The 56904-nt window shown below is 67.8% G+C and carries 53 protein-coding genes and 1 tRNA gene (2 of these 54 only partly in view); 29 read left to right on the forward strand and 25 right to left on the reverse strand.

Annotation, left to right across the window (positions count from 1 at the left end; translation table 11 throughout):
• Nucleotides 1–567, forward strand: partial view of a LysR family transcriptional regulator gene (locus ACFXHA_RS17070; RefSeq protein WP_379357616.1) — the 3' portion only. Its footprint begins 330 nt before the window's first position; only the last 567 of its 897 coding nucleotides appear in the window; its start codon lies off the left edge, out of view; it ends in the stop codon at nt 565–567.
• Between the two features lie 6 nt (nt 568–573).
• On the opposite strand, the gene ACFXHA_RS17075 is transcribed toward ACFXHA_RS17070, so the two are convergent.
• From ACFXHA_RS17075 to ACFXHA_RS17085, 3 genes are all read right to left on the reverse strand, one after another.
• On the reverse strand, nt 574–1443 hold the full coding sequence (locus tag ACFXHA_RS17075; protein WP_379357618.1) for an SGNH/GDSL hydrolase family protein: 870 nt from the start codon (nt 1441–1443) through the stop codon (nt 574–576).
• 88 nt (nt 1444–1531) lie between these two features.
• Nucleotides 1532–2350 carry an acyl-CoA thioesterase domain-containing protein gene (locus ACFXHA_RS17080; protein ID WP_379357620.1) on the reverse strand — a complete coding sequence of 273 codons (819 nt, stop codon included), beginning with the start codon at nt 2348–2350 and terminating at the stop codon, nt 1532–1534.
• A gap of 95 nt (nt 2351–2445) precedes the next feature.
• A complete protein-coding gene (locus ACFXHA_RS17085) occupies nt 2446–2820 on the reverse strand; it encodes a cupin domain-containing protein (protein ID WP_379357622.1) in 375 nt (124 codons plus the stop codon).
• Between the two features lie 78 nt (nt 2821–2898).
• On the opposite strand from ACFXHA_RS17085, the gene ACFXHA_RS17090 reads away from it, so the two are divergent.
• The gene (locus ACFXHA_RS17090; protein WP_379357624.1) at nt 2899–3345 is read left to right on the forward strand and encodes a MarR family winged helix-turn-helix transcriptional regulator; all 447 of its coding nucleotides are present in this window, start codon (nt 2899–2901) and stop codon (nt 3343–3345) included.
• Between the two features lie 13 nt (nt 3346–3358).
• On the opposite strand, the gene ACFXHA_RS17095 is transcribed toward ACFXHA_RS17090, so the two are convergent.
• The gene (locus ACFXHA_RS17095) at nt 3359–4216 is read right to left on the reverse strand and encodes a GNAT family N-acetyltransferase (protein WP_379357626.1); all 858 of its coding nucleotides are present in this window, start codon (nt 4214–4216) and stop codon (nt 3359–3361) included.
• Nucleotides 4217–4243: 27 nt separating this feature from the next.
• Nucleotides 4244–4633 (reverse strand): VOC family protein, encoded by a 390-nt coding sequence (locus ACFXHA_RS17100; protein WP_379357628.1) that lies wholly within the window; start codon nt 4631–4633, stop codon nt 4244–4246.
• 166 nt (nt 4634–4799) lie between these two features.
• On the opposite strand from ACFXHA_RS17100, the gene ACFXHA_RS17105 reads away from it, so the two are divergent.
• Nucleotides 4800–5114, forward strand: coding sequence for a hypothetical protein (locus ACFXHA_RS17105; protein ID WP_379357630.1), 315 nt, complete (start codon nt 4800–4802; stop codon nt 5112–5114).
• 3 nt (nt 5115–5117) lie between these two features.
• Here the strand turns inward: ACFXHA_RS17105 and ACFXHA_RS17110 are convergent, their stop codons facing one another.
• The gene (locus ACFXHA_RS17110) at nt 5118–5738 is read right to left on the reverse strand and encodes a hypothetical protein (protein WP_379357632.1); all 621 of its coding nucleotides are present in this window, start codon (nt 5736–5738) and stop codon (nt 5118–5120) included.
• An 81-nt stretch (nt 5739–5819) separates the two neighbouring features.
• Here ACFXHA_RS17110 and ACFXHA_RS17115 point away from each other — a divergent pair, with 81 nt between their 5' ends.
• Complete coding sequence (locus ACFXHA_RS17115) at nt 5820–6851, forward strand: crotonase/enoyl-CoA hydratase family protein (RefSeq protein ID WP_379357634.1); 1032 nt, start codon at nt 5820–5822, stop codon at nt 6849–6851.
• 3 nt (nt 6852–6854) lie between these two features.
• Here ACFXHA_RS17115 and ACFXHA_RS17120 read toward each other — a convergent pair whose 3' ends face one another.
• Entirely contained in the window at nt 6855–7319 is a 465-nt protein-coding gene (locus tag ACFXHA_RS17120; protein ID WP_379357636.1) for a MarR family winged helix-turn-helix transcriptional regulator, read from the reverse strand.
• Between the two features lie 429 nt (nt 7320–7748).
• Here ACFXHA_RS17120 and ACFXHA_RS17125 point away from each other — a divergent pair, with 429 nt between their 5' ends.
• Entirely contained in the window at nt 7749–8012 is a 264-nt protein-coding gene (locus ACFXHA_RS17125; RefSeq protein WP_379357638.1) for an excalibur calcium-binding domain-containing protein, read from the forward strand.
• Nucleotides 8013–8093: 81 nt separating this feature from the next.
• On the opposite strand, the gene ACFXHA_RS17130 is transcribed toward ACFXHA_RS17125, so the two are convergent.
• Nucleotides 8094–8318: a DUF3618 domain-containing protein gene (locus tag ACFXHA_RS17130; protein ID WP_379357640.1), complete on the reverse strand. Its 225-nt coding sequence runs from the start codon at nt 8316–8318 to the stop codon at nt 8094–8096.
• 177 nt (nt 8319–8495) lie between these two features.
• On the opposite strand from ACFXHA_RS17130, the gene bcp reads away from it, so the two are divergent.
• Nucleotides 8496–8969: a thioredoxin-dependent thiol peroxidase gene (bcp, locus tag ACFXHA_RS17135; RefSeq protein ID WP_379357642.1), complete on the forward strand. Its 474-nt coding sequence runs from the start codon at nt 8496–8498 to the stop codon at nt 8967–8969.
• 62 nt (nt 8970–9031) lie between these two features.
• Here bcp and ACFXHA_RS17140 read toward each other — a convergent pair whose 3' ends face one another.
• Nucleotides 9032–10324, reverse strand: coding sequence for a hypothetical protein (locus tag ACFXHA_RS17140; RefSeq protein ID WP_379357644.1), 1293 nt, complete (start codon nt 10322–10324; stop codon nt 9032–9034).
• A 301-nt stretch (nt 10325–10625) separates the two neighbouring features.
• Here ACFXHA_RS17140 and ACFXHA_RS17145 point away from each other — a divergent pair, with 301 nt between their 5' ends.
• A complete protein-coding gene (locus ACFXHA_RS17145) occupies nt 10626–11264 on the forward strand; it encodes a TetR family transcriptional regulator (RefSeq protein WP_379358314.1) in 639 nt (212 codons plus the stop codon).
• Here ACFXHA_RS17145 and ACFXHA_RS17150 read toward each other — a convergent pair.
• Nucleotides 11261–11683 carry a holo-ACP synthase gene (locus ACFXHA_RS17150; RefSeq protein ID WP_379357645.1) on the reverse strand — a complete coding sequence of 141 codons (423 nt, stop codon included), beginning with the start codon at nt 11681–11683 and terminating at the stop codon, nt 11261–11263. The two genes, ACFXHA_RS17145 and ACFXHA_RS17150, sit on opposite strands and share 4 nt — an antisense overlap.
• 187 nt (nt 11684–11870) lie before the next feature.
• Nucleotides 11871–21209: a fatty acid synthase subunit beta domain-containing protein gene (locus ACFXHA_RS17155; protein WP_379357647.1), complete on the reverse strand. Its 9339-nt coding sequence runs from the start codon at nt 21207–21209 to the stop codon at nt 11871–11873.
• 389 nt (nt 21210–21598) lie between these two features.
• Here ACFXHA_RS17155 and ACFXHA_RS17160 point away from each other — a divergent pair.
• The 3 genes from ACFXHA_RS17160 (at nt 21599) to ACFXHA_RS17170 (ending at nt 23532) form a co-directional block, all read left to right on the forward strand.
• Nucleotides 21599–21680: transfer RNA gene (locus ACFXHA_RS17160), tRNA-Leu, on the forward strand.
• Nucleotides 21681–21832: 152 nt separating this feature from the next.
• A complete protein-coding gene (locus ACFXHA_RS17165; RefSeq protein ID WP_379357649.1) occupies nt 21833–22948 on the forward strand; it encodes an agmatine/peptidylarginine deiminase in 1116 nt (371 codons plus the stop codon).
• 11 nt (nt 22949–22959) lie between these two features.
• A complete protein-coding gene (locus ACFXHA_RS17170) occupies nt 22960–23532 on the forward strand; it encodes a TetR/AcrR family transcriptional regulator (RefSeq protein WP_379357651.1) in 573 nt (190 codons plus the stop codon).
• A gap of 18 nt (nt 23533–23550) precedes the next feature.
• On the opposite strand, the gene ACFXHA_RS17175 is transcribed toward ACFXHA_RS17170, so the two are convergent.
• A complete protein-coding gene (locus ACFXHA_RS17175) occupies nt 23551–24684 on the reverse strand; it encodes an agmatine/peptidylarginine deiminase (protein ID WP_379357653.1) in 1134 nt (377 codons plus the stop codon).
• 349 nt (nt 24685–25033) lie between these two features.
• On the opposite strand from ACFXHA_RS17175, the gene ACFXHA_RS17180 reads away from it, so the two are divergent.
• From ACFXHA_RS17180 to ACFXHA_RS17210, 7 genes are read left to right on the forward strand one after another with little or no spacing between them, the layout of a single operon-like run.
• Complete coding sequence (locus ACFXHA_RS17180; RefSeq protein WP_379357655.1) at nt 25034–26074, forward strand: agmatine/peptidylarginine deiminase; 1041 nt, start codon at nt 25034–25036, stop codon at nt 26072–26074.
• The gene (locus tag ACFXHA_RS17185; RefSeq protein ID WP_379357657.1) at nt 26071–27039 is read left to right on the forward strand and encodes a nitrilase-related carbon-nitrogen hydrolase; all 969 of its coding nucleotides are present in this window, start codon (nt 26071–26073) and stop codon (nt 27037–27039) included. The genes ACFXHA_RS17180 and ACFXHA_RS17185 overlap by 4 nt, the downstream gene beginning before the upstream one ends.
• A gap of 25 nt (nt 27040–27064) precedes the next feature.
• The gene (locus tag ACFXHA_RS17190) at nt 27065–28705 is read left to right on the forward strand and encodes an ABC transporter substrate-binding protein (protein ID WP_379357659.1); all 1641 of its coding nucleotides are present in this window, start codon (nt 27065–27067) and stop codon (nt 28703–28705) included.
• Between the two features lies 1 nt (nt 28706).
• Nucleotides 28707–29654: an ABC transporter permease gene (locus ACFXHA_RS17195; protein ID WP_379357661.1), complete on the forward strand. Its 948-nt coding sequence runs from the start codon at nt 28707–28709 to the stop codon at nt 29652–29654.
• Nucleotides 29651–30538, forward strand: a complete 888-nt coding sequence (locus tag ACFXHA_RS17200; protein WP_379357663.1) for an ABC transporter permease — start codon at nt 29651–29653, stop codon at nt 30536–30538. The genes ACFXHA_RS17195 and ACFXHA_RS17200 overlap by 4 nt, the downstream gene beginning before the upstream one ends.
• A complete protein-coding gene (locus tag ACFXHA_RS17205) occupies nt 30535–31584 on the forward strand; it encodes an ABC transporter ATP-binding protein (protein WP_379357665.1) in 1050 nt (349 codons plus the stop codon). The genes ACFXHA_RS17200 and ACFXHA_RS17205 overlap by 4 nt, the downstream gene beginning before the upstream one ends.
• Nucleotides 31581–32387 carry an ABC transporter ATP-binding protein gene (locus ACFXHA_RS17210; RefSeq protein WP_379357667.1) on the forward strand — a complete coding sequence of 269 codons (807 nt, stop codon included), beginning with the start codon at nt 31581–31583 and terminating at the stop codon, nt 32385–32387. The genes ACFXHA_RS17205 and ACFXHA_RS17210 overlap by 4 nt, the downstream gene beginning before the upstream one ends.
• Before the next feature lie 57 nt (nt 32388–32444).
• Here ACFXHA_RS17210 and ACFXHA_RS17215 read toward each other — a convergent pair whose 3' ends face one another.
• Nucleotides 32445–33164, reverse strand: coding sequence for a MerR family transcriptional regulator (locus ACFXHA_RS17215; RefSeq protein WP_379357669.1), 720 nt, complete (start codon nt 33162–33164; stop codon nt 32445–32447).
• 37 nt (nt 33165–33201) lie between these two features.
• Nucleotides 33202–34101, reverse strand: a complete 900-nt coding sequence (locus ACFXHA_RS17220) for an alpha/beta fold hydrolase (RefSeq protein WP_379357671.1) — start codon at nt 34099–34101, stop codon at nt 33202–33204.
• Between the two features lie 543 nt (nt 34102–34644).
• Here ACFXHA_RS17220 and ACFXHA_RS17225 point away from each other — a divergent pair.
• The 4 genes from ACFXHA_RS17225 (at nt 34645) to ACFXHA_RS17240 (ending at nt 39042) form a co-directional block, all read left to right on the forward strand.
• Complete coding sequence (locus tag ACFXHA_RS17225; RefSeq protein ID WP_379358316.1) at nt 34645–35889, forward strand: cytochrome P450; 1245 nt, start codon at nt 34645–34647, stop codon at nt 35887–35889.
• A gap of 59 nt (nt 35890–35948) precedes the next feature.
• Nucleotides 35949–37778 (forward strand): acyl-CoA dehydrogenase family protein, encoded by a 1830-nt coding sequence (locus ACFXHA_RS17230; protein WP_379357673.1) that lies wholly within the window; start codon nt 35949–35951, stop codon nt 37776–37778.
• Nucleotides 37779–37879: 101 nt separating this feature from the next.
• Complete coding sequence (locus ACFXHA_RS17235) at nt 37880–38833, forward strand: LysR family transcriptional regulator (protein WP_379357675.1); 954 nt, start codon at nt 37880–37882, stop codon at nt 38831–38833.
• A 77-nt stretch (nt 38834–38910) separates the two neighbouring features.
• Nucleotides 38911–39042 carry a hypothetical protein gene (locus ACFXHA_RS17240; RefSeq protein WP_379357677.1) on the forward strand — a complete coding sequence of 44 codons (132 nt, stop codon included), beginning with the start codon at nt 38911–38913 and terminating at the stop codon, nt 39040–39042.
• Nucleotides 39043–39111: 69 nt separating this feature from the next.
• On the opposite strand, the gene ACFXHA_RS17245 is transcribed toward ACFXHA_RS17240, so the two are convergent.
• Both ACFXHA_RS17245 and ACFXHA_RS17250 read right to left on the reverse strand, forming a co-directional pair.
• Nucleotides 39112–40113 (reverse strand): alpha/beta hydrolase, encoded by a 1002-nt coding sequence (locus tag ACFXHA_RS17245; protein ID WP_379357678.1) that lies wholly within the window; start codon nt 40111–40113, stop codon nt 39112–39114.
• 80 nt (nt 40114–40193) lie between these two features.
• On the reverse strand, nt 40194–40907 hold the full coding sequence (locus ACFXHA_RS17250; RefSeq protein WP_379357680.1) for a hypothetical protein: 714 nt from the start codon (nt 40905–40907) through the stop codon (nt 40194–40196).
• A 207-nt stretch (nt 40908–41114) separates the two neighbouring features.
• Here ACFXHA_RS17250 and ACFXHA_RS17255 point away from each other — a divergent pair, with 207 nt between their 5' ends.
• Together ACFXHA_RS17255 and ACFXHA_RS17260 are read left to right on the forward strand one after the other, a co-directional pair.
• Nucleotides 41115–42056: a tyrosine-protein phosphatase gene (locus ACFXHA_RS17255; RefSeq protein WP_379357682.1), complete on the forward strand. Its 942-nt coding sequence runs from the start codon at nt 41115–41117 to the stop codon at nt 42054–42056.
• A gap of 40 nt (nt 42057–42096) precedes the next feature.
• Nucleotides 42097–42708, forward strand: a complete 612-nt coding sequence (locus ACFXHA_RS17260) for a hypothetical protein (RefSeq protein ID WP_379357684.1) — start codon at nt 42097–42099, stop codon at nt 42706–42708.
• 27 nt (nt 42709–42735) lie between these two features.
• Here ACFXHA_RS17260 and ACFXHA_RS17265 read toward each other — a convergent pair whose 3' ends face one another.
• Complete coding sequence (locus ACFXHA_RS17265) at nt 42736–43278, reverse strand: hypothetical protein (RefSeq protein WP_379357685.1); 543 nt, start codon at nt 43276–43278, stop codon at nt 42736–42738.
• Nucleotides 43279–43604: 326 nt separating this feature from the next.
• On the opposite strand from ACFXHA_RS17265, the gene ACFXHA_RS17270 reads away from it, so the two are divergent.
• From ACFXHA_RS17270 to ACFXHA_RS17280, 3 genes are all read left to right on the forward strand, one after another.
• Complete coding sequence (locus ACFXHA_RS17270; RefSeq protein ID WP_379357687.1) at nt 43605–44555, forward strand: LysR family transcriptional regulator; 951 nt, start codon at nt 43605–43607, stop codon at nt 44553–44555.
• A gap of 88 nt (nt 44556–44643) precedes the next feature.
• Entirely contained in the window at nt 44644–46503 is a 1860-nt protein-coding gene (locus ACFXHA_RS17275) for a glycoside hydrolase family 5 protein (RefSeq protein WP_379357689.1), read from the forward strand.
• A gap of 276 nt (nt 46504–46779) precedes the next feature.
• Nucleotides 46780–46995 carry a heavy metal-associated domain-containing protein gene (locus ACFXHA_RS17280; protein ID WP_379357691.1) on the forward strand — a complete coding sequence of 72 codons (216 nt, stop codon included), beginning with the start codon at nt 46780–46782 and terminating at the stop codon, nt 46993–46995.
• A gap of 18 nt (nt 46996–47013) precedes the next feature.
• Here ACFXHA_RS17280 and ACFXHA_RS17285 read toward each other — a convergent pair whose 3' ends face one another.
• The 5 genes from ACFXHA_RS17285 to ACFXHA_RS17305 all read right to left on the reverse strand — a co-directional run bounded on the left by ACFXHA_RS17285 (nt 47014) and on the right by ACFXHA_RS17305 (nt 50344).
• Entirely contained in the window at nt 47014–47649 is a 636-nt protein-coding gene (locus ACFXHA_RS17285; protein ID WP_379357693.1) for a YcnI family protein, read from the reverse strand.
• Nucleotides 47650–47656: 7 nt separating this feature from the next.
• Complete coding sequence (locus ACFXHA_RS17290; protein WP_379357695.1) at nt 47657–48349, reverse strand: hypothetical protein; 693 nt, start codon at nt 48347–48349, stop codon at nt 47657–47659.
• 27 nt (nt 48350–48376) lie between these two features.
• The gene (locus tag ACFXHA_RS17295; RefSeq protein ID WP_379357697.1) at nt 48377–48775 is read right to left on the reverse strand and encodes a copper resistance protein CopC; all 399 of its coding nucleotides are present in this window, start codon (nt 48773–48775) and stop codon (nt 48377–48379) included.
• A 250-nt stretch (nt 48776–49025) separates the two neighbouring features.
• Nucleotides 49026–49499, reverse strand: a complete 474-nt coding sequence (locus ACFXHA_RS17300) for a hypothetical protein (protein WP_379357699.1) — start codon at nt 49497–49499, stop codon at nt 49026–49028.
• Nucleotides 49500–49717: 218 nt separating this feature from the next.
• Nucleotides 49718–50344, reverse strand: a complete 627-nt coding sequence (locus ACFXHA_RS17305; RefSeq protein WP_379357701.1) for a TetR/AcrR family transcriptional regulator C-terminal domain-containing protein — start codon at nt 50342–50344, stop codon at nt 49718–49720.
• A 75-nt stretch (nt 50345–50419) separates the two neighbouring features.
• On the opposite strand from ACFXHA_RS17305, the gene ACFXHA_RS17310 reads away from it, so the two are divergent.
• Complete coding sequence (locus ACFXHA_RS17310) at nt 50420–50986, forward strand: peroxiredoxin-like family protein (protein ID WP_379357703.1); 567 nt, start codon at nt 50420–50422, stop codon at nt 50984–50986.
• A gap of 6 nt (nt 50987–50992) precedes the next feature.
• Here ACFXHA_RS17310 and ACFXHA_RS17315 read toward each other — a convergent pair whose 3' ends face one another.
• Nucleotides 50993–52555 (reverse strand): family 20 glycosylhydrolase, encoded by a 1563-nt coding sequence (locus ACFXHA_RS17315; RefSeq protein ID WP_379357705.1) that lies wholly within the window; start codon nt 52553–52555, stop codon nt 50993–50995.
• On the reverse strand, nt 52552–54153 hold the full coding sequence (locus ACFXHA_RS17320; protein WP_379357707.1) for a CocE/NonD family hydrolase: 1602 nt from the start codon (nt 54151–54153) through the stop codon (nt 52552–52554). Before ACFXHA_RS17320 ends, ACFXHA_RS17315 begins: the two co-directional genes overlap by 4 nt.
• 232 nt (nt 54154–54385) lie before the next feature.
• Here ACFXHA_RS17320 and ACFXHA_RS17325 point away from each other — a divergent pair, with 232 nt between their 5' ends.
• Complete coding sequence (locus ACFXHA_RS17325) at nt 54386–55225, forward strand: class II fructose-bisphosphate aldolase (RefSeq protein WP_379357709.1); 840 nt, start codon at nt 54386–54388, stop codon at nt 55223–55225.
• A gap of 8 nt (nt 55226–55233) precedes the next feature.
• On the opposite strand, the gene ACFXHA_RS17330 is transcribed toward ACFXHA_RS17325, so the two are convergent.
• Nucleotides 55234–56022 (reverse strand): DeoR/GlpR family DNA-binding transcription regulator, encoded by a 789-nt coding sequence (locus tag ACFXHA_RS17330; RefSeq protein WP_379357711.1) that lies wholly within the window; start codon nt 56020–56022, stop codon nt 55234–55236.
• A 250-nt stretch (nt 56023–56272) separates the two neighbouring features.
• On the opposite strand from ACFXHA_RS17330, the gene ACFXHA_RS17335 reads away from it, so the two are divergent.
• Nucleotides 56273–56904, forward strand: the 5' portion of a protein-coding gene (locus tag ACFXHA_RS17335) for a transglutaminase family protein (protein ID WP_379357713.1). Its footprint extends 208 nt past the window's final position; 632 of the gene's 840 nt are visible here — the first part of the coding sequence; its start codon is at nt 56273–56275; its stop codon lies beyond the right edge, outside the window.

Raw genomic sequence — 56904 nt, forward strand, 5'->3', positions numbered from 1 at the left:
ATCATCGCCGAGTTCACCAGGCGCAGGCCGGGGTGGCGGGTCGATATGCGGCAGGCGGCGGCCTGGTCGAATCCGACCGCCGGGCTGATCGACGGCGAGGTCGATGTCGCCTTGCTGCGCTTGCCTTTTCCCGGCGACCACGCCCTGCGGACCCAATGGTTGCTGACCGAGCCCCGGTGGGTCGCGCTGCCCGCCGCGCATCCGCTCGCCACCCGGGCGGCCATCGAGTTCCATGAACTGTGGGACGAGCCTTTCGTCGCGGCCCCACCCGAAACCGGTGCCTGGCGCGACTTCTGGCTGGCGACCGACGAACGCGCGGGCCATCCGGTCCGCATCGGCGCGATCACCGACCGCACCGACGACTGGCTCAGCGCCGTGGCCAACGGCTACGGCATTGCCCTCGCGCCCGCGTCGGCGGCCCGCTTCTTCGCTCGCCCCGGCATCGTCTACCGCCCGGTCACCGGCGTCAGCCCCACCCGAGTCGGCGTCGTCTGGCGTCCCGGCGCCGACACCGACCCGGTGGTCCAGGACTTCGTCCGCAGTTGCCTCGCCCACCGCGAGGCATGAGCGACCTCAGAGGGTGGCGGCCATCCTCTGGGCGGTGGCGGCGTGGCCGTACTGGTTCGGATGGAATTGGGCGCCTTCGCCGTTGTCGACGGAGGTGCCGTTGACCCAGCGGTCCGGGATGGCCTCGCAGACGTCGTGGCCGTTGTAGATCTCGTAGGTGCTGAAGTATTCGATGCCGGTTTGGGACTTCAGCATGGTGTTGAGGCCGCCGATGACGGTGTCGCGGGCCCAGTCGACGTCGGCGGGGAGAACCGGTTGGCGGCCGGCGCACAGGGCGGCGTTGTCGGGGAGGATGTGCGGGTAGCCGACCAGGACGACGCGGGCCTGGGGTGCGCGGGACTTGATGTCGGAGACCAGTTTCGCGACCTTGGCCGAGGCATCGGACAGGCGGCCCGGCATGGACGCGTCGTACTTGTTCTTGCAGCCGAGCAGCAATTCGGCACTGCCACTGGTGCTTCCGGTACCGAGGGTCTGGAGTACCGCACTGCCCGTCCCCGAACCGGTACCGAGGGTGCCCGCTTCCACGCAGCTGCGCACGATATCGGTGAAGCCGATGTCATTGCCGCCGACGCCGAGGGTGACCAGGTTGGTGTCGGAGGTGACCGCGGAGAGCTGGGTGCTGGTCACCGAATCGGTGGTCGCGCCCCCGCAGGTGACGTCGGTGAGGCTGTAACCGCGTGCCGCCGCGAACAGGTGGGCATAGTTGCGATCCGACCGCGAGCAGGTCTTGTCGAGAATATTGGAGATCCCGACCCCCGCCGCGTACGAATCCCCCAGCGCCACATACTTACCGCCGTCAGCATGGGCGGGGGCAATCCCCACCAGTGATCCGGCGGCCACGATCGCAATAGTGGACAGGCAATGCTTCAGTTTCACGATAGACGTCCTCGTAGGTGGGGCTCGGGCGAGTAGCCACCGACGGTACGAGACGGCCTACCGGCCAGTAGGGCAAGTTGCCGAATCGTTATCTTTCCTGTGCAAAGGAGCGGGAGGCCGCGAATTCGGCCATGTCGACTCGGCGCATCGCGTTGGACAGAGCCGTGACGGTGACGGTGCCGAGCGGTCCGGTGCGGTCGTACATGGTCGCGGTCGCGGTGGAGATGCCGTTGGCGGACATGTGATCTTGCGCGAAGAGGCCGAGTTCGCGGCCCTCGGGGAGGCGGGACAGGGTGAGGGAGACGTCGGTGTTGATATAGCCGACGCCGCCGGTTCCCCAGTTGCACACCAGGTTCGCGGTGTCGGCGACGAAAGCGGCCCGCTCGAAGGCGGTGATCGGAAGACCCTCCACCACGGCCGGGACGTTGTTCCAGGCAGCCTTGCGGAGGGAATTCACGCCCGAGGCGAAGTCGTGGGTCCAGTCCAGGTCGCCGGATTTGAACAGGGGCGGGTTGCCGAAGGGTCCGTCGAGCGGGGTCGCGGGGACAGGCAGGTCGTGGGACGGTTGCCAGACTTCCCCCGGCGGCTCGTCGGCGAGGGCGAGGTAGTGCACGGTGGCGCGGGCGCGCACCTGGTCACCCTGGACGATGGTCGCGTCGACGACGCGGATGCGCCGGCCGTCGCGCACGATCGAGCTGCGCAGCTCCAGCGGCTCGTTGCGGACCGGACTGAACAGATCGACAGCGAAGCGAGCGGGCGTGAAGTCCGGTCCCGGGCTGTGGGTTTCGAGCTCGTGGGCCAGCAGGCCGCACACGGCGGTACCCGCCAACTGCCTGTCCGACCACGCGCTGACCGCCATCTGACCCGCGATGTAGCGGCCGTTCTCCTGGGTGAAGAACGCGACCATGCTGCCTCCCCTACCGATTGATGATCACCAAGATTAGAACACGTGTCAGAACGGTGAGGGTAGGCGCAGGTACCGGTCAGTGGAGCGAGGTGCGGTCAGTTCACCCAGGGCGGGTTGACGACGGTGCCGTCGAGGAGTTCGCCGGTGAAACCGACGGGCGCGTTGACGAGCACCTCGGCCGCGACGGCGGCCGGATTGTCCAGGCGGATGACGGATTCCGCCGGGGCCACCGCCGCGTCACCGGCGGACAACTGCGCGGACTTGCCCTCGATAGTGATGGTGATGCCGCCGGACAGGACGACGAACGCCTCCTCGCGGTGGATGCGGTGCGCGACGCCTTCGGTGCCGGGTGCGATCTCCAGTCGCCACAGGCACAGTTCGCTGCTGCCCATACTCGGGCGGATCAGCGGGGTGAAGCGGGAGCCGTGCATTTCGTGGGATTCGGCGTCGGTGGCGTGGATGACGGGCATTGCCTTCTCCTTTAGTCAAGCAGATTGACTATATGGTCAAGCTTGTTGACTTTCTTGTCAAGTGCCAAGATTCCAGGCATGCCCGGATACGCACAGGACCTGCCACTGCTGCTGCTCGCGGCCGCCGCGCAGGTGACCGACGCCGTCCACAACGCCACCGTGGCCGCCGGATTCACCGACATCCGGCCCAGCCACGGCTTCGCCTTCGTGCGCATGGCACCCGACGGCGCGACCGTCGGCGAGATCGCCGAGCATCTGGGCGTGACCAAACAGGCCGCCAGCCAACTGGTCGAGGAGCTGGTGAAAAAGGGCTACGCCCAGCGCAATCCGCACCCGAGCGACGCCCGCGCCAAGATCGTCACGCTCACCGAGCGCGGCTGGGCATGCACGCGCGCGGCCGATGCCGCGCTGGCCCGGTTCACCGACCACTGGGCGGCGACGCTCGGCGCGGAGACGACGGTGCATCTCCGGAACGCACTCACCCAGGTGGTCGTACCCGGACGGGTACGACCGTCGGCCTGGTGAATTCGGTTACCGCTCAGCCGAGTTCGAGAGTCGTCACCCCGAACACGCGTTCCCGGCGGAACGGGCGCACCGGCCCGGTGTACATGCGGGCGGTCTCGAAGCTGGGCCGCAACCCGGCCTCGGTCATCAACCGCACCGCGGGCGCGTTGTCGAGCGGGACATCGATCGTCAGCGGTATTCCGGCCGCGTGCGCAGCGAGCGCCGCGAACAGTTGGCGCGCGTCGTGCGGAGTGTCGGCGAACAGCGGGCCCACCCGCAGCGACTCCCGAGCCGGACGCAGGGTGGCGTAACCGGTCACCGCGCCGTCGACGATCCGGGCGAAGGTGCGATGCCCCGGCTCGGTCAGCCACGCGGTGAGGAAGGCGGGCCGATCCGCCGGAACGCATTCCGCGTCGTAGGCGAGCAGTGCCGCGAAATCGTCCGGGGAGAGCGCGATTACGGTGTCGTCAGGCAGCGGGAGACGCGGCACACCGGTGAATCGCGCACTGCGATAGGCGAGTTCGAACCCACTGCGCCGATAGTTGTCCTGCTGATCCGGCACGCCGTCGAGCCCGACAACGCGGTCGCCCGCATGCTTCAGCCCGGCCGCCCAGGTGGCCAGTCCGAAGCCGCGCCCGCGCAGGTCCGGGCGCACGAGATAGAAACCGAGAAAGGCGAATTCGTTGCCGTAGTTGACCACCGACACCGCCGTCGCGGGCTCGCCGTTCACCCGCCCGAGTAGGAACCCGTCGGGATCCTGGGTGAAGAACGCGGTGACGTCACGCGCCCCGGGATTCCAGCCCTCGGCGGCGGCCCACCCCACGACCGCGGCCCATTGCGACGGCGTGGCACGGGAAATGACCAGATCATCGATACGCACGGCATCCGGCATGCGCTCACGGTAGCGGCAAAACCTCTGCTACTCGCGCAGATTCAAGCAGATGGGGTGCCCCTCCGGATCCAGCACGACACCCCACGGCAGCTGATTGTCCCAATCCGGATTGAGGCCCGGCTGGAACTCGGGAATGGTCGCGCCCAGGGCGACCGCGAGATCGGTGGCCTGATCGATGTCGGCGACATTCATGTCGAGGTGCACGCGCTTGGGGTGGGCGGCATCGTCCGGCCACGGCGCGGCCGTATGCCCGGGCACGAAACCGAAGCACAGCACCGACTTCCCATCGGTGATCAGCGCGTACTCGTCCTCGGCGTGCATGATCCGCCAATCCAGCAGGGCACTGTAGAACTCGGCGAGCCGGCTCGGATCGGCCGAATCGATGGTGACGCAACTGAGCACGATCGGCGCGGTCACGGCGATCCCTTCAATTGGGCAGGGCCTTTCAGTCGGTGGAGCGGCCATCAACTGCCCGGTCACCATAACCCGGCACGCGGGCGGGGTCGGGCAACGCGTGGCGGCGGGGTCGGGCAACCCGTGGCGGTGAAGTCGGGCAGCGCGTGGCGGTAAAGTCGGGCACAGCATGGCCGACTACGCGCATTCCGATCACGCCAGCCGCAGCCGGGAAGAGAAAGCCCGGCGCTTGGCCGCGTACATCTGGGCGCGCGGCATCACCGGCGAGGAACTGCTCGCCATGCCCGTCGCGCAACGCCGCAAACTGGCCCGGGCAGCCGAAACGAATCCTCCGAGCACCGAGGAGACCTGGCAGGTCGTGGCCCGGCTGCTCACCGACAAGGACGCGTGGGCGGCCCGCCATCCGGCCCATCCCGCCGCCGTCCGCGAGCAACTCGACGAGAAGATCCTCTGGGTGAAACCGCCGGTCAAACCCTGGGAGTAGGGGCTACGAACCGATCCCGTTGCCCCCGATGTCGGTGATCTGCCAGCCCGCGCCGCGATCGACCGTGATGTTGTACACCACGGTGGTCTGGTTCGGAGTCGCGCTCTGCGTGCTGGTCGTGCTCTCGTTGAGGAAGACATCGACCTGGTAGACGCCGTTCGACGCGCTCATCACCTTGGCGGTGATCGGCGTGGAGGTCGAAACCCACTGCAACGGCGCCAGCAGCGATCGCAGCTGCGGCGCGGACTTGTCGAGCTTCGCCGCCAGCTGCGGCGCGATGTTCGTCTTCTCGCGCACCATCCAGGCGTCGAAGTCCCGATAGTCGACCGTGGCCGCACCGACCGCGTAATCCGTCGCGACCTGCTCGGCATGCCGTTCGTCGTCCGGCGCCTGTGCCCTGGCGTGCGTGACGTCGTCCTTGGCCTGTGCCAATTCGGTTCTGGACTGCGCGAGTTCGGCGGTGACGCGATCCCGCTCGCTCGCGACCCGATTACGGTCGTTGTTCATCAGCACCGCGCCGATGACCGTGACCGCGAGCAACACGACCAGTGCCGCCGCTGTGCCGATCAGCGCGAAGCGCCGTCCGCGCGAACCGTTTTCCCCGGACTTCACATCGTCGTTCATTTCTTTCCCTCCCCTAATCGCTCCCGGAGCGTACTACCCGGTCTCTTGACAGCAAGAAATGAACGGGAGTTCACTGCTTGAGTGTCCCCCGACTACGAGAACCACTCCGGCACCCGCCCGGCCGCCTGGCGCGACGATCTGACCGGCGGTGACGACTCGCTGTTCGCGGGCCGCCCCGAGCCGGTCGACGAATACACCGGCCGCACACTGACCTACGAGGTGACCGGGCGCATCGCCCGCATCACCTTCAATCGGCCCGAGCGTGGCAATGCCATCACCGCCGATACCCCGATCGAACTGGCGGCGGCCGTCGAGCGCGCCGACCTCGATCCGCGCGTGCACGTCATCGTGGTGAGTGGGCGCGGCAAGGGGTTCTGCGGCGGATACGACCTGTCGATCTTCGCCGAGAACAGCTTCGCTCCGGCCGAAGGCGCGCAGCCGACCGAAGGCACCGTGCTGGATCCGGTCGTGCAGGCTCGCAACCACAATCCCTGGGGCACTTGGGATCCCATGGTCGACTACGCCATGATGTCGCGCTTCAACCGCGGTTTCTCCAGCCTGCTGCATGCCAACAAGCCGACGGTGGCCAAGGTGCACGGGTTCGCCATCGCGGGCGGCACCGATATCGCGCTGTACGCCGACCAGATCATCTGCGCCGATGACGCGCGCTTCGGCTACCCGCCCACCCGCACCTGGGGCATTCCGGCGGCGGGCATGTGGGCGCACCGGGTCGGCGATCAGCGGGCCAAGCGGCTGCTGTTCACCGGCGACAGCCTCAGCGGCAAGCAGGCCGAGGAGTGGGGGCTGGCCATCGAGGCCCCGCCCGCCGACGAGCTCGACGCGCGCACCGAGGAACTGCTGGAACGCATTTCGCGGGTGCCGATCAACCAGCTGGTGATGGCGAAGCTGGCGCTCAACAGCGCACTGCTCAATCAGGGCGTGCTGAACTCCGGCATGATCAGCACGGTGTTCGACGGCATCTCCCGGCACACCCGCGAGGGGTACGCCTTCCAATTGCGTTCGGCCACCGCCGGTTTCCGGGAGGCCGTGCGCGAACGCGACGAACCGTTCGGAGATTGGAAGCGCGCGCAGTTCGAGCAGCCGAAGGAGTGAACCTCAGCCGATGCCCTCGACGTCCGTGCGCTCGACCTCCGCGACCACCCGGCCCGCGAGCGAGCGCAGGGCCGCGGCCTCGGCGGGGGTCATGTCGTCGATGAACAGTCGCCGCACCAGCTCGACGTGGTTGGGCGCGGCGGCGTCGAGGGCCGCTCGGCCCGCGTCGGTGAGTCGCACCTCGCGGCCACGCGCGTCCTCGACGGCTTGGCAGCGGTCGATCAGGCCGCGCGCGCTCATCCGGGTGAGGTGTTTGGACAGGCGGCTCTTGTCCCAGCAGATCTCCGCGCCCAATTCCTTGGCGCGCAATTGGCCTCCGGCCGCGGACAGCGCGACCAGTACCTCGTAGTCGGAGAAGGACATCCCGTCCTGGGCCAGTCCGGCGGCGATGGCGGAGTCCAGCCGTTGCCGCATGCGAATGTAGGACTGCCAGGTCACCTGTTCCGCATCGCTCAGCCAGCGCGTCATAGGCTCCATAGTATCGACGGTTAGTTGACATGGACACTATGAGGATCCACAGGAACCTCACCGCGAATCGGGGCGGACCCCGATCGGCGCGCTGACGTACAGTAGCGACGGTTCGATTTGCGTAGTTCTGGCGGAAATCATCAATGCGACAGCAGGTTTCCATATGGGACGAATGAGACATATTCCGGCAGAAGAGGTTCCGGCGTTCGGGGCAAATCCCCTAATCCACCTGGATGGATAGCCCATCCGGTTGACAATGCAACGTTGCGCCAGAAAACTCGACGCCGAGCCCGGACCGGTCACCGCGCCGCGACCCCGTGGCGGCGGTGGCACCTCCGCGCCGAACCGGGCCAGCTACCACCCTATTGCGCCGACATTGAGGAATACATGAACGTTCGCCGGCTTCTCGTCACCGCCAGCGTCGCGGGCTTGACGACCATCGCAGCCCAGTCCGCCGTCGCCTTCGCCGACGTCCCCACCGGTTCCTCGGGCACCGGTTCTTCCGCGATCGACACCGGCTCCGCCGCCACCGGCTCGGCGGGTCTGTCGCAGACCGGCTCGGCCGGCGGACCCGTCTACGAGAACTGCGACCAGGCCCGCGCGGCCGGTGTCGCTCCCCTCTTCCGCGGTCAGCCCGGCTACAGCCCGCACCTGGATCCCGACGGCACCGGCATGGCCTGCCCGACCGTCTGATCGGGACAGCCAGACCCACAAAAGCCAATGCGGCCCGGTCCTTTCGGACCGGGCCGCATGGCGTTGCGCGTCAGAACCCACTCAGCGGCGGAAGATCTTCACCACGACCAAGGTCGCGATGAGGGCGCCCGCACCGATCAAGCTGTACTTGATCTTCGGCTCGTTCAGCTTGGCCACCACGGACTGCTTGGCGTTGTCGGCCAGGCGCTGGGGGTCGGCGCGGACCGCGAGTTCGTCGAGGGTGCTTGCGAGCCGGTTGCGGGCGGCCTCGATCTCGCGCTCGATCGCCTCGGTGTCTCTCGCCACGTCACACTCCTGTCTGAATGCCGCGCTACCGGCGGCGACCGTCGTCTCAGGGGTCGCCCGCGCCGGTTCGTTCGCGCGGCAGGCGGACCCGAACAGGAGTGTATCGCCAATACCGTGCCGGGCTCCGGGACTCACACGCGAGTCCTGACCTGCCGGTGCATCGACTAGCGTGGCGGCATGACCGAGAATCACCGACTCAGTCCCGGCGACGCCGCCCCCGCCTTCACCCTCCCCGACGCCGACGGCAAGGACGTCTCGCTGTCGGACTATCGCGGGCGCAAAGTGATCGTCTACTTCTACCCGGCCGCCAGCACCCCCGGCTGCACCAAGCAGGCCTGCGATTTCCGCGACAACCTGGCCGAATTGGAGGGCGCGGGCATCGAGGTGGTCGGCATCTCCCCCGACAAGCCCGCCAAGCTCGCCAAGTTCCGCGACACCGAGCAGCTCACCTTCCCCCTGTTGTCCGACCCGGACAAGGAAGTCCTCGGCGCCTACGGGGCCTTCGGCGAGAAGATGATGTACGGCAAGAAGGTCACCGGAGTAATCCGATCCACCTTCCTGATCGATGAGACCGGCAAGGTCGAGGTCGCCCAGTACAACGTGAAGGCCACCGGCCACGTCGCCAAACTCCGCCGCGACCTGTCGGTCTGACCGGAAAAACACTGAACCCCGGCCACATTAGGGCCGGGGTTCAGCGTGAGAGGTGTCGGTCGTCAGACCTTCGGCATCATCTGCGCGGCCCACTGGAGCATCATGCGCCAGTGGCCATCCCACCAGTCGGCGAACTCGGGGCTGCCTAATGGGGGCGGCGCGAGTTCGCCGGGGAACAGGCCGGATTCGGTGGGCGCACCGACCGCATGGGTCGGGGCCGGGATGATCGACTCCGGATTCGAGGCGACCTCCGGCTCCGGCTGCGCCTTGATCAGCGGTCGCGGGTGGGCCTTCGGACCGTCGGAGTGCGGGCCCCAGTTGAGAGTGGCCGGGTCGATGGTCACCATTTCACCGGGCGGCGGCGCGGGCTGCTGATCCGTGTTCGGCGTGACCGCGTCGGTGGGCGTGACCATGCCGGGCATGGCGGGCATACCCGCACCCGCCGAACCGGAGTCCGGTGCGGGGGCGGCGGGCGCGTCGCCGACCGGATGCTCGGGCCCGGGATTGCGGGCGTCCGCGGACACCCGGGAGTCGATCAGAATCGGCTGCGGCACCTTCTTCGAATCACTGCCCGCCGCATACACTCCGCCCGCCACCAGGCCACCCGCCAGCACGCTGGCAGCCGCGAACAGGGCGGCGGTGCCGCGGGCCCGGCCGATGCGCTCGGCCGCCTCCCCCGCGAACTCCGCCTCCGGCAGCGCGGTCAGCGCCGCGCCGATGGCGGGCGCGGCCGTGGCCACCGAGCACGGGATGACCGGCGCGCCGAAACCCGATTCCAGCGCGGCCACCACCGCGGGTTCGGTTGCGGCCGAGCCGATCAGCACCACCGCGTCCGGCTTCACCCCGGCCGCGTCGAACTGATCCCAGGCGGCGGTGACGGCGGTGCGCATGGTTTCCTCGGTGGCCGCGCTGCCGCCGAGGGTCACCGCGGCCAGCACCCGGCCCCGATCTGGTGAAATGAGTGAGAACGCCTGGAAGCCGGGCACCACCTCACAGATGGCGAGGTCCTCGAACTCGTCGACCCAGGTCATGGCGCGCGCGACCGCGAGATGAGTGGCCTTGGCCGACACCAGGGAGGCGTCGTGCCAGGGGCCGGCGGCCAGCTTGGTCACGATGGCCCGGCGCTCGGCGGCATCGCGGTAAGCGACGGCCGCGCCGAGGATCTGACGATCCGCGCCGATCTTGTCGGCGATGTCCTCCATCGCCGTTTCCACCGCCAGGGCCAGATCGGCCTTCGTCTCGCCGGTGATCGGAACGACCCGCTCGAGCACCACCCGTTCGGGCAGCTTGTCGCCGTCATCGGCGAGCGCCACGGCGCGCACGGTGCCGCGCTCGGTGGCTACACCGATGGTCACCGCGGAACGAACAAGACTCGAAGAAACCACAATCAGCCTTCCAAGGTCATGCCGACAATGAACCCGCTTCTCTACAGATGCACAGCCCTCAGCACAGAGACGCAGCTGGGAGGCAGCTGCAATGGTCGTTCGGTGCCGACGGCGGCGTGGATGGGCCGGAATCGGTGACACACGAAGTACCGCAGCGTGTCATGCGCGTGTCGCTACCCGTAGGCTGTTGTGCGTGGAAGCGCGCACGGGAGCCAGGTCGACTCGACGACCGGACCCTGCGTTGGAGTTGCAGGACGACCCCCAGGAGCTGATGCCCCGGCGCCGTCCCACGCAGGAACGATCGAAACGAAAGTTCGACGCCCTGCTGCACGCCTCCCGGGTATTGCTGGTCGAGGTCGGGTTCGAATCCTTCACCTGTGAAGAGGTGGCGGCCCGCGCGGAAGTGCCGATCGGCACCCTGTATCAGTTCTTCGCCAACAAATATGTCATCGTCTGCGAGCTGAATCGCCAAGACCTGGTGGCGGTTTCGCAGGAGCTGGCCGACTTCCACGGCGAGATCCCGTCCATGGACTGGTTGCGGCACATGACGCAGCTGGTCGATCACCTGGCGGATCTGTGGATGACCGACCCGTCCCGGCGCGAGGTGTGGCTGGCCATGCAGTCCACGCCGTCCACGCGCGCGACCGGTGCGATCCACGAAAAGGAGTTCGCCGAAGCGGTTTCGCAGATGCTGCGCCCGCTCATGCCGCGCACCCCCCGCGGCCGCCGCACCATGATGGCGCAGGTGCTGGTGCACGTCGTCTACTCGATGCTGAATTTCTCGGTGCAGGACGGCCTGAGCCATGAGGACGCCGTCGCCGAACTCAAGCGCCTCATGGTGGCGTATCTGCTGATCGCGGAGAAGGAATCGCGCTCGGGCGGGCAGCGCACCACCTTCGACCCGGATTAATCGCGGATCAGGTCGGCTAGTTCGCCCGGATCCTCCAGCACGACCATTGCCGCCGCCGTATCGCCATCGTGGGTGAGCGACAGGTGAACTCGCACCCGGGGCAGGAATTCCGCTGCCAGGCCGTGCAATTTGATGCTGGGGCGTCCCCAGGCGTCGTTCACGACCTCGATGAGCGGGTATGGATTGTCGCCGATCTGCGGGCTGCGGGCGAAGCGAGAAGTCGCCCACGCCTTGATGACCGCCTCCTTGGCCGCCCAGCGGATGGCGTAGCTGCGTGCCGGATCGGTGCCCTTGCTTTGGCAATAGCGCCGTTCTCCGGCGGTGAAACTTTCCCGGAGCATGGTGGTTCCGGTGCGTTCCATTTGTTCGGCGAACTCGGAAATGGTGACCAAGTCCAGGCCGATACCCAGGATCGTCACGTTGCGGGACTCCTAGATTCCTCGTTAGTGCAGTCGAATTGGCTGCGAACATACCAGCGGACCTACGGCACCGTAGGCACGCACATGGGAACGGCGGGCTCACGCCCGCGCCCGGTGAGGAGCGCGGGACGCGAGCCCGCCGTGTCTGACCTGCCGGGGAGCTACTCGTTACCGGCAGGCCCGTTCTCTACTGGCAGGCCGGGCCTTTCGGCACGGCGACGTACACCGCGTCCGCGCCCAGGCGTGCCTGCTGCGAGAGCAGCATGTCGGCCTCGAGCTGACGCGACTTCTTGGCCGGGGTGCCGTCCCCGCCGAGGCGGCGGTCGGCGGGCCGCTCGTACAGCGGGGCCCCGCCGCACATGGCCTCGGCGAAGCGCTGACGGCCGGCGAGCTGACGCTCCTGCGCCTTGCGCTGGTAGGACTCCCGCTTGTCGGCGTCGGCGATGGCCTCGACGAACGCCTGCGGGTGCACGATGGCGACCAGACCGGACACGTGGCCGAAGCCGAGCGAGGTGACCAGACCGGCCTTGAGCGGGAAGCGATCTCCCACGGTCAGCGCCTCGCGCAGCCACACCAGGTGCGGGTACGCCTGCATCTTCTCGTCCACGCAGTCGAGGCTGCGGTTGGGCGGGATGACGCCGGACTCGAGCACCTGGCACAGGCCGATCATCTGGAAGGCCGCCGCGCCGCCCTTCGCGTGACCGGTGAGGGTCTTCTGCGAAACGACGAACAGCGGGGCGCCCGCCGAGCGGCCGATCGAGTCGGCCAGGCGTTCGTGCAGCTCGGACTCATTGGGATCGTTTGCGGCGGTGGAGGTGTCGTGCTTGGACACCACCGCGATCTCGTCCGGGCTGACGCCGAGCTTGGCGAGTTCCTTGGCCAGCTTGGACTCCGGGCCACCGCGACCGGCACCCAGCGCACCCAGGCCGGGGGCCGGGATGGAGGTGTGCACGCCGTCGGCGAAGGACTGTGCGAAGGCGACGACGCCCAGCACCGGCAGACCCATTTCCAGGGCGACCGAGCCGCGGGCCAGCAATACCGTTCCGCCACCCATGGATTCGACGAACCCGCCGCGGCGGCGATCGTTGGCCCGGGAGAAGTAGCGGTCGCTGATGCCCTTGGCAGACATGGCCGCCGAGTCGGCGGTGGCGGACATGTCGCCGAAGCCGACGATGCCTTCGATACCGAGATCGTCGTAACCACCGGCCACGACCAGATCGGCCTTGCCCAGCTTGATCTTGTCCACGCCCTCTTCGACGGAGACCGCCGCGGTCGCGCAGGCGGCGACCGGGTGGATCATGCCGCCGTAGGAGCCGACGTAGCTCTGAACCACGTGCGCCAGAGCGACGTTGGGCAGCGCCTCCTGCAGGATGTCGTTGGCGTGCGGCTCACCGAGCAGGTTGTCGATGTAGAGCGAGCGCATGGACGACATGCCGCCCATGCCGGTGCCCTGCGTGTTGGCGACCATGGCCGGGTGCACCCAGCTCATGAGTTCGGCCGGGCTGAAGCCGGAGCTCAGGAACGCGTCCACGGTGCAGACGATGTTCCACAGCGCCACCCGGTCGATGGAGCTCGCCATATCGGCGGAGATGCCCCAGCGGGTGGGATCCCAGCCGGTGGGGATCTGGCCGCCGACGGTGCGCGAGAGCTTGGCCTTGCGCGGCACCCGAATCTCGGTGCCCGCCTTACGGGTCACCTCCCAGTCGCTGGTACCCGCGACCGGGGTGACGACCGTCTGCTCCGGGTTGGCGGAGAAGAACGAGCGCGCCTCGGCCTCGCTGTTGACCACGAAGCTGAGGTCCTTGTCCAGGAACACCGAGGTCAAAAGCGGTGCGGCATTGTCGATCATGGCACCGTCGTCGCCGTAGCGGCGCACACCGCAACGCTCCACCACGGTGTCGTGGTAGCGGTCGGCGACCTCGGATTCGTCGACGTACTCACCGGATTCGGTGTCGTACCAGCCCGGCTTGGGGTCGTTCTCCCAGGTCACCAGGCCGGTGGTCCAGGCCAGCTCCAAAACGCCTGCGGCGGAGAGCTGATCGGAGACCTCGATCTCGAAGCGGGTACGCGCCGAACCGTAAGGGCCGAGCTCGCCCGCGCCGACGATGACGACCATGTCGTCGAGATCGGCGGTGACACTGCCCCATTCGGGGGTGGGCAGCTTGGAGGACAGGGTCGGCGGGGCGGGCAGAGCCGAAATGGTGACGCCGTCAACGTCTTCGACGTCCGCCTCGGCCTCGGCCTGCTCCCGCGCCTGACGCGCGAGTTCCGGCAGATCCAGCTTGGCACCGGCGAGACCGCCGGTCAGGTCGATCTGCTGCGGTCCGGCCGCGGTCACGATGCGGGCCCGCGAGGTGCACCACTTGAGCAGTTCGTCGGCCATCTGCAGCGTGGACCAGGTGTGCACGCCGGCCTTCTCGACGGCCACGACCAGCGGGTCGTTACCGCCCATGAGGCCGGTGCCGCGCACCCAGCCGATCAGCGCGTGCACCAGGGTGACCCGCTCCGACCAGGACTTCTCCGCACGCCACTTGGCGACGATGGCATCCAGCGCGGCCTTGGACTCGCCGTACGCGCCGTCACCGCCGAACATGCCGCGGTTGGGCGAACCCGGCAGCACCACATGCAGTTTCGCGTCCACGTCGTGGTCGACGCCGATCTTGGACAGACCGCCGATGAGGCGCTCCACCGACCACAGCAGGACCCGCATCTCCATTTCGGCGCGGGCGCCGGCGTCGGCCAGGTCACCGGCCACGCGGGGCGCGGCGAAGGGCAGCAGCAGCGTGGGGGTCATCGCCTCCTTGACGAGAACCTTTGCGCCACCGGCATTGTCGACCTGCTCGTTGCCGACCCACTCGATGAGCGCGTCGATATCGGTGTAGGACGCCATGTTCGCCGGGACCACCCAGAGGGCGGCGCCGTGGCGGGCGTTGTCGCGGTAGAGCTGCTTGTAGAAGCCCACGCGGTCGTCGTCCAGCTTGGAGGTGGTGACCACCACGGTGGCACCGCCCGCGAGCAGTCGGCCGGTGGCCGCCGCCGCGATGGAACCCTTGCTGGCACCGGTGATCACGGCGATGTCGGAGGACCAGACGCCGACGTCTTCGGTCGACAGGGCAGCCTCGGCGATCGCGCCGTAGACCCCGGCCAGCACCGAGCGGGCTTCCTTCATGGCCCGGTTGCGCCACCAGTCGGCCTGCGCGGCAACGGCTGCACCGGCACCCCGGAAGCCGTCCACCTCGGGCTCGACCGGCAGCGAGCCGTCGTTGCCGAACCACAGGCGGGCGAGATCCTCACGGGCGCTGGCCCAGCGGTCGTCGATGAGCAGGGCCTTGCGGGCGTCGAAGGCGGGCGCGACGAGTCGCGGCCAGTCCGAACCCAATTCGGCCGAGACCAGGTCCACCAGGGTGTCGGTGGTGGTCTCCGGCGCGGACACCTGCTCGGCGTGGCCCAGGGATTCCAGGATCACCCGGGCGGCCTGCGCCAGCACGCCGTCGCGGCCGGTGATCGCCTCGGTGAACTCGCCGAGGGCGGCCGCGTCGACGGTCGCACCACCGGCACCGCCGCCGGCGGACGGCATGGAGACCGCGACTCCGCGGCGCGCGGCCACGGACTGCACGGCGGCGTCGATGGCGGCATCCACGGACGCGGCGTCCGAAAGCCCGCCGGAGACAAGGCCACCCAGGTCGCCACCGCGGACGGAAGCGCCTTCACGGGTGCCGAGGGAAACCTCGGCGGTGACATGGCTGGCCCAGCCGTCGCCCAGACCCCAGACCTTCTTGACGCGCTCGCCGATGGCGGCGGGACGCTTGCCCGAGGGGCCGAAGACCTTGCGCAGGTGATCGCCGATCGAGTCCGACAGCACCGAACCGAACGGCTTGTAGGTGCGGGCCAGACGCTCGACCGTGCCGGACAGCGCGCCCATGTCGGCGTCCGCGGCACCGTCGATGGCACCGAGCGAGAGCTCCGCGCCGAGGTCGACGAGCAGCTGGTTGCGGCGCGAGGAGACGCCGTCGCACAGGCCTTCGATGGTGTCGACCGGGCCGATCTGGTCCATGCGCAGCTTGGTCCACAGCGCGATGAGCACGCGGGTGGCGTCGGCGGCGGAGAACGCGATGTCGTCGGCGATCGGGCCGCCGGTCGGCACGGCCACGGGGGCCGGGGCGGCAGCGGCTGCGGGAGCCGCTGCGGCGCTTGCGGTCTCGGCCGGGGTCTCCTCCGGCTCTTCGACCGGAGCGGGATCGGTGTCGGTCGAGTAGACGACGCCGCGCTCACGCTCGATGTTGACGACCTCGACCACCGCGTTGCCGAACTGCGGCAGCTTCAGCGTGTTGGACGCCAGGTTGGCGACGGTCGGCGTTGCGGCCAAACCGATTTCGACGAACCGCTCGACACCGAGGCCACCGTGCTCGACATCGGTGAACAGCAGATCCTGGGTCTCGATCCAGCGCACCGGGCTGGCGAACTGCCAGGCCAGCAGCTCGACCAGGACCACGCGGCACAGCTCGACCTGCTTGGCGGTCCACTCGTCCCAGTTCGCGAGCACCTCCGCGAGGGGCTCGGACGGCACCAGATCCGCGATCTCCTGGATGTAGTCGCGTTCCAGGTTGAACAGGCGCGGCACCAGGTTCGGGATGTAGCGGCCGATGAGCAGGCTCGGGTCCAGGTCCTGCGGCAGCAGGTCGAGGAGCTTGCCACGGAACTCCGGCACACCGGCCCGCAGCACGGTGGAGTGGAACGGCACGTCGATGCCCGGGATGAGCACGAACGCGCGCTTGCCGCCGGTCTCGGCGCGCAGGCGCTCGATCTCGTCCTCGAGCGCGACCATGCCCTTCACGGTGCCCGCGATGGCGTACTGCGCGCCACGCAGGTTCAGGTTCACGACCTCGAGGAACTCCCCGGCCGCATCGCCCACGCCCTTGACCCAGTCGATGACCTGGTCGTCGGCGATGCCGATCTGCGAGGGACGGATGGCGGCCATGCGGTAGTCGCTGCGGCCCTGGGCATCCCGGGGCACCAGCTCGTGCATGGCCGAGCCGCGCTGGAAGACGACCTCCAGCACCGCGTTCAGCGGCAGCACGCCCGCTGCGGCCGACAGCGCGTTGTACTCACCGACCGAGTGGCCCGCGAGCATCGCGCCCTCGATGAAGGCACCGGCCTCACGCAGCTCCGCGACCTGGGCGACACCGAGGGTGGCCATGGCGACCTGGGTGAACTGGGTCAGGTGCAGCACGCCCTGCGGGTGGCGGTATTCGACGCCGCGCGCCTTGAGGTAGGTCGGGTTGTCGCGCACCACGGCGAGAATCGAGAAGCCCAGGGCCTCCCGGGTGTGCTTGTCGGCGCGGTCCCAGATGTCCTTGGCGGCCTTGGAGCGGGTACGCGCCTCCAGGCCCATCCCCTTGGCCTGAATGCCCTGACCCGGGAAGGCGTAGACCGTCTTCGGCGGCGCGATGCGGCCGGTGGCGGTCATCACCAGGTTGCCCTCGATGCGGCAGGAGACCTCGACGATCTCCGAACCGTGGTCCACCGCAACGCGTTCCACGCGCACGTCGACCGGCGAGCCCAGCCGGACCATGCCCAGGAAGCGGGTGGTCCAGGCGGTGATGGTGCGCGGCGCGACCTTGTCGTTGAGGTCGATCGCCGAGACCGCGTGCTGCGCGGCGGCCGAGAGCCACATGCCGTGCACGATCGGGTTGCCCAGACCGGCCAGCTTGGCGGCGTTCTCGGAGGTGTGGATCGGGTTGAAGTCACCCGAGACCTGGGCGAAGGCGCCCATGGCGCGCGGGGCGACCAGGGCCACGTCGCGGCGGCGGCGACGCGGGGTGTCGGTGGCCTCGTCGGAGAGCGAACCGGCGGCGCGCGGCGGGTCGACCAGCTCACCGGCACCGGTGCGGCCACGGATGGCGAAGCGCTCGGTGAGGGTGGCGACGGTCGGCATGGACATGCCGGTCTCCAGCCGATCGAGCATGCCCGCCACCCGCACGCGGACCTCGACCACGCGACCCAGATCGGTGTCGAGGGTCTCGACCGATTCGGCGCGGACCGCGAGCACGCTTGCGGCGGAAGGCAGTTCGCCGTTCAGTTCGATCTGGTGATCGAGGTGAACCAGATCCAGCATGCCCTCGATGACGGACTGGCCCTCGGCGGTGCGGGTCGCGCCCAGCACCGCGAATACGGCGGGCCAGCAGGCGCCGACCAGCACGTCGGGGACGGTGCGGCCGATGGTGGAGAGGGTGTCCGGCAGTCCGGCGCCGGTGACGCCGGCGTGGTCGGCGACCAGATCCGGGTTCCAGGCCACATTGAAGTGTGCGACCTTCGCCCCGTCGACGGTCTTGACCTCGGGCAGCGACTGCCCGGCGGCGACGGCCAGCAGCGCGCTCATGGCGGCCTCGGCGTCGTCCTCGGTAATGACCGGCGCGCCACCGTTGTACACGGAGACCGGGACGGTCAGGCGGATCTTGACGGCGTCCTTGCCCAGCAGCGGGACGGCCAATTCCACGTAGGCGGAATCGGATTCGGGGCCCTCGGTGGCCGAGAGGGTGGCGCCGGTGCGCGGGTGCTTGGCGCCCTTGCCGTTCATCTCCCACTCGTCCAGGTTGCCCAGGCGGTGGATCGGGTTGACGGTGGTGCGGCCGGCCCAGTTCACATCCGGTGCGGCGAGCACGATGTCGAGCAGGCCGTTGGCGACCTCGGCGCGGCGGCGGCCGTCCACGGCGGCCGGGACGATACCGTCCCGCACCAGGGCGAAGGCGGTGTTCTGCTCGAAGCGGTCCAGCAGTTCACCGACCGGCTCGTCCACGCGGGTGATGCCCGCGACGGCGACGGTGCCCGGGATGATGCAGACCTGGTCGGCGCTGTAGCGTGGATCATGGGCCTGCCACAGGGAATCCGAACGCCACCAGCGGCGCACGTCCTGGTCCACGACCGGGACGAAGTTGACCGGCTTGCCGGGGGTCTTGCACAGGCTCACGAAGAACGGGACGTCGGCCGGGTGCAGGACGGCCTCGGCGACGGCCGGGTACTGCTCCTTCAGGGTGCAGATGGCCTGCACCGGAGCCTCGAACGCGGCGTCGTCGGCGAACAGTGTGGCGATCTCGCCGCGGTCGGCCGGGTTGAGGCGGGATTCGGTGCGGCGCAGCATCTCCGCGAACCGGTCACGCCAGGTGATGTCCAGCCATACCGAGCGGGTGGCGTCGGCGATGGCGTCGGCGAAGTCGCCGCCGCAGTCGAAGTCCTTGCGACGGTCGAGGCCGATGGCCAGCTCGACGTAGCGCTCCAGCCACTCCAGGTAGGTCATGGTGGCGACGTCGCCGAAGTACGGCTTGGCGGTGCCGTCGAGGGCCGCGATGATCTCGGCGCGACGGTCGGCCACGGCCTCGGCGTCACCGGCGACCTCGTCGAGCAGGCGGCCGGTGCGCGAGGCGGCATTGTCGATCTCGTGGATGTCCGCGCCCAACTGCGAACGGCCGGAAGCCATTCCGCCGTTGGCGGTGCCCGCGCCGACCCAGTCGGGGGTGCCGGGGGTGTCGACCAGCAGCTGCTTGACCTCGGGGGCCGTGGTGGCCTCCAGGGTCGCCATGGCGGCGGTGCCGACCAGGACGCCGTCCAGCGGCATGACCGGGTAGCCGTGCTGGGTGGACCATTCGCCGGTCAGGTATTCGGTGGCGCGCTCGGGGGTGCCGATGCCGCCGCCGACGCAGACGATCACATTGTCGCGGCCGCGCAGCTCGGCGTAGGTCTCGAGCAGCAGATCGTCGAGGTCTTCCCAGGAGTGGTGGCCACCGGCCTTACCGCCCTCGATGTGCATGATGACCGGGTAGCCGGGGACCGCGTCGGCGATGCGCAGCACCGAGCGGATCTGCGCGACGGTGCCGGGCTTGAAGGCCACGTGGGTGATGCCGACCTCGGCGAGTTCCTCGATGAGGGCAACGGCCTCTTCGAGTTCCGGGATGCCGGCGGTGACGATGACGCCGTCCAGCGGGGCGCCGGCGCTGCGGGCCTTCTGCACCAGGCGCTTGCCGCCCAGCTGCAGCTTCCACAGGTACGGGTCCAGGAACAGCGAGTTGAACTGCACCGCGCGACCGGGCTGCAGCAGGCTCTTCAGTTCCTCGACGCGGTCGGCGAAGATCTGCTCGGTGACCTGGCCGCCACCGGCCAGCTCGGCCCAGTGGCCCGCATTGGCCGCCGCGGCAACGATTTTCGCGTCGACCGTGGTGGGGGTCATGCCCGCCAGCAGGATCGGGGACCGGCCGGTCAGCTTGGTGAAGGCGGTCTCGACCACGATGCGGCCGTTGGGCAGGCGAATCGGCTTGGGCGCGAACTCACTCCACGCCGGGGCGACCTCGGGGGCCGCGCCGGGGGTGAACAGGCTGCGCTGGCCCGGGCGGGTGGAGGCGGCGAGCACGCCGACGCCGGTGCCCTTGAGCGAGCCGGAGGTGAGGCGGGACAACAGGTCACCGGGACCGAGGTCCAGGATCCACTGCGCGCCCGCGGTGACGGTGTCGTCGACGATGGAGACCCAGTCGATCGGGTCGACGAGTACTTCCTGGGTGAGAGCGGCGGCCAGTTCGGCGTCCACGCCGCACTGCTGGGCCCAGCCCTTGACCAGCTCGACGGTCTCGGACAGTGCCGGGTGGTGGAAGGCCACCTCGACCGGGATGTCCTCGAAGACCGGAGCGAAGACGGAACCGCCGCGCTTCTTGGCGTCGCGTTCCTTGGCCTGCTCGGCATTGATCTCGGCGGCGCGCTGGCGCACCCGGTCGAGCTGGGCGACCGGGCCGCTCAGCACGGCGCGGCGGCGGCCGTTGCGAATGGAGAGGACGGCGGCCTTCTCCGGGGCGACGCCGTTCATGACCTCGGCGACAACGGCTTCCAGCGCCTCGGGATCGACATTGGAGACAGCGACCATGGGCGACTTCTCACCGACCGGCAAAAGGCCGCGGCGACGCGCGACCAGACCGGCTGCGGCGCCGATCAACTGGGCGATGGCGAGCAGTTCGGCATCGCGACGGCCGTGCGCCTCGGCGGCGGTGGCGGCGATGCGGCCCTGCGAGTGGCCGATGACTGCGGTGGGGGCGTGCGCGACGATGTCGAGGCCCTGCAGGCGCAGCGCACGCAGCGCGGCGACCTGGGTCAGGAACACACCGGGCATGGAGACGGCGGCGGAGCGCAACACCTGCGCTGACGGCGCTCCCGACACCTCCCCCTGGTCCGGGTCGGCGATCTCTTCTTCCAGCATCCAGGCGATCGGGTCGAAACCGACCGGCCGGACCACGAGCAGCTGGGACGCAACGGGTTCCAGCGTCTTCGCAGCCTCGTTGACCAGTGCGGTCAGCTCGGGCTCGAGAGCGGAATCGCGCCCGATCTCCTCGAGCTCACGCAGCCACTGCGCGCCCTGTCCACCGAAGGCGAGGGCGTACGGCGCGCCACCCAGCAACCGGTCCAACAGCGAAGACCTGACCCCGTTCTCCCGTGACTTCCCCGCCGCCCTGGCCTTAGATCCGGTCCCGGTGCTCTCGTTGATCGTCAAGACGTTCGACTTCCTTCTCCTGGCGGCCCGCCCCCACAGGACTGGGCCGCGCTCACGGTGCGCAGGTATCCCCTCGGCCCGCAGGCCCTGGTAGACGCCGAGGATTCCACAAAATCATGAGGATCTCCTCATGTTTGGTTACCGCCGGACTACCTACTCGAAGGTATTTCCGTACGCCCGTACCAGAATGCCCCGAAACATGACCCTCCCTCATGTTTGAACCCCCTGGTGAGCCGAGTTACACCCGTGAAGGAAATGTGAGGCCCCCTCACATTGCCGTTTATCAAATCGTTATAATCCCAGCTAGGGTTACCGACCAGTACGCCACACCCCCCGGGTGCTTCGCGTTACCGGTTAGACCCGGTAAAGTTTGGACGGTCGTACCGTTAGCGCGAGTGGCGAAATTGGCATACGCGCCAGATTTAGGTTCTGGTGTCCTAGGACGTGCGGGTTCAAGTCCCGCCTCGCGCACACATCCCCCCGCGGGCCGCAGGCCCGTACCGCGGGCTCCCCGCATCTCCGCCCACAGCAACCCGTTCCACGCCCCGGCAACCTGTTGGCGATCTAGCTCCTTGACTGAATTTTCAGTCAGCACTACCGTTGCATCAGGAGAAGGGAGCGGTATGGGCATCGGCCGATTCGGGCGGATAGGCGACGCGCTCAGCGGGCTGCTGGGAGATTCCGGCGACTTCGAGGATGACGGGCGGCGGTGGGCCATGCCCGACGAGGGGGATCCGCATCGGCGGACCTGGATGGCGTTCGGCGCGAGCGACGCGGTGTGGGGCAGGCGGCTGCTGCCGCAGGTGCAGCATGATCTGGCGCGGATCGCGCAGACCATCGCGGGGTTCGAGCCCGTGTCGGTGGTGGTGCGCCCGGACGATATGGGTCTGGCTCGCCGACTCATCACCCACCCCAACGTCCAACTGATCGCCGCGCCGCTCGACGACATCTGGATGCGCGACATCGGGCCGGTATTCGTGCACGGCGACAAGAATCGGGCGGCGGTCGACTTCAATTTCAACGGGTGGGGCGGGAAGCAGAAGGCCCGTCAGGATCGCAAGGTGGCCGACTTCGTCACCCGTGCGGCGGCGGTGGAGTCGCTACCGGCCGAATTGGTGCTCGAGGGCGGCGCGCTCGAGGTCGACGGTCAGGGCACCGCCATCATCACCGAAAGCTGTGTGCTCAACAACAATCGGAACCCGGGCTGGAAGAAGAAGGACGTCGAGGACGAGCTGCGCTATCTGCTCGGGCTCGAGAAGATCATCTGGCTGCCGGGCATCAAGGGTATGGATATCACCGACGGTCACACCGACTTCTACGCCCGCTTCGCGCGGCCCGGTGTCGTGGTCGCGGGACTGGACACCGATCCCAACTCCTTCGACTACGAGGTCACCCACACGCATCTCGACATCCTGCGTTCGGCCACCGACGCGAGGGGCCGCCCCTTGCAGGTCGAGGTGATCGAGGGACCGGCACAGGTCCGCCCGCAGTACGACTGTGATGATTTCGCGGCAGGCTACATCAACTTCTACGTCTGCAACGGCGCGGTCATCGCCCCCGAATTCGGTGATCCCCGAGCGGATTCCGCGGCACACGCGACATTGCAACGCCTGTTTCCCGACCGCTTCATCGCCCAGATCGGCATCGACGGGATCGCCGCCGGCGGTGGTGGCATCCACTGCACCACCCAGCAAGAGCCCGCGGACCCGTACCCGTCAGATCATTCGGTATATCCGTAAAGTGAGGTTCCGTGTCCGACCGTCAGACTCAGATCCTGGAAGCAGCCATTCGCGTCATCGCCCAGGACGGGGTACGCGGGCTGCGGATCGAGAAGCTCGCCGCCGAAGCCGGGGTGTCCACGGCGCTGATCTACTACCACTTCAAGGATCGGGCGGGTGTGCTGCACAGCGCACTCGGGTTCATCAACAGCCAGGCGCAGGTCTACACCGACGACGCGTTCGCGCACACGAATCCGCGTGCGGCACTCGAACAAATGCTGCTGCTGGAACTGCAGGACGCCCCCGATGTGCGCAACAACAGCATCGCCTGGGGAGAACTGCGGGCCAGCGCCGTCTTCTCCGAGGACCTGCGCGAACAGCTGAAGGCCACGACCGAACTGTGGGTCGAGGAAGCGGCGACCCTCATCGACCGTGCCCGCGAGGCCGGGCTCGCGATCCGCGACGTCAACCCGACCGCGGCCGCCGAGCGCCTGACCGCCCTCGTCGAGGGCTTGAGTGAGCGCTGGCTCAGCGGGTCCCTGACCCTGGAACGCGCCCGCGAATTGCTGTCCGGCGCGGTCGTCGCCGAACTCGGCCGGGGCTGAGCGCCCCCCGTACGGACGTCAGGCCACCGGTTGCTGTTGCGTGGCGCAGTGGATCCCACCACCGCCCGCGGCAATACCGTCGATGTCGATCTGCACGACCTCACGGCCGGGGAACAATCGCTCCAGGGTGTCCTTGGCGGCCGAATCACCGTCCGGGTCACCGAATTGCGGGGCGATGACAGCACCGTTGCACACGTAGAAGTTGATGTAGCCTGCCGCGAAATCCTTCTGGTTCTTGTACTGCGGGCGCACCTGCGTCGGGCCTTCGATCACCTCGACCTGCAGGGTGTTGCCATGCACATCCGTTGCGCCCCGGAGGATTTCGAGATGACGCTGGGTGACGTCGTGGTCGTAGGAATCCGGGTCGGTGTCCAGGCCCGCCACGACGACACCCGCGCGGGCGAAGCGGGCGTAGAAGTCGGTGTGACCGTCGGTGATGTCCTTGCCCTTGATGCCGGGCAGCCAGATGATCTTCTCCAGGCCGAGCAGGTACTTCAGCTCGGCCTCGACCTCGACCTTGCTCCAGCCCGGATTCCGATTGTCGTTGAGCACACAGCTTTCGGTGATGAGACCGGTGCCCTGACCGTCGACCTCGATGCCGCCGCCCTCGAGCACCAGGCCGGTGCGCAGCGTTTCGACGCCGGCCCGGCCGGTGACGATTTCGGCGACCTTCGCATCCTGGCTGTGCTGCTGTTTGCCGCCCCAGCCGTTGAAGTTGAAGTCGACCCCGGCGATCACCCCGTTGCCCTTGACGAACACCGGCCCGGTATCGCGCATCCACAGGTCGTCGAGCGCGGCGGGCACCAACTCGACCTTCGAGTCACCCAAAAGCCCATGGGCCAAGTCCATTTCGTCCGGGCGCACCAGCATGGACACGGGCTCGAAGCGCGCGATCGTCTGCGCGATGGCCGCCAGGTTGCCGCGGACCACCGGGAGCAGCTCCGCACCCCACACGTGTTCGCCGGGGCCGAAGGCCATCCAGGTCCGCACGTGCGGGTCGCCCTCTTCGGGCATCAGCCAGGTTCGATTGTCGTGCGGAACCCGACTGGGCTGCGTGCCGATGGTGTCCGGTGAACCCGAGTCGTCGCACGCCGCCAGCAGTAGACCACCCGCGACCGCCATGCCCGCTCGAATGAATCCCCGCCGACGCATCGCATCACTCCTCGTCTTCGTCCGCTGATGGGTCCGGTCGCACGGCTAACAGGATCGTAACGCTGACTAAATAGTCAATCAACACTGCCGCCAGATGATCGTGTCGACTCACCGGCCCGGCCGGACCCGCCCACCCGCCACTGGACGATCCGGCGAATACCGACGGACTATTTGGCCATTTCGGCTAGGTGATCCAGGACACGATCCGTTCACACTGTTCGATACATCCCACTGTGCTCCCGCCTTCTCCGGCGTGATGACAGGGGGACCGCTTACCCACCAACCTTGACTAAATTTTTAGTCAAGGTGACGATGCTCATACGATTTCGACGACCGATCGGAAGAACCAATGGACTCCAAGACAACGACGACCTGGCGCATGCCGGCCGAGTGGGCACCCCACGAGCGATGCCTGATGGCGTGGCCCACCCGGGAAAGCCTGTGGGGCCCTTACTTCGCCGAAGCGAAGGCGGAGTACGCCGCGACCGCGAACGCCATCGGTGAGTTCGAGCCGGTCCTCATGATCGCCAACCCCGGTCAGGCCGATGAGGTGCGCAAGGCGTGCGGCACCGCGGTGGACGTGATCGAGATGCCCATCGACGACTCCTGGATCCGGGATTCCGGACCGGTGATCGTGCACGATCGGCACGGCCGGCGCGCGGGCGTCGACTTCCGCTTCAACTCGTGGGGCGAGCGGTTCCTGCCCTATGACCAGGACGCCGCGATTGCCGGTCGGGTGCTGCGTGAACTCGGCTTCGACCGCCGTGCCTCGGACATGGTGCTCGAAGGCGGCTCGATCACCGTCGACGGCGAGGGCACGCTCATCACCACCGAGCAGTGCCTGCTCAATCCGAACCGCAACCCGTCGATGTCGAAGGCGGAGATCGAGGAGGAGTTGCGGCGGCGGCTCGGTGTCACCACCGTGATCTGGCTGCCCTACGGCCATTTCGACGACAGTCACACCGACGGCCACGTCGACGGTGTCTGCACGTTCGTGCGGCCGGGTGCGGTGGTCGCCCAGACCTGCACGGATCCGGCCCTGCCCGATTACGAGCGGATGGCGGCGAACCTCGAGGTGCTGCGGTCCTCGACGGACGCCGCGGGTCGTCCCTTCGACATCTTCGAGTTGCCCGAGTTCCCGGTCACGACCCTCCCCGACGGCACGGAGACCATGGTCGCCTATGCCAACTTCTATGTCGCCAACGGCGCGGTGATCACCCCGACCGCCGGGCACGAGCTCGACGAATCGGCCCTGGCGACGCTGCGAAAAGCCTTCCCCGACCGCGAAGTCGTCGGCGTCCCGGGCAATATCGTCGCCTACGGCGGTGGCGGCGTCCATTGCATCACCCAGCAGATCCCCGCCGAGATCACCGCGGCGGTGAACCTATGAGCGACTTCGATATTCGCGGGCAGGACGTCAGCGATGACGGGACTTTCGTGACCGTTACGGCGGTCGGCAAACCCTTGCCCTCCCCGGCGCGCACGAATCCGCCGACGCGGACACCGATCCGGGTCGGCGCGGTGCAGACGAGCTGGCATCCCGATCCGCGGGAACACCGCGCCGTCCTGGCCGCGGGCGTCGCCCGCGCGGCCTCGCTGGGCGCGCAGATCGTGTGCCTGCAAGAACTCACGTTGAGCCCGTACTTCGCGACCGTGCCGGACAGCCCGGATGCGGCGGCGTATCGGGAGACCATCCCCGACGGACCGACCACCGCGTTCGCGCGCGAACTCGCGGCCCGCCACGACATCCTGGTGCACGCCTCGCTCTACGAGCACAGTGACACCGGGCGCGGGTACAACACCGCGATCCTCGTCTCCCCGACCGGCGAGGTCCTCGCCCGCACCCGCAAGCTGCACATTCCCCAATTCCCCGGCTATCACGAGGATCGCTACTTCGACTCCGGCGACAGCGGATTCCCGGTGATCGAGGCGGCGGGCAGCCGATTCGGCTTCCCCACCTGCTGGGATCAGTGGTTTCCCGAACTGGCCCGGGTGTATTCGCTGCGCGGCGCGGAAATCCTGGTCTATCCGACCGCGATCGGCAGCGATCCGGAGCTGACGGAGTTCGACACGCTGCCGATGTGGCACCAGATGATCGCCGCCAACGGTCTCGCCAATGCCACCTTCATGGTCGCGGTCAATCGGACCGGGCACGAGGACGGCATCACCTTCTACGGATCCTCGTTCATCTCGGACCCCTACGGGCGCACGCTCGTGCGGGCTCCACGGGATCGGGACAGCGTCCTGGTCGCGGACCTGGACCTGGACCAGCGCCGCGACTGGCTGACCTTCGGCATGTTCGACACCCGCCGCCCCGCCAGCTATGGCGATCTCACCGCCGAAACAACCAGCTAGGCCCACTATCTCCCGAGGGATCGAAATGCGTATCACCACAATGAAACTGGTGGCTCTGGCCACCTGTACGACGGCCCTGCTGGCCGGCTGCGGCGGCCGGTCGGAGTCCCCCGCCACCGCCATCCCGAACTCGAAATTCCTTGCCCTGCCCTCGATGACGACCGCGGCGGCCGGGCCCGCGGACAGCGCTACCTGGGCGTTGTACCGCGATCCCACGACCCTCGATCCGGCCCTGGCGTTCGACTACCCGGAGAACACCGTCGTCTCGACGCTGTGCGAATCACTGCTGCGGCAGCAGCCCGATGGTTCCCTGGCCCCCGGGTTGGCGAGCGAATACCACTTCGCCACCCCGACCTCGCTGGTCATGAAATTGCGTGCGGGCGTTCGTTTCTGGGATGGGCAGGCGGTCACTCCGGCCGATGTGGTGTTCAGCCTGCAGCGCAATATGGATACGCAGACCGGCGGTTTCTACAGCACAGTGCTCAACCGCATCTCCGCGGTCACCGTCGATGGTCCGGACACCGTCAGGCTCACCCTGAACAGCCCGGATTATTGGCTGCCCGGCGAACTCTCGTCGATGGCCGGGGTGGTCATCGAGGCGAAGTTCGCGCAGGACCAAGGACAGCGCTACGGCACCCCGGAGGGCGGTGCGATGTGCACCGGTCCGTACAAGCTGGCGGAGTGGACGGCCGGGAAATCACTCAAAGTGGCAGTGAATCCGGACTATTGGGATCCGACGCTGAGACCGTTGACCCGCCAGATCGACTTCCGCGGGGTCTCCAATGCGGCCACGCTGACCACCGGTCTGTCGACCGGCGAGATCAGCGGGACGTATCTGACCGACACCTCGACATTCCGTGAGCTACAGCAGATCAAGAATGTCGACATCCATATGGGGACTTCCGGCGAGACGGAGTTCCTGATTCCCGCCAATCTCACCGGCGTGCTCGGTGATGTGCGGGTCCGGCAGGCGTTGTCGCTGGCCTTCGACCGCACCAGTTTCAGCAACGCCGTGTACGGCGGCAACGCGGTCGGGCCACGGATGTCGACCAATCCGGGCACCTGGGGTTACGCGAAGGACGCCTTCACCGCGGCCTGGAACGCGGCGGCGGATCCCGCCCCCGATCTCGAGAAGGCGAAGCAACTCATCCGGGACGCCGGTGCGACCGGAAAGACCATGGTCATTGGTACGTCCACCGGGCTGGCCTCGGTCAATACGGTCGCCAATGCCTGGCTCGAGGCGGCAAACTCGATCGGCTTGAAGGCCAGTCTGTCCAACGTCTCTCCGCAGAACTACATCAACTTCTTCACCGATCCCAAGGCCCGCGAGGGCGTCGACGCGTTCAGCACCACCACCTACGGTGACTACGCCGATCCCGCGGCCCTCATCGCCAGCTACACCGAACCCAAGGGCGCGCAGAACTATTCGGGATACGACAATCCGCAACTGCATGCCGCGCTCGAACGCGCTCGCACGCAGGCGGATCCGGATCAGCGGGCCGCGGCGACGATCGACGCCGATCGGATTGTCATGTCCGATCTGCCGTGGATCCCGATCGTCCATCCCCCGCTGTTCCTGATCCTGGACAAGAAGCTCACCGGCGCCCCGTCGTCGTTCGCCTATATGCAGGCGCCGTGGCTGGCCAAGCTCGGACGGGGACAATGACATGCGCCGCTTCCTCTTACGACGCGGCGCCCTGCTGCTCGCCACGCTGTTCATCGCGAGTGTCGCGATCTACGCCGCGATGTATCTGGCACCGGGCGATCCCATCGCGGTGCTGACGGGCGGCCGGCAGATCACTCCCGAGGCGCGCGCGGTGCTGACCGAGCGGTATCACCTCAATGACCCACTGCCGGTGCGGTATTGGTACTGGCTCACCTCGGCATTGCACGGCGATCTCGGCTACTCGATCGGCACCAGGGAGGATGTGTCGACGCTGATCGCGCAACGGGCACCGACCACGCTGCTGCTGGTGGTCTACACCTCATTGATCATCGTGGTGGCGGGCATCGGCATCGGCATCGTCAGTGCGCTCAAACCCGGCCTGTTCGATACCGTGGCCCTACTGACCACAACCGTTCTCGCCGCGCTCCCCTCGTTCGTCGCGGCGCTGGCGCTGATCAGTGTTTTCGCCGTCAAGCTGCACTGGTTCCCAGCCATGGGCGACGGGGTCGGCTTCGCCGACCGAATAGTGCATCTCACGCTGCCCGCCATCGCGCTGGCCTGCTCGTCGCTGGCTCTCGTCGCCCGCATCACCCGGGCTTCGGTGCGCACCGAATCCAAGCGTGAGCATGTCCAGACCGCTATCAGCCGCGGATTGCCCGCGCGGCAGATTCTGCGCAGGCACATTCTGCGCAATGCGGCCATCCCCATCACCACGGTCACCGGGCTGGCCATCGCGTCGCTGATCGTGCTGGTGTCCATCGTGGAGCAGGCGTTCAATCTCAACGGGCTCGGATCGAGCCTGGTCACGGCCGCGCAGAACAAGGATTTCGCAGTGGTGCAAGCCATTTCGCTGCTCATGGTGGTGGCGTTCGTGATCGTCAACAGTGCCGTCGACTTCCTCTACGCACTGCTCGACCCACGCGTCAGTCTCGGAACGGCGGCGGTATGACCCTCACCTCCGGGCACCTGCCCGCCACGGGCACCATCACCACGCCGGGGCGCAGCCTGCCGCTGCGGCGGCTGCGCGGGGTCGGCTGGATCGGGTACGCGAGCGCGGCCATCATCCTGGCGGCGGTCATCGTTGCCGTGTTCGGTCCGCTACTGGCGCCGTTCCCGCCCAACCAGAGCGACCTCTCCCACGCGTTCGTCGGCGGGACCGCCTCGCACCCACTGGGATTCGACTCCCAGGGCCGGGATCTGCTGTCCCGGCTGCTCGTCGGTGCACGGTCCTCGATGCTCGGCGCGTTCATCGTGGTCGCCGTCTCCATCACGGCGGGCACCGCGCTCGCGGTGATCGCGGCGTGGCGGCGCGGCTGGACCGACAGCGTCATCTCGTCGGGCTCGGATCTCGTGTTCGCCTTCCCGGGACTGCTGCTCGCGGTGCTCGGGGCCGCGGTCTTCGGTCCCAGCCAGTGGTCGGCCGCGCTCGCGCTGGCCGTCGCCTACACCCCGTATGTGGCCAGGATCGTGCGCGGTGCGGCATTGCGCGAACGATCGCTGCCCTATATCGAGGCGCTGGAGGTGCAGGGCAGTAGTGCGTGGTCCATCGGGGTCCGTCATCTCATCCCGAATATCGCACCGCTGCTTGTCGCCCAGGCCACCATCCTCTTCGGCTGGGCCGCACTCGATCTCGCGGCGGTCTCCTTCCTCGGGCTGGGTGTCCAACCGCCGCAGGCGGATTGGGGCGTGATGGTGTCGGAGGGGGAAACCGGTGTGCTGCAAGGGTTCCCCGCCGAATCCTTGATCGCCGGCACCGCACTCGTACTCGTCATCGTCTCGTTCAACATCCTCGGTGAACGCCTCAACGACAAGCAGAGCAAGGACCACTCATGACCGCCGCCATCCCCCAGACCGTATCCGGGGCGCGCAGCCCCGGGTCCGCACGCTCCGAGGAGCCGCTGGTCGCGATCGAAGGATTGAATCTGACGCTGGAGGTCGGCGGCGAGAAACGTCAAGTCCTGCGCGATGTCTCATTGACCATCGGGCGCGGCGAAGCGCTCGGGCTCGTCGGCGAATCCGGTGCCGGGAAGTCCATGACCCTGCGGACGCTGGCTCGGCTGCTGCCGGAGCGCGCTCAGACGACCGGGAGCATCCGATTCGACGGACAGGACCTGCTGAGCCTGCGCGGCGACGCGCTGCGCCGCAAGCGCGGTGACCTGGCGGTCATCTTCCAGGACCCCCGCGCGTACATCAATCCGGTCCGGCGCATCGGTGATTTCCTCACCGAACAACTGCGCACCCTGGGCCGCACCGACCGGCACGAGGCGACCCGCCGCGCGCAGCAGATGCTCTCGGAGGTCGGCATCACCGACACCGCTCGCAGAATGCGGCAGTACCCGGGTGACCTCTCCGGCGGCATGCTGCAACGCGTCATGATCGCCGCCGCGCTGCTGGGTGAACCGAAACTGATCCTCGCCGACGAACCCACCACCGCGCTCGACGTGACCACCCAGTCGGAGGTGATGGCCATCCTGGACGAACTGCGCTACAACGCCGGTGTCTCGCTGCTGTTCATCACCCACGACCTGGATCTCGCGGCCGCCGTCTGCGACCGGACCGCCGTCATGTACGCAGGCCAGATCGTCGAGTCACGTGAATCCGAAGCACTGCACCACAATCCGCGTCACCCCTACACCGCGGCACTGGCGGGCGCGCGGCCGGATCTCGAGCGACCCCGTACCCGCCTCGCCGCGATTCCCGGTCGGCCGATCGGGGCCTGGGAGGCGGAAGCGACCTGCGCGTTCGCCGTGCGCTGCCCGCACCGGCTGCCCAGTTGCACCGAATCCGGGCCGGTGCCATTGACTTACGAATCCGGCGACGCCGTTCGGTGCCTGCGCGCGGCCGACCTGGAAGCACAGCTGCGAGGAGATACCGAATGACGGACACAGCACTGCGAGTCTCGGGGCTGGGCAAGAACTTCGGGACCTTCGCCGCGGTCTCCGACGTCTCCTTCGAGCTGGCGACCGGCTCCTCGATCGGCATCGTCGGCGAATCGGGCTCGGGCAAGACGACCGTCGCCCGCATGATCATCGGTCTGGAGCAACCCAGCACGGGCAGCATCACCTGCTGCGGCCGAGACCGCTCCCGTCCTTCCCGCTCCACCCGCGCCCGGCGCGAACGAGCACGCGAGGCGCAGATCGTGTTCCAGGACCCGTACACGAGTCTCGACCCGCAACGCACGGTCCAGCAGACCCTCACCGAAGCCGTTCGCCTGCACCACCATCGGTCCGACCCCACCGCCGAGCGGGTCCAGGAACTCGCGGATATGGTCGCCCTCGACGCCCGCCTGCTCGCCTCGCTGCCCGCGCACCTGTCGGGCGGCCAGCGCCAGCGGGTCGCCATCGCCCGCGCGCTCGCGGCCGATCCGAGAGTGCTAGTCCTCGACGAAGCCGTTGCCGCCCTGGATGTTTCCATCCAGGCGCAAATCCTCAACCTGCTCGACGACATCCGCGCGTCGACCGGAATCTCCTACGTCTTCATCACCCACGACCTGGCGGTAGTCCGCCAGGTCACCGAACACAGCATCGTCATGCAGGCAGGCCGCATCATCGAATCCGGCCCCACCGACGACCTCCTCCGCCACCCCCAACACCCCTACACCCGCGCCCTACTCGACAGCGTCCCCCGCCCCGGCTGGCGCCCCCGCCGCCGACCCGACACCGGCGACCCCGGCGTTCATTAATCAGTTCCGAGAGGTGTACCGGCCGATCCCCATTCGCGATCCCAGCAGGCAGCGTGGTCAGGCGGTGCGACGGCGTTCGGCTCGGTGGGCGAGTGCCTCGACTACGCGTTGCCAGGCCGGTGCGGCCTCGGCGATTCGGGAGCTGATCAGCGGGGTGCTGGGCTCGCCGGTGCGTTCGTTGGCGATCTCGACGGCGTCCAGGTCGTCGATGAGCCGGTCGAGTCTCGGGTCGTGGGGGTCCCAGTCGAAGGATTCGTCGCAGGCCAGGTACAGGCGCACGGTCTCGGGGTCGTCCAGGCTCGCGGTCTTCTCCTCGATTCGCCGCGGCACCGCCCGGGGGTCCGTGGCCTGCAAGAGGATCCAGGCGTCCCGTTCGAGCAGCACTCGCTGTTCGCTGACCCCGAGGCCGCGCATGCGGTCCAGGATCGCGGTGATCTCGGCGGGTAGGAGCAGTCGTTCGCCGCTTGCCAATTCGGCTATGCGGCGGCGGTATTCGGTGAGCTGGTCGATCTTGTGCTGCAGGTCCCGGTCGATATCGGCGATGGCAGCGCCGAATTCGGCCGGTTGGGCGTGCAGGAGGGCGTCGACGCGGGCCAACGGCACCCCGGCGTCGGCGAGGGTGCGGATTCGAATGAGGTCCACCGCCGCCTGTGCGCTGTAGCGACGGTAGCCGGAGGCGTCGCGCTCGGGTTCGGGCAGCAGGCCGACGTGGTGGTAGTGGCGGACGGCGCGCACGGTCACGCCGGCGGCCGCGGCGAGCTGGCTGATCGTGAGCACCGGTCACCTCTACTGGTCGGTCTGGTCTGACTCGAGTCTAGGAGCGAGACACCCGGGCGATGATGTCGCGGACGGCCGCCACCACCGCGTCCGGCCGGTCGACACAGAGCCGGTGGTGAAGCGTGTCGGTGAGGATGCGCTGCTCCCCGTGCTCGACCGAGTTCACCAGGGCGGCATCCATTCTCGTCTTGGCCTCGTAGACGGCCCGCAGGGTCGGCATCCGCTCGGGGTCGCCACCCAGCACGGTCAGCGCGATCACGGGCACGTCCGGAATGCCGAGGCCGATGCGCAATTCGGCGGCGAGCTCGACCAGCGTGCTCTGCTCGGCAATGCCCGAACGGATCCACTCCTCGGTCATCTTGGCGTCGAACAACTGCTCCCGCAGCTGCTTCGGATAGTCCGCGAGCGACTCGTCCGCCCACTCCCGCAGTATCGGGCGCAGCTGCTCGAGCTGGTCGGGATCCGCCGCCATCCGCTCGGTCGCGGCCAGCCCCACCGCGGCGGGCATGAAGTCGTCCCACTCGCGGTGCAGTGCGTCGAGCCAGATCAGGCCCGCCACCTCCGACGGGAACAGCTGCGCGAACCGGTGCGCGTAGAGCCCGCCGAGCGAGTGGGCGGCGAGGACATACGGACCGGGAATGTCGCAGGCGCGCAGGAGTTCCCGCAGTTCCGTGGCGACGGCGGCCGCGGTGCGCGGCAGCGGGAGATGATCGCTGAAGCCGGTACCGCAGCGGTCGTACACCACGGCCGTGCTGAATTCCGAAACCCCTTGCTGAACAGCGAAATAGTCCAGCCCGACCGCGCTCGCGCCGGACAGGAACACGACGGCCGGGCCCCCGCTGCCCGCCCGGTGCACGAAGATCCGTCGGCCGTCGATCTCGATGAATCCGCCGATGGGCGGGGCTACCCGGGTGCGGGAGATGTTGTTGTTCGTCATGCGGCAACCCTCCAACCTTGACGCAGGGTCAAGGTCAAGCCCACCGCCCGACATTTCTTCACGGTGGGATCGCAGCGACATGCGCGCGATCCATGTCGTGAACACTTGGCGACATACCGTTGAACGTCGATGCTCGCGTCGAGCCGGCTTCGACCACCCTTGACAAGTCGGTGGGGGCCATCACATTTCGCGCCGCGCCTGTCAGCGGCTCGTGCAGCCCTCGAGTTGAGAGACTTCGGCCTGCGTAGGTCACAGTTTGGGGCTACCATTGCACAGTGTTCGAAACATGTTATAGCAAAACATGTTTGGTGAATTGGCCCCTCCCAGACATGCGAGCCTTGCGCTGCCCTGAGCGTGGAGTGCCGATGGCGGCCTGAACACTGCACGGACGTATTCCGCTGCACAGCAAACTTATACATCTCGCCGAGGCTTCTCAACAGCAAAGAGCTCGTGCCGACGACGGCTTCCGCGATGACTGGCGGATCGGTGCCTTCTCACCCGCCGCTGACTGATCTCTGAAGGAGATGAACCCAGGTGAATCCGCTGCAGGCGCCTGCCGGTGAGGCAGATGAGGCGTACTCGTCGATCGAGGCCCTCGGGCCGCGAGTGCCTCTGCATGCTCCCGAATTCGCCGCCGACCCGCATGCCGCCTACCGGGCCATGCGCAGCCACTATGGATCTCTGGTTCCGGTCGAGCTGTCACCGGGTGTACCCGCGACCCTGGTCATCAATTTCCACACCGCCGTGGCGATTCTGAACGACCCCATGCGTTTTCCCGCGGATCCGCGGCCCTGGCAGGCAACCATTCCCCCGGATCTGGCGTTTCTGCCGATGGTGGAGTGGCGGCCCAACGCGCTGCGGTCCGACGGCGCGGTGCACGCCCGGTACCGCACCGCGACCAGCGAAGCCCTGGCCGACCTCAACCTGCACGATGTGCGCGCCGCGGTGGAACGCATCGCGGGGCCGCTCATCAGTGAGTTCTGCAATACCGGCAGCGCCGATCTGATCAGCCAATACATTCTGCCGCTGGTGTTTTCGATGATCAACCACGTGCTCGGCTGCCCGCCGGAGATCGGTCAGCGGGTGGCCGCGGCGAGCGCGGCGATGTTCGAGGGCGTGGACACGGCCACCGTCAACACGATGCTCAACGAGGCCTTGCTCGAGCTCGCCCAGCTCAAACGCGAGACGCCGGGCGGTGACGTCACCACACGGCTGGTGCAGCATCCGGCGGAACTGACCGATGTGGAGATGATCCACCAGCTGGTCACGCATTACTCGGCGGGCGTGGAGATTCCACAGAATCTGATCGCCAGCACGTTGCTGCTGATGCTCACCGATTCGCGGTTCGTCGCGAACAGCGCCGGATTCCAGCCCCCGACCGGTAGCGCGATCGACGAGGTACTCGCCAGCGACCCGCCCTTGGCGAACTACTGCCTGTCCTATCCCCGTCAACCCATCCTCGTCGACAAGGTGTGGTTGCCGGCCAACCAGCCGGTCGTCATTTCCTTGGCGGCCTGCAACAACGACCCCGCCATGAACAACGGCGACTATGCGCGCAACGGCTGGAATCTGGCGTGGAGTGCGGGTCCGCACGCCTGTCCGATGCAGGCCCGCGCCGCCTCCGTTCTCATTGTGCAAGAAGCCATCGACCAGCTCCTGGACGCCCTGCCCGAGATGCGGTTGGCGGTGTCGCCGCAGGAGCTGGTGTGGCGGCCGGGACCGTTCCACCGCGCGCTGACGACGCTACCGGTCGTCTTCCCCCCGTCCCCCCCTCTGCGCTACAGCTGAGGGGTTTCCATTGGATATAGCGGTTGCCGACGACCTCGGCAGCCCGGGAGTGGTGCAGCATGACAACGCAAGATCTGTTCTCCGATCAAGTTCCCGCCGAACGGGTTCCCACGGCGTCGCCCGTGTGGACCGAGTACGCCCCGACTGTCGCTGCGCTGCAGCAGGTTATATTCGGAAAGCACATAGCACTGCACACCCGAGTCCGTGACCTCGTGGTCGGACTGTCCGATCTTCCCCGTTCCGGTGCCACCTACGGCCAAGAAGCCACTTACGCACCCGATCTGCTGCGCGCGGTGATCGCGGGGCTCGGTCGGCCCGCGCGCGATATCGCTGCCGACACCCAACTGCGGGGTGCGCTGTGCGACTGGGCGCAGGTTGCCTCGCCCCGGCTGCTGCTGGTGCTCACCGGGCATTTCGATCTCGCCATCGGCGCGATCCTCGCGCTGGGCAACCAATCGCAATATCAGCAGGACTGCCTGGCCGAACTGGATTCCGGTGCCGCGCTGGGCGTTTTGATGCTGACCGAGCTGGGCGGAACCAACGGCGCCGATCAGCAGACCACGGCCACGTGGGATCCCACCATCGACGGTTTCCTGCTGACCACCCCGTCGGCGGCGGCGATCAAGTTCATGCCCAATGTCGCCGACCCCGCGACTTCGAAGACCGCGGTGGTCACCGCGCGGCTGATCGTCGACGGCAAAGATGAAGGCGTGCTGCCGTTTCTGCTCAAACTGCGCACCGCGGACGGGCTGGCCGAGGGAGTGGATGTCGTGCCACTACCCGACAAGGGATCGGCACCGATGGACCATGCGATGATCCGCTTCACCAATGTCCGGCTGCCGCGTGCGGCACTGCTCGGTGGCGATTGGGCCAGTATCGACGCCGCGGGACACTTCGACTGCGCGCTGCCGCCGCGGCGCCGATTCCACGAGGCGGTCGCGGTACTCGGCAACGGTCGGCTCGATCTCGCCAACGCGGCCATCGCGAGTGCTCGCGCCGCCCTGACCGGACTGGTCAACTACACCCGGCAGCGCCGCCCGGGCGCCGGGATCCTGATGGCCGACCGCGACGCGGTACAGCGTGAGCTGGTCTCGGCGGTGACCACGGTGTACGCCACCAGCGCGCTGGGCCGCCGCATCCGCGATATGCGCGCCGACGACGCTTCCGCCGATCCGGCCCACGCGATGTGGTCCATGCTGGCAAAACCCTTGCTGTCCAACACCGCTCATCAGGTACTGCTGATGTGCCGCCAGCGCGCGGCGGCCCAGGGGGCGCTGCGGATCAATCACCTGCTCGACTGGATCGGCAACCTGGAAGCCATCATCACCGCCGAGGGTGAGAACCAGATCCTTCAGGTCACCGCAGGAAAGCGCGCCGTCGACGGTCCACCCCTGCGCTTGCCCGGCGCCTCCGGACAGCTGCCCTGGTACATCGATCTACTCGACAAACGAGAACGCGCGCTGTCCGCGGATCTGCGCGACGGCACGTTCTTGTCCAACGGCGTTGCGCCGGGGCCCGACTCGGCGGCAATCGAACTTGCCACCGCGATCGCCGAACGCCTCGCGGCAACGGCGCTGTACTCCGCCGTGCAGACCGCGAGCGATCCGACCGCTCGACTACTCATCGCATCCGCGGCCGCGGCCTACGGGCTGGACCGTATCCACACCCGAGCCGCGTGGTACATCTCCCACGGGCACTTGACGCCCGACCGCGCCGCCGAGCTCGCGGCCGAACTACACCGCCACCACCGCACCCTGATCCCCAATCTGGCAACCCTGGTGGCTGCGTTCGCCATCCCCGCCTTGCCTGGTCCCATCTTCACGACCGACTACATCCGCGCCTGGCAGGACCATGCGGGCTGGGACGACACGAGCTTCACCGACCACTGACACCGTCGACTGTTCCGGTACTGCCACGAAATTGCTGACGTACCGGAACAGTCTGTTAAATCGTCATGTTTCAAATCTCTGACCAGCCTAAGCTGCGTCGTATGGAAGTTCACACCCGGCAGTTGCAGTACTTCATCGCGGTGGCGGAGGAGTTGAGCTTCACCCGGGCCGCACAGCGGCTGCACGTGTCACAGCAGGGTTTGAGCACCCAGATCAAACAGCTGGAACACGAAATGGGCGTCACACTGTTCTCGCGGACGACACGGCACGTGGAGCTCACCGCGGCCGGCGCCGGATTCCTGCGACACGTCCGGGATGCGCTGACCAGCTTGAGTTTCGGGGCCGAGGAGGCGCGGGCGGTGCAGCGCGGCGAGAACGATCGGCTGGTGCTGGGGTGTCTCGAAGGGGCGGCGCTGACACTGACCGAGCCGATTCTGGCCGCCTTCCGGGCGGCCCATCCCGAGGTGACGATCGAGTTCACGCACTTCACCTACGACACCCCGTCCGCCGGTCTGGCCGATGGACTGGTGGATGTCGCCTTCGTGCGCCGGCCGTTCGCCGATGAGGGGCTGCGCTTCGAGCCGTTGTTCACCCAGCCGCTGATGGCGATGCTGCCCGCACATCATGTCCTCGCCGACCGCACCACGGTGACGGTCGGCGAGCTACTCGATGACCCGATCCTCGCGTCGGGGCCCGCCGATCCGGTATGGAATGCCTTCTGGCGGTTGGAATCCCATCGTGCCGGGCGCGCCGCCCCGGGCGTCCTCCCGGTGAAGACGCTGCTCGAGGAGCTGCATCAGGTCGCGACCGGCGCGGGTATCGCGATGACGGTGCCGTGCGCGGGCTGGATCCGTTTCCCCGGCGTCCGCGTCATCCCGATCTCCGACGCCACCTCGAGCGAGGTCGCCGTATGCTGGCGCGCCGCGCACCAGACCCCGCTGGTGCGGTCCTTCGTCGAGGTCGCCCGGCGGGTGCGCGCCGCGAATCCGGAGCTGATCGCCCGGCTCGAGACACCGCACCGCCGGGTCCGCGACACCAGCGCCGTTCCCGCTTGAATTCACAACCACTCGTTGTCGATCATCCTCCACAATTGATTTCTATTCTTTTCCCTTGTGCAATAACGTTTTTCGAGGTGAGCACAGAGCTCATTCGAAAACGTGAAGGAGAAGAACAAATGGGTTCCGTCGCCAATTTCCTCTTGGATGCTCTCATTTCGCAGCTGACCAAGCAGCTGCTGAGCGGCTCCGGCGGCAGCAAGTCGTAATTCCCTCGCTCCCATGGGCACGGAAAGGGCCCGGAACCAACAGGTTCCGGGCCCTTTCGAACGATCACGTTATTCCGTGCCGAGCGCGGCCGCCAGCAGCGGCCAGGAATTGTGAATGTCCTGCTGCCAGTAGGCCCAGGTGTGGGTACCGGCGGGCCGGAAGTCGACCTGCGCCGGAATATCCAGGGCCGCGAGGCGATCGGCGAGCTGATGGGTGCACGCGTTGGTGGCGGCCTCGATCATGCCGCCGAGCACCAGTTGATCCGCCTTGGTGATCACCTGGTCGGGTGTGGGCGCCGCGCCCAAGCTCTCGGCCGGTCCGGGCAGACCGGTGCCGCTGGACAGATAGATCGCCTTGCCTCGCAGGCTGTCCGCGTTCAGCACGGTGTCGTGCGCACGCCAAGCCGGATCGTCATCCGGACCCCACATGTTCGCGGGGTCGGCGTCGCCGCGGCCCAGCACCAGCCGGATGTAGGCCCGCCCGGCGGGATCGGAGGTGGAGGCGCAGCCGCTGAAGGCGGCGACCGCGGAGTAGACGTCCGGTGCGGCCGTCGCGAGGTCCAGGGCCGAGGTGGCCGACATGGAAACGCCCGCAATCGCATTCGCGCCGGAGGTGTGCAGGGCGGCATCGATGATGGGCGGCAGTTCCCGGGTCAGGAAGGTCTCCCAGCGGTTGCGGCCCAGCGTGGGATCGTCGCGCTGCCAGTCGGTGTAATAGGAGAACTCGCCGCCTACCGGTGTCACCACGTTCACGTTCTTCTTCCAGAGGAACGCGACGATATCGGTCCGGCTGTACCAATTGGTGATATCGGTCCCGCCACTGGCGCCGTTGAGCAGATACAGCGTCGGCGCGTTCGGCCGGCCGGCGAGTACCTGCAACGGGATGATTCGTTGCATGGCAGCCGAATACACGTAGAACATCTCCTGCCGCTGCCCCTCGCGATCGATGTGATCGAGATGGGAGGCGACCTCGGCCTGCGACGTCTGTAGCGCACCCGGGGCGACATAGAGCAGCGCCGCCAGCGCCGTGCACGACACGACCAGCGACGAAAGGGACCGCGTTCGCGACACGACCGACTCCTGGGAAGAAAGGGGTCCTGGGCCGCGCCGGCCGCGCGCACGTCGCGGCCCAGGAGTCTGGGGACGGTGACTCAACTGCCCATCAGGCGCTTGATCACATTGGCGATGGTGTCGGTCACCGAGCCGGTCGAGCTGAGCTGATTCTGCGAGGATCCGAAGCCGCCCTGGTCGAGGCTGCCCAGCAGGGCCTCACCGGGATTCGCGCCGCGACCGGTGAAGCACACGCCCATGCTCGGCTGGTTGGAACCGACGCCGACGGTGCCGCCGACGCCGATGCCACCGCTGAGGACCTGCTGGCCGTCGGTGACGGACGACGGCACCAGGTAGGTGAACTCAGCGGTGACCGGATTGCCGGAGTTCACGAACCAACCGGTTCCGGTCACCTGCCAGCCGCCGGAGTCCGGCTCCGGCGTCACCTCGGCGGGCTGCTCACCCTGCCCGAAGTGATACGCGGTGACCACGACCTTGGTCGGCTTGTCGAATCCGGGCGGCGGAAAGTCGGTGATCCGATTGACATACGGATTGCCGATGCTGGTGGTGCCGACCACGATCTTGTAGGTGACCAGGGTTCCCGGTGCGGCCGTGGTGGTTTCAACCGTCTTGTCGTATTTGTGCGTGATCCAGGCGCTGCTGATGCCGGGGTTGTAGTCGACATGCTGGGTCTGGACGCAGTCCGGGGAGCCGGTGTCCGCGACGGCGGGCGCGGTGCCGAGCACGATGCCCGCCCCGGACATCGCCAGGGCCGTCGCCGCGATTCCGGCAGCCGATTTCGAGGTCTTACGCATGATTCCTTCCAACGGTCCCGGGAGAAACACGGAACCGATTACCGGTGAGCCGAGGGGAATTCGAGCATTCGCTCACGACGGAGACGCTAGAGCACAACGTAAGAGAACTTAAATCCTATTTTCGGAGCCATTGACAACGTGGCCTTGTCAATGGAAACGGAACTACTGTTTCTATTCGATCCTCGTGGCCCACTAACTTTTTCGAACATGTCACCACGAAGATCACGCCACGCCGGCACCGCGGCCGTGGCACTCGCCGGAATGCTCGCGCTCGGTGCGACCCTGGCGGACGCACCCGCCTCGGCGCAGCCCGCCGATATCGCGTCCGGATCCGGTTCCGGCTCAGGGAGTCTCGGCTCATCGGGGTCATCGGGGTCAACGGACTCCGGATCCGGCGCGGCGAACGATCCGGTGTCGACGCTGCCCGCCCCGGCCGTGACCGCACTGCGGCTCGACGGCGCGGCCAATTTCCGCGATATCGGCGGCTACCGCACCTCCGACGGACACACCGTGCGCACCGGTGTCGCCTTCCGCTCCAACCGGCTGGCCGGGCTCACCGACGCCGACCTGGCCAAGCTGACGACTGCGGGCATTGCGCTGGATGTGGACCTGCGCAACGGATCCGAGCGCAGTAGCGCGCCGGACCGGGTGCCGACCGGCGCGCAATACAAGGTCGCCGACGTGGTGAGCTTCGACAGCGGCGTCTCGTTCCACGAGTTCCCGGTGATCACCCTGGGGCGTGGCGTGATCGACGGCCTGATCAACGGCTCGTCCGATCTCGTCCAATCGGTCGACTATCCGCTCATGGTCGATTTCCACGGCTCCGACGTCGCGTTCGGCACCCTGCTGCGGTCGCTCGCCGCGAATCCCGGTGCGACGGTGTATCACTGCACCTCCGGCAAGGACCGCACCGGCTGGGCCACCGCGGTCCTGCTCACGCTGCTCGGCGTGCCACGCGATGTGGTGAACGCCGATTACCTGGCCAGCAATACCGAACTCGGCGACCCGAAGTCGGTCCAATTGTCCTGGCTGGAAGCGGCTTTCGGCGAAGTCGACCGACTCTACGGCAGCGTCGACATATACGTGCGCGACGGGCTCGGCCTGGACCAGGCCACCATCGACGCGCTGCGGGCGAAGTTCCTCGCCTGATTCTCACGTTGTAACTACAAGAAGCACAAAGGAATTCACCATGGCAAGACGCGCAATGACACGCACCGCCGGGACCACCGCCGCGGCGATCGGGGTCCTGGCCCTGATCGGCAGCGGCACGGCCGGTGCCGCTCCCGCCACCCTCACCTGGAACAACAATGGCACCCAGTACACCCACACGGTCAGCGACGGCACCCCTGCCGTGGGTGAAACCATCACCGTCACAACGACGTTGTCGCGCACCCAGGACCCCGATGAGACCTACGATTGGTTCAAGGATTTCCATCCCTCGTGCCTGACATATGTGACCGGTAGCGCCACGGTGACCGATTCCACCGGCACCCATCAGGTCGAGCCCTACCTGCAGATCGATCCCAATTTCATCGCAGGCGACTTCACCACCGCCGGATTGAAGCTGGTCGCCAAGGCCGGCAGTACACCGTCGCCGACCTTCAGCGCGCAATACCAGGTCGGCTCGTGCACGCCCGGTACCGCGCTGAACACCGGCATCGCGTACCTCTCGAGCGCCGGTCAATCGGACTTCTCCACCCGAGGCCCCTCGATCACCGTCGGCGGCACCCCCGGCGGCGGCACCGGCACCGGCAGCAGCAACCTGACCTCGCTGCTCGGCGGCTTCGGCTCGAGCAAGTAGCACCCGGACCGCCGCACACGACGGCGGTCAGCGCAGACATCTGCGGTCCGCGATCTCCTCACTCAACGCGTAGGAGATCGCGGCCGCTTCATGTTCGGCCCAGACGCCGAAGTCGGGGTAGCGCAGATCGATTCCGGCGGTGCAGTCCCAGCAGGCGCTCGGGCCGACACCCGGTTCCGCCGGGAACAGCATCATGATGAATCGCGGTGCGACGGTGGTCTTCCCGACGAGCACCCGGCGATACCCGGCGGGCACGGCGAGCGTTCCCGGCGTCTCGTGGGCGAAGTACGCCTCGGCGAACGCCGAGTCCCGCCGCCATTTCTCACCCGCCGCGTAATCGCCGCTGCCGTACAACTGGATGGTCCCGAACCGGGGCCATCCGTCGCAGACCCGCAGGAAGTCCCGGAACGCGACATCGAAGTACACACCGAGACGCCGCTCTGCCGCCGCCAGCGCGGCCTCGGCGGCCGGCGGGTTGGGCGGCATGGCAAGCCCCGGCTCGCCCAAGCGTTCCGCTGCCCCGTATTGCACCGCGTAGAGCGACCCCACCAGGGAATTCCAATTCGTCATAGATCCTGACGCCGGGGACGATTGTCGATGGTGAAAAGAAGTCGGCACCGCTGGCTGTCCCCGGCTCCTCGCTACGATGGCCAGCGGTGCCGACGTTGCCTCGACACCACTCGAGGCGAGCGCGAGCCCGAACGGGAAGCGGGGCTCGCACATCTGAACCGGCCGTCGCACCGCGACACCGGCAATAGGCTCTGAAAACGCTAAAGGACCGCGAGGTGCAAGAGAAATCATTCTTCGCGGGCAATTCACAAGGCTGATTTGTCAATGAATGGGACTGTTCGACGAGAAGGTCCGGTTCCGGCCGGCCTCGACCTAGACTGCGCGCCATGGAAGTTCACACCCGCCATTTGCAGTACTTCATCGCGGTTGCGGAGGAGCTGAGCTTCACGCGGGCGGCGCAGCGGTTGCACGTGTCGCAGCAGGGTCTGAGCACCCAGATCAAGCAGCTGGAGCACGCGATGGACGTGGTGTTGTTCTCCCGGACCACGCGCAATGTCGAACTCACCGCGGCGGGAGCGGTGTTCCTACAGGATGTGCGCGGTGCGCTCACCGGGCTGGATGTCGCGATCGAGCGGGCGCGGTCGGTGCACCGGGGTGAAAAGGACCGTCTGGTATTGGGCGCGTTGGAGGGCGCGGCCCTGACCCTGACCGAGCCGATTCTCTCGGCCTTCCGTCAGCGTCATCCCGGAATCTCGGTGGAGCTGCGCCACTTCACCTACGAGGACCCGTCGGCCGGACTGGCCTCGGGTGCGGTGGATGTGGCCTTCGCCCGCCGCCCCTTCCTGGACGTGGGGGTCCATTTCGAGCCGTTGTTCGCCGAACCGCTGATGGTGATGGTGCCGGCCGATCACCGGCTGGCCGGGCGCACCGAGGTGTTCGCGCACGAGTTGCTCGGGGAGCCGCTGCTCGGGGCCGTCACCACCGATCCGGTGTGGAATGCCTTCTGGGAGTTGGACGCCTTCCGTGACGGGGTCCCCGCGCCGGTGGTGTCACGGTCGAATTCGCTGCTCGAGGAGCTGCACAAGGTGGCCACCGGGGTCGGGGTGGTGCTCACCGTGGCGTGTGCGCGCTGGATCCCGTTCCCGGGTGTGCGCCTGCTGCCGATCGCCGACGCTCCGCCCAACGAGGTGGCGGTCGGCTGGCGCGGGGCACACGAATCGGCGCTGGTCCGTTCGTTCGTCGAGGTCGCCCGCAGTATCCGGGACACGCACCCGGATCTGGTCGCCCAGCTACAGCAACCGGATTTCACGGATTGCACTGTGCCGCCCCATCTCTGATCGGACGGCGACAGTCACAACCAGAGGTTGTGAATGGATCCGGAAGTTTGATTTCTCTTCGAATCCCGCACCTCTTAACTTCTTTGAAATGAGGGCATTCACCATTCTCCTACTGGCCGCGGGGCTGCTCCTGGCCCCCACGGCTCATTTCACTCCGCCGGCGCAGGCCGCGCCGACCGGGTTGAAGGGTCCGCTGAGTACCCGCGGCCGGTACATCGTCGACACGGCCGGGAATCGGGTGAAGCTGAAGTCCGGCAACTGGCACGGGGCCAGCGGCACCTGGACCGGGAGCGGGGACGACGACGATCCGGCGAACAACTTCGCCCAGGAGACCGGCCATCGCGCGCCACTGGGCCTCGACCGCGTCCCGCTCGACAAGATCGTGCAGGACTTCAAGGCCTTGGGGCTCAACAGCGTTCGGCTGCCGTTCTCCAACGAGATGATCACCGACTACCGGCCGGTCCAGGGGTTGACCGCGAATCCGGCGCTCAACGGCCTGACGCCGCTGGGGATCTACGACCGGGCGGTGGCCGCGCTCACCGGCGCGGGGCTGGGAGTCATCCTCAACAACCACACCACGACCACGCGCTGGTGCTGCGGCGTCGACGGCAACGAACGCTGGAATTCCGGGCAGGACACCGACACCTGGGTGAGCGACTGGGCCTTCATGGCCGACCGCTACAAGTCCGATCCGGGGGTGATCGGGGCGGATCTGCGCAATGAGGTGCGGCGCGACACCTGGGATAATCCCAACTGGGGACTGGGCGACAGTCACGACTGGGAGGCGGCCGCGCATCAGGCGGCCGATCGGATCCTGCAGGACGCCAACCCGAATCTGCTCATCATGATCGAGGGCGTCAACTGGTCCGGCATCCCGACCGATCTGACCTGGCATCAGCGCCCCATGCTGCGTGACCTGAAGTCGTTGTCGGAGACGCTGGTTCGCTCGCACAAGCTGGTCTACTCGGTGCATTTCTACGGCTATATCGGCCCGAACCACACCGGCGGGACCGGCCTCAGCGGCGGCGAGACCCATGATCCCCGCTTCCGGGACATGTCCCGCGACGACCTGTTCAAGTCCATGGACGAACTCGCGGGGTATGTGGCCACCACGGCGGATCAGCATTTCACCGCGCCGGTGTGGGTGAGCGAGTTCGGAATCGGCAAGGGTGCAACAGGTTTGGACAAGGCCTGGTTCCCGAACATGGTCGACTACCTGATCAGCCGGGACCTGGACTTCGCCTACTGGCCGATCGTCGGTTTCCAGCATCAGGACCAGGGCAATGACTGGGGTCTGCTGCGCTACGACACCGACGGCAGCAAGCGCAGCGTGCTGGACGCCGACGACTGGCGGGGCGCACAGGTGCAACGCCTGCTGGCGGCCGATGGCAAGACCGGCCAAATCGCGCCGGTACGAGCCTGGTCCATGCTCAACGCCATTCATGACGACGACAACGCATCACTGCGGGCCGCGGCCGATTGGGATTCGGGCGCCCACAAGCTCACCTGCCCCGACGATCAGCGCCTGATCGGAATCAGCGCGACCGGCCAGGGCGGCCTGTGCACCGATGCCACCGAAGGCGACCTGTGGCAGCCCGGCACCACCGCGACCAAGGTCTCCGACGAGAAGGTCACCACCGACTGGGCCAACGGCTTCACCAAATACCAGTGCGCCGAAGGACAATTCATGATCGGCTACAGCCTCCGCGGCGACGCCACCTCCGCGGTCCTCTGCGCCCCCGCCCGCATCCCCCTCGCAGGCGCGGCCCGCACCGTATGGGACGACAAGGGCGACAACCGCCCGTCCTCCGGCGAAGGCGGCGACTACGCGAACGGCTACTACAAGGGCCAATGCAACGCCGACGAGTACGCGGCGGGAATCGCCTTCTCCTGGGCCAACTCCCGCCACGCCCACCCCGACGCCCTGTACTGCCGCAAGCTCCACTAACCCCCCGGGGGATTAACAACTCCCCCTTGTGAACCGCACAGAAACTAGTGTTTCAGTCCCATACCATCCCGCCCTAACATTCTCCGAGTCGACACCGCCGCCACCCGGCCTGAGCCCCCGGGTGGCGGCGGTGTCGGCCCTTCCCGCATCGACCGGTGCGTCGGCTTTGATAGCAGATGCACATGGGGCGCAGTAGGATCGGGGACGGGTCGGCCCGGGTGGTCGGTGTGGATCCCGCGAGTGGCCCGGCTCATTTCTTCTGACTCGGGAAGTGTCATGTCGAAAGCCACATTCTCCGTTGACGGACTGCATTGCCAGGGGTGCGTCCGGACGGTCGAGGAGAGCCTCTCGGTGCTGGCGGATGTTCGGTCGGTCAGTGTCGATCTCGACATCAAGGGCGTGTCGAGGGTGACCGTCGAGGCCGATCGGGAACTGCAGGCGGACGAGGTGCAGAAGGCGCTGGATACCGGGGGCAACTTCAGCGTCGTCTGAACCTCGTCCGCCCGTTCGTCAGGCGCGGCGGCGGGCCAGCAGGCCCGTGCCACCCAGGGCGAGTACCCCGAGACCGAGACCCGCACCACCCAGCCAACGGGCGGTGGTGTCGGACTGCGTGGCGGCGGCCGGAGCGGCGTTGCCGCCCTTGGATCCCTTGGCCGCCAACGTGAGCGTCGGAACCGGGCGTTCCGGCTCGGTGCCGTCGGGGTTGCCGGCCTGATCCCACTTCACGACCTCGCCGTCGGCGTAGGTCTGGGTCGCGGGCAGGGTCAGCTTGTCCTGGTCGGGCAGATCGTCGACGAGGACCTGGAATTGGCCGAACTGGCCCGGGGCGATGCCCGCGCCGGGATCGGCGGTCCAGGTCACGGCGGTCACCTTCCCGGCCGTGTCCTTGGTGACGGTCGACTTCCAGCCGGGCACGGCCTGGGTGTCGACCTCCAGCAGCGCGGGGAACTGCACGGTCAGTGCGGTACTCGCGCTATTGGTTCCGGATTCGTTGGGCACCCGGAAGGTCAGGACGGCGTCCCCGGAGCGGGTCGCGCCCGGCGCGGAGACGGTGACATGGGCGGAGGCGATACCCGCGCCCGCGAAAAGAGCGGTGACGCCGACGGCGGCCGTGACGGCCGCCCGCGTGCGGAACGACTGAGACATCCGCGGATCAATTCTTGGCGGCGTTGAGGGTGTTGTACATCTGGATGACGCTCACGACGGTCACCGGAATGCCCAGTGCCAGTGTGCCGATGGCGGTGCCGAGGCCCGCGCCCACACCCGCGCCCGCGAGGCAGCCGCCGGGCGCGCCGATGATGAACACCGGCGGCATCAGTTCGGTGCCGACGACCGCGCCCGCGATGCAGCCGCCCGCCAGGCCGATGGCCGCGCCGACCATGCCGCCGATGGCGGTGGCCAGGCCGATCTGGGTGCCCGCCACGCTCAGCGCGTCATTGAAGTCGTCCTGGGAGAAGACCGGCTTCAGCGGCTGGTCGACCGCGACGGCGGCGGCCGGGTCGGTGCTCGGGGTCAGCGTCACACCGTGGCCGTCGGCGTCGACCTGGGCGGCGATCGGCCACTGCTTGCTGTCCACGTTGTAGGTCAGCGGCATGCCGAAGGCCAGGTTGCCATTGCCGTCGAGCACCTCGAACTGGGTGCCGCGCACATTGATCCGGCCCGCGTCGGTGCGCAGCACCACGGAGTGGTCGACCACATTGGCGGTGTAGTGGATGCCGGGGGCGATATCGGTGCTCACGGTCGAGCCCGGCTTCTCGGCGGGGACATCCGCGGCAGCGGTGCCGGCGGCGACGGTGAGGGAGGCGATCGCGAGGGTGGCGACGGCGGCGAACTTCATGGTCTTCATCAGGTGTCCTTAAAAGGGAAGTCGTTATTACTGAGCGGGGGCGGCGTCAGCGGGTGGGGCGACGGTGAAGCTGCGCTGCCCCTCGACCACGTGGCCGTCCTTGGACGTGATTACGAACTTGGTGGTGTAGACCCCGGCCGGGCCCTGCGGCGCCAGAGCGATGCTGAGCGAGCGGCCGTCGACCTGGACGTCACCCTGCGACCAGACGTTGCCGTCGGGTCCGGTGACCGTCAGCTGCGGATCGTCGACCTTCTCGTTGAAGGTGATGCTCACCTGCGCCGGTTCCGCCGCCACGACGTCGCCGTCGCCCGGCTCGGAATGGGTCACGTGCGAATGCGCGTCCGCCACACCGGTGCTCAGCACCAGCGCTCCCACGAATGCGGCGGCCAGCAGGGTGACTCTCGACCTGAATTTATTGCTCGACAAGACAGTTCCTTTCCACCCGGCATCGAATTCCGATTTCCGGGCAGCATGAATTCGTATTGCGCGCAGCACAAAGGAACGGTCGGGAATGGGGACCGTTTACGCTGCGCAATCGACGGCGACAGTTCGCCGCAATTCATTACCGAATGTCTTCCGCCGCGGCGGTACAGGCTGTGACGGGCACAGACACCGGCCGGGGCGGGTGCGGAGCAGCCTCGGGCAACACGCGAATCCCGGTGGGATCAGCGCGTGTTCAGGAGGCGAGGAGGGTGGGTGGTCCGCGCAGGGTGATCGCGCACAGCAGATCGGCGCGATGCCTCCGGGCGATGGCGCGCGCCGCGAGCACCACCCGATCACGGTCGGCGGGAAGCGGATCGAACCGGCTCAGCAGCGTCCACAACACGCGGGAAACCGCTGCGTAGAGCCGCTCCACGGCGGTGATCAGCAGGACGCACAGCACGGTGGCCGCGATATGGGCGGTGAGCATCGCTGCGCCCGTGGCACCGAGGCCCTCGGGTGTCCCGTGCGGATGCGCCGGACCGGTGGCCACGGTGAGCGCGCTGTGCACCAGCAGTTGGCCGGTACCCAGCGCCGCGAACAACCGCACCGGGCCGCGTCCGGCGGGCGAACCCACCGCGGCCCCGACGGCCCCGCTGATCAACAGCAGTAACGCCAGTGCCGAGGAATGCGGAAGTTCGCCCTCGAATCCGTGTGCGGCGATTGCCAATAGCCCGCACAGAATTCCAGCGAGACCGCCTCTGACTTGATCGCGCGACGGGTCACCAGCGCAAACACGTGACACCATTGACGACAACCTTCACAGCGGCGAACAGAAAACGGGCGGGATTCGCGCCGACTATATCCGGTCAACCGCGCCGAGTGGAAATCCCGAAGCGAATTTTCGGTGCCGAATCACACTGTCCGACAATAATTTCCGAATGGAAGTTATTGCCGACGGAGGTGGTCCGCGAGCCCGAGGAGGAGAAGGTCCGTGCCGCCGCGGAATTCGTCGTCGGCCGACAGTTCCCGCGCCTGTGCGGCCGTCTCCACGAGGAGAGGGAATTCGGTGGGCGGTAGTTCGGCGATGGCGGCCGTGCCGGGGCCGGTGAGGGCGGCGTAGTGCTCGTTCTGGAGGAAGCCGAGGACGAAGTCGACTATCGAGCGCTGGGCGATGACTCGGTCACGGCCGGTGAAACCGGCTGTGGTGAGGGCGGTCAGCATGGCCTCGATCCAGCGCATGGTGGCGGGTGAGGCCTGGCGGTATCGCAGGACCAGGGGGACTGCGGCCGGGTGGGCGGAGACGGCGGCGCGCAGTCGGTCCAGCAGGACGGCTACCTGGTCGCGCCAATCGGAGTCCGGCGGCAGGGTGACGTCGATCGCGTCGAGAACCGTGTCGGCGACCAGGATTTCCAGCTGTTCGCGGTCGGAGACGTAGCGGTACAGGGCCATCGTGGCCATCTGTAGTTGCTGAGCCACCGCGCGCATGGTGAGTGCGGGCAGGCCGTCGCGGTCGATCACCACGAGTGCGGCCGTGGCGAGATCGGAGCTGGTCAGCGACTTCGGGCGGGGCATGGATTGACAGCGTACAAGATACGCGCATACTCGGTGTAGGCGTATCGCGTACGCCTACACCGAGAGGATGATCAGATGCCACTGCTCACCACCATCCCGAATCGGGTTCTCACCACCATCACCGGCGCCGAGATCCCCGTACCCGATCCGAATCGCCTGATACACCTGCAATTCCGCCGCTTCGCCGGATGCCCCATCTGCAACCTCCACCTGCGCACGATCACCGTCCGGCACCAGGAGATCGTCGACGCCGGCATCCGTGAGGTCGTCGTCTTCCACTCCAGCGCAACGGAATTGCGGAAGTACTCCGAGGGACTCCCCTTCGAACTGATCGCCGACCCACAGCGCGAGCTCTACCGCGAATTCGGCGTCGAATCCCGCCCCCGCGCCCTACTCGACCCCCGCAGCTGGCCCGCCATCGTCCGCGGCGTCCTGCGCGACCTACGCCGTGTCCGACGCGGCGAGATCCCCATGCCGCCGTCGACTCCCGAAGGTGGCCGTCTGGGCCTGCCCGCCGATTTCCTCATCGCCCCCAACGGCCGCGTGCTCGCCGCGAAGCATGGTGTCCACGCCGATGACCAGTGGTCGGTCGACGACCTACTCGCCCACGTCCCCGCCGACCTGAACCGAGCCCGCAAATGATGCCGATCAGCGGGGTAGTCCCGCTGTGCGCACCCGGTCGGTGAATTCGCTGTATCCGAGACCGGCTGTGCCGGACCACAATTGCTGGGACATGATCGGTAGGCGGGCGCGGATGGGGGCGACCATCTGGTCCTCGGTGAGGGCGGTGGGGTCGTCGCACCAGATGTTGAGGGCTGAGCCGAGCAGGTGGTCGCGTTGATCGGGTCGTAGGCGTGAGCCGTTGACGAAGAGGCCGGGGTCCCAGGCGAAGAGCAGTTCGGGCGGCGCGTTCAGGGGTGCCGCGTAGCCGCCGCTGGCCCAGTAGGTGGGGGTGAAGGCGGCGTTGCTGATGCGGTGGCCGGCGTCCACGAGCTGTTCGGGGCCGTTCTCGTTCCCGGCCCACGGCAGGATGCCGTTGCCGCCGGTCCAGTGGTCGACGATGATCGCCGGATCGACGACAACCCGTGCGCCGTGCGGGATTCCGTCGTTCCACATGCGGGCGACCTTGCCGTAGGAGGCGACGATTCCGGCCGCGTGATCGAAGAATGCGGCGACCGCGTCCTCCGCCGTATAGCCGGGCCCGAGGCTCTCGTGGGCGTAGTCGGTGAGCTGCGGGTAGCGGCTGAAATCCTTGACGTACTCGTCGCCGCCGAGGTGGAAGTAGCGGCCGGGGAACAGCGGCACGAATTCGCGCAGCAGATCCTCGATCAGGCTGCGCGCCTGCGGTTTCGACAGATCGATCCGGCCCGCCGCGCTGCCGGTCAGCAGGTTGTCGGTGGCGGCGTCGAGCGGGCCGGTGGTGGCCGGATTCAGTACCAGGTCGGGATGTGCGGCGAGGATGGCGTTCATGTGGCCCGGGAAACCGATCTCCGGTACCACCTCGATGCCGTAATCGGCCGCGTACGAGACGATCTCGGCGATCTCGGCCTTGCTGTAATGCTGTGGCGAGGTGATCTCCGGATGGGATGCGCTCTCCAGCCGGAAGCCACCGACATCCGAAAGGTGCAGGTGCAGCATGTTCATCCGGTAGTAGGCCAGTTCCCGGATGCGCTGTTCGATGAACCCGACACTCATGTATTCGCGCCCCACATCGAGCAGCAGTCCACGCTCGGCGTAGTCGGGCCAGTCGGTGACGGTACCGTGCGGCAGGGCCGTGCCCTGCGAAAACCATTGCAGCAGTGTCTGCGTGGCATGCACGGCACCTGCACGGGTGCGCGCGGTCGCGGTCACCGTCTCGTCGATGTCGAGGCGGTAGGACTCGTCCCGGTCCGGCCCGGAGCCGTCGACGCGGATCACCACGTCCCCGGCCCGTGCCGGACCGGACGCCACGGACGCGTTCCGGCCGGCGCGGGTGAGATCCTCGGCGAATCGCCCGGCGATCGCTTCGGCTCCCGGCGCGGCCACGATCCGGACCTCACCGGGCAGCTCGTACCCGCCGGCGGCCGGCTGCCACTGCCGCACGCCTGGCACCGAAACAGGCAGCGGCGGAGTCGATTCCGACCAGGCACGGGGCATGGGCAGCAGCATCGGTGCGAGCGAGAGGACCGCGGTCAGTACGGTGACCGCGAGCGCGCGCACCCGCCCGGTCACGACGCGTTCACCGGGATATCCACGGTCGAGGGCGACGCGAAGGTCACGACGCTGCCCAGCGGCGTCGAGCTGGTGAACGGAATCGGGTCCTGGGTGGTGACGGTCAGCGTGAGCCGGTGTCCCGGTGCGAGATCCCAGTAGGTGGGTGCGAGATCCCAGGCGACCTGCGCGGCCTCGCCCGGTGCCAGTCCGTGCCGGGTGATCGGCCAATAGCTGATCTCCTTGCCCATGCCGTCGGGACCTTCGTCGTAGAGTATGCCGATCATGGTGAGGTCGGGACTCGACGGTGTCACCGTCAGGTTCACCTGCACCGCCCCGGACACCACGCCCCCGTTCGTGAACGGGTCGGTGCGCCAGACTCCGGCGGCATTACGGTCCACCCCCGCCAGCGCGAGCGCCGGGGCGATACCCAGCTGTGCGGTCACGCCGTTGACGTACGGCACGGCCGCCACCGCGGTGGTGGCGGCGGAAATCAATGACCGACTCCAGGATTCGGCCGGGTCGCCGCCCATGACTCCGTCCGCGGGTGTGGACAGCGGGAACGATCGCAGTGCGCTCTCGGCCGCCGCCACCGACGGGAATCGCAGATACGGATTGCCCAACCCGCCGTTGGCGGGCGAGATATTCACGGCGGCTTCAGTGTCGATGCCGTTGTCCGCGCCGTTGACGTAGTGGTCGAGGAACCGCTCCCCCGCATCCCAGGCCGGATTGGGCAGGCCCACGATCTGGCCCGCGCCGCCGCCGGTGGAGTGATCGCCCGCCTGCAGGTAGAGCATCTTCGGTCCGGTGAGCGAGTCGAACGAGGTGACCACGGGCCCCGAGGGCAGCAGCGAATCCTGCCAGTCGTGCACCAGGAACACCGCGGTGCCATTGGCATTCAGCTTCGGGATGGCATCCGCCAGCAGGTGCTGTGCGGGCAGCCCCGCGAACGCGTACCCGTTGTTGTGCAGGATCGCGTCCATGCCGCGCCGCACCAGATCCGGGCTGAAGCGATTGGTCGCCACGCCCGCGGCCGCGAGCGCGATCGGTCCACCGGTCTTCGGAGTCCCGTTGGGGGCCAGCGCATCCGCCAGGTCGCCCGGCGGCGAGTCGGCGATGACGGCCTTGATGCGCGGATCGGCGGCCGCCGCGATCAGGGCCAGACCCGCGCCGTACGAGCCGCCCGCCACGGCGATGCGGTCCGGATCGACATTGAGATTCGCTATGGCCCAGTCGATTACGGCCGACGTGTCCGCCACATCGTTCGGCCCGAACATGTCGACGTCCCCGCCGGACAGGTACATGCCGCGCGCGGTGTATTCGATGGCGACGAAGTTCTCGCCCGAGGACAGCTTGTAGGCCGACCCGAGGCTCCCCATAGCGGGCACGCCCCAGCCGGAGGGCTCGATGACGAGCGGATTCTTGTGGGTGGCGATATCCGGCGGCGCGGTGATGACCGCGTTGAGCGAAACCCCCGCTCCCGGAATGAACATGGTGGTGGCCTGGCCGCCGGGAATCGGGACGGCCCCGGCGGGCGTCGCGGCGAGGGTGAGGCCGGAGGCGGCGAGGACGGTCGCGGCGGCGGTACACAGCAGCCGGGTGCGGAGCGTGGTCGACATGGTTACCGAATCACCCCGAAGAAGAGCCCGAGGTTGTGCAGGAGCGAGTTCGGCGACATCAACAGGTAGCCGACGAGGGTGCCGAGGAGGTCGGGGGCAGGCAATTGATCCATGAGCTGTCCTACGGCTCGGGCCGGGCATCGGTGACCGACTGGGATGAGAGCGATAGGCCCGAAGTCTATCTGCTCATTTATGATTCATCTACGCTAATACCGATCATTACCAATCAGAGTTGAGATCCACCATGCCCCTGATCCCCGTTCCGAAGCTGATCGACCTGGCCCGCCCGGGTGGGCTCGGCGCATTCAATGTCGTCACGCTCGAACACGCGGAGGCCATCGCGACGGCCGCGGAATCCCAAGGCCGCCCGGCGATCCTGCAGATCTCCGAGAACACCGTGAAGTACCACCGCGCGCTGCGCCCACTGGCCCTGGCCTGCCTGCGCATCGCCGCCGACAGCTCGGCCGACCTCGCGGTCCACCTCGACCATGCCACCGACCCGGAGCTGATCCGCACGGCCGTCGATACCGGCATCACCTCGGTCATGTACGACGGATCGACGCTCGACTACAGCGAAAACGTCTCCACCACAGCGGAAATCGTCCGCTGGTGCCACGAGCGCGGAGTCTTCGTCGAAGCCGAACTGGGCGAGGTGGGCGGCAAGGATGGTGCGCACGCCCCCGGAGTGCGCACCGAGCCCGGCGCGGCCGCCGCGTTCGTGGCCGCCACGGGAGTGGATGCCTTGGCGGTCGCGGTCGGCTCGTCCCACGCCATGCACACCCGTGACGCCGCACTCGACGACGCCCTGATCGCCGCACTGGCCGAAACCCTGCCCGTCCCTCTGGTTCTGCACGGCTCGTCGGGCGTCCCGGACGACGGCCTGCGCTCAGCGGTCCGGCACGGCATGACCAAGGTCAATATCGGCACCCGGCTGAATATCGCTCTCACCGAGGCGGTCCGCGCCATGCTCGCCGATTCCCCCGCCGTCTCGGATCCCCGAAAGTACCTGGGCCCCGGCCGAACCGGAATCGAACAGGAGGTGGCGCACTTCCTGCGCGTGCTCGCCGAGTGAAGCGGGCCTCACACCAGATCGACACGCACTCCGGCGGCCCGGATCTCGGCGACCGCCGCGGCATCGGACTCGACATCGGTGACCAGCCTCGACACCTGGCCGATGTCGCAGATCTTGGCCAGTGCGGCGCGCCCCACCTTGTCGGCGGTCGCCACCACGATGACCTCCTGCGCGCGCCGCACCATCTCGGAGTTCACCCCGGCCTCGCCCAGGTGACGGCACTGCGCCCCACCTTCGGCCGAGATCGCGTTGACTCCCAATATCAGTGTGTCGAAACGCAATTCGGCCAGGGATCGCTCGGCCAGCGGTCCGTACAGCTCGTAGGATTCGCGCCGCGCCGTGCCACCCAGGCAGATGGTGCGCAGATGCGGCCGCAGCACCAGTTCCGCGGCGATGTTCAGGGCATTGGTGACGATGGTCAACTGATCGTCACCCGACCCGGTCGGATCGGACCGCCCGGCGAGCGCGCGAGCCATCGCCGTCGTGGTCGTGCCGCCGTTGATGCCGACCACGCAGCCCGGTTCCACCAGTGCCGCCGCGTAATCCGCGATGCGCTGCTTCGCCCCGTCACCCTGCCGGTAGCGGACCGGTAGGTCGTAGGCGACCGCACTGGCCACGATCCCGCCGTGCGTCCGGGTCGCCAACTGCTGTTCGGCCAGCGCGGTGAAATCGCGCCGGACGGTCGCGGGCGAGACGCCGAGCTGCTCGGCGGCGTCCTCCACCGTCAGCCGCCCGCTCTCGGCCAGCAACTCCAGCAGGCGATTCCAGCGCTGAGACCTGTCGATCGAGGCGGTCATCTCACGGCCGCCGCGGTCGGTCCGGCGACCGGACACCGGCCGGTCAGTGCGAGGGAGGGGGCAACGGGCACGATCCCAACAGTAGAGCCGCCGGGCGATCCCGCCGCCACCCGGTGCCCTCCCCGCGGCGCGGGCCGAACGCCGGGCCGGTCGCGCGCCGACCGTCCTTTCCTCGCGCCGGGCCAGGGCGGCTCGGACACACCGTGTTTCGGTGATCGCCGACTAAACTGGAGGCGATGACGGAGTACCGTTGACCAGCGACGGGGCCTGGGGCAACGGCCCGCCCGTGCGACGAGACGTGTCCGCGACGATCGACCTCACGGTCCATGCCGATACGGTGCTCGAATTCCAGATCGCGGTCGCCTATCAGCCGGGCATCGAGTTGACCGAGTCGTTGGAGTTCCTGCTCGACGGCCGATGCCTGCAGGCCGAGGAGATCCTCGGGGCCCACGGCACCCGCATTCATGTGGTGCGTTCACCCGCGGGCGCGCTGCGGGCGAGCTATCGCGCGACCGCACTGGGGTCCGCGATCCCCGCACCGGCCTCCGCCTACGAACTCTCGATGTACCTGCGGCCCAGCCGATTCGCCGAATCCGACAAGCTGCTCGGTTTTGCCACCACCGAATTCGGCTGCGGGATAGGTGATCCCGGCATGCCGGCCCGGATCTCCGAGTGGGTCGGCCGCCGGATCAAGTACATCGCAGGCAGCAGCCACCCCATCGACGGGGCGGTCGAGACCATGCTGTCGGGTGCCGGGGTGTGCCGCGACTACACCCACCTGGTCGTCGCGCTGCTGCGAGCCGTCGGGATACCCGCGCGCGTCGCCGCCGTCTACGCGCCCGGCTGTACGCCGATGGATTTTCATTCCGTCGCCGAAGTCCA

The organism is Nocardia sp. NPDC059240 (genome assembly GCF_042753865.1).
In the GTDB taxonomy this organism is placed as follows: domain Bacteria; phylum Actinomycetota; class Actinomycetes; order Mycobacteriales; family Mycobacteriaceae; genus Nocardia.

Excerpts from the sequence above, each read along its gene's own strand:
- ACFXHA_RS17180 (WP_379357655.1), top strand. The coding sequence starts at position 25,034 with ATGGACTCCAAGACAACGACGACCTGGCGCATGCCGGCCGAGTGGGCA.
- ACFXHA_RS17330 (WP_379357711.1), bottom strand. The coding sequence starts at position 56,022 with ATGACCGCCTCGATCGACAGGTCTCAGCGCTGGAATCGCCTGCTGGAG.
- ACFXHA_RS17095 (WP_379357626.1), bottom strand. The coding sequence starts at position 4,216 with ATGCCGGATGCCGTGCGTATCGATGATCTGGTCATTTCCCGTGCCACG.
- ACFXHA_RS17310 (WP_379357703.1), top strand. The coding sequence starts at position 50,420 with ATGCCACTGCTCACCACCATCCCGAATCGGGTTCTCACCACCATCACC.
- ACFXHA_RS17270 (WP_379357687.1), top strand. The coding sequence starts at position 43,605 with ATGGAAGTTCACACCCGCCATTTGCAGTACTTCATCGCGGTTGCGGAG.
- ACFXHA_RS17320 (WP_379357707.1), bottom strand. The coding sequence starts at position 54,153 with ATGTCGACCACGCTCCGCACCCGGCTGCTGTGTACCGCCGCCGCGACC.
- ACFXHA_RS17185 (WP_379357657.1), top strand. The coding sequence starts at position 26,071 with ATGAGCGACTTCGATATTCGCGGGCAGGACGTCAGCGATGACGGGACT.
- ACFXHA_RS17265 (WP_379357685.1), bottom strand. The coding sequence starts at position 43,278 with ATGACGAATTGGAATTCCCTGGTGGGGTCGCTCTACGCGGTGCAATAC.
- ACFXHA_RS17110 (WP_379357632.1), bottom strand. The coding sequence starts at position 5,738 with ATGAACGACGATGTGAAGTCCGGGGAAAACGGTTCGCGCGGACGGCGC.
- ACFXHA_RS17175 (WP_379357653.1), bottom strand. The coding sequence starts at position 24,684 with ATGCGTCGGCGGGGATTCATTCGAGCGGGCATGGCGGTCGCGGGTGGT.
- ACFXHA_RS17205 (WP_379357665.1), top strand. The coding sequence starts at position 30,535 with ATGACCGCCGCCATCCCCCAGACCGTATCCGGGGCGCGCAGCCCCGGG.
- ACFXHA_RS17280 (WP_379357691.1), top strand. The coding sequence starts at position 46,780 with ATGTCGAAAGCCACATTCTCCGTTGACGGACTGCATTGCCAGGGGTGC.
- ACFXHA_RS17255 (WP_379357682.1), top strand. The coding sequence starts at position 41,115 with ATGTCACCACGAAGATCACGCCACGCCGGCACCGCGGCCGTGGCACTC.
- ACFXHA_RS17235 (WP_379357675.1), top strand. The coding sequence starts at position 37,880 with ATGGAAGTTCACACCCGGCAGTTGCAGTACTTCATCGCGGTGGCGGAG.
- ACFXHA_RS17305 (WP_379357701.1), bottom strand. The coding sequence starts at position 50,344 with ATGCCCCGCCCGAAGTCGCTGACCAGCTCCGATCTCGCCACGGCCGCA.
- ACFXHA_RS17085 (WP_379357622.1), bottom strand. The coding sequence starts at position 2,820 with ATGCCCGTCATCCACGCCACCGACGCCGAATCCCACGAAATGCACGGC.
- ACFXHA_RS17275 (WP_379357689.1), top strand. The coding sequence starts at position 44,644 with ATGAGGGCATTCACCATTCTCCTACTGGCCGCGGGGCTGCTCCTGGCC.
- ACFXHA_RS17105 (WP_379357630.1), top strand. The coding sequence starts at position 4,800 with ATGGCCGACTACGCGCATTCCGATCACGCCAGCCGCAGCCGGGAAGAG.
- ACFXHA_RS17285 (WP_379357693.1), bottom strand. The coding sequence starts at position 47,649 with ATGTCTCAGTCGTTCCGCACGCGGGCGGCCGTCACGGCCGCCGTCGGC.
- ACFXHA_RS17260 (WP_379357684.1), top strand. The coding sequence starts at position 42,097 with ATGGCAAGACGCGCAATGACACGCACCGCCGGGACCACCGCCGCGGCG.
- ACFXHA_RS17080 (WP_379357620.1), bottom strand. The coding sequence starts at position 2,350 with ATGGTCGCGTTCTTCACCCAGGAGAACGGCCGCTACATCGCGGGTCAG.
- ACFXHA_RS17200 (WP_379357663.1), top strand. The coding sequence starts at position 29,651 with ATGACCCTCACCTCCGGGCACCTGCCCGCCACGGGCACCATCACCACG.
- ACFXHA_RS17210 (WP_379357667.1), top strand. The coding sequence starts at position 31,581 with ATGACGGACACAGCACTGCGAGTCTCGGGGCTGGGCAAGAACTTCGGG.
- ACFXHA_RS17190 (WP_379357659.1), top strand. The coding sequence starts at position 27,065 with ATGCGTATCACCACAATGAAACTGGTGGCTCTGGCCACCTGTACGACG.
- ACFXHA_RS17290 (WP_379357695.1), bottom strand. The coding sequence starts at position 48,349 with ATGAAGACCATGAAGTTCGCCGCCGTCGCCACCCTCGCGATCGCCTCC.
- ACFXHA_RS17165 (WP_379357649.1), top strand. The coding sequence starts at position 21,833 with ATGGGCATCGGCCGATTCGGGCGGATAGGCGACGCGCTCAGCGGGCTG.
- ACFXHA_RS17230 (WP_379357673.1), top strand. The coding sequence starts at position 35,949 with ATGACAACGCAAGATCTGTTCTCCGATCAAGTTCCCGCCGAACGGGTT.
- ACFXHA_RS17195 (WP_379357661.1), top strand. The coding sequence starts at position 28,707 with ATGCGCCGCTTCCTCTTACGACGCGGCGCCCTGCTGCTCGCCACGCTG.
- ACFXHA_RS17090 (WP_379357624.1), top strand. The coding sequence starts at position 2,899 with ATGCCCGGATACGCACAGGACCTGCCACTGCTGCTGCTCGCGGCCGCC.
- bcp (WP_379357642.1), top strand. The coding sequence starts at position 8,496 with ATGACCGAGAATCACCGACTCAGTCCCGGCGACGCCGCCCCCGCCTTC.
- ACFXHA_RS17250 (WP_379357680.1), bottom strand. The coding sequence starts at position 40,907 with ATGCGTAAGACCTCGAAATCGGCTGCCGGAATCGCGGCGACGGCCCTG.
- ACFXHA_RS17145 (WP_379358314.1), top strand. The coding sequence starts at position 10,626 with ATGCCCCGGCGCCGTCCCACGCAGGAACGATCGAAACGAAAGTTCGAC.
- ACFXHA_RS17220 (WP_379357671.1), bottom strand. The coding sequence starts at position 34,101 with ATGACGAACAACAACATCTCCCGCACCCGGGTAGCCCCGCCCATCGGC.
- ACFXHA_RS17120 (WP_379357636.1), bottom strand. The coding sequence starts at position 7,319 with ATGACGCGCTGGCTGAGCGATGCGGAACAGGTGACCTGGCAGTCCTAC.